The organism is Sphingobium scionense (genome assembly GCF_014197035.1).
In the GTDB taxonomy this organism is placed as follows: domain Bacteria; phylum Pseudomonadota; class Alphaproteobacteria; order Sphingomonadales; family Sphingomonadaceae; genus Sphingobium; species Sphingobium scionense.
In genome coordinates this window covers 285,189-340,092 of the sequence record NZ_JACIEU010000003.1, presented here as the reverse complement: position 1 = coordinate 340,092, position 54,904 = coordinate 285,189, and the positions used below count along the sequence as shown (strand labels likewise).

Below are 54,904 nucleotides of genomic sequence, written 5' to 3'. Positions count from 1 at the left end.
CCGACATTCATATCTGGGCGGCATCAGCCCGCTCGCCTTCGAAGCCAAGGTGGCATAATGAGAGAGGTGACCGGCACAAATCCGTTACAAGTCCAAATTCCACCGGCAGACCTCGATGAACCCGCGCGTCCAGGCCACCGCACTCGCTCAGCCTGCTCCACTCGGAAAGATTCTGCTTGGCCTCGCGGGCGCACCACGGACCGTGGAGCATCTGATCGGCGACCTGCTTGAGAGCGCGATCGCCAAGGTGCTTACCGACGCCCCGAAGACCGAGCGGGAGCAGATCGACCGGATCTGTTCTGCCCTAGCGACCCTGCGCCCATTCGTGCCGCTCGACGTCGTCGCACGCGTGGCCGACGCCCCGAACGCCCTTGTGACGAGCCTAGCGAACGACCTCGAGCGTCCGCTCATCGTCCGCGAGGGTGCCATCCAGTTCCGCGACGAGCCCACCGAGACTTGGTTCCGGCAGAGGTTCCGCCCGGCGGGTGGTCAGCTCGACACGTTCATCGGTCGGCTTCTGCCGATCGCGCAGAGAAGCGCCTACGTGGCGGCAGGCCTGCCGCAGCTGCTGCTCGAGGCGGGGCGCTTCGACGAACTCGTCCGTCTCGCCCTGTCCGACGAGGCCCTGCCCGCCGAGCCGGCAATGGCGCGGCGCGACGTCGCCCTGCAACGGCTCCAATTCGCCCTGAAGGCTGCGATCCGCGCCGGCCGGCATCTCGAGGCGACCAAACTGGCCCTCAAGGCCGGCGGCGAGACCGCAGCCGACGCGCGGCAGCAGAAGCTCATCTCGGCGAACACCGATCTTGCCAGACATTTCCTCGAACCAGAACAGATGCTCGAGCAGGTAACCAGGCGTCTGATCACGGGAGGGGAGTGGACGGGCTCCGAACACGCCTACGAAGCCGCTTTCTTGTCAGGAGCGCAAGATCTCGCGGGAGACGCCCTGAGCCGCCTACGAGTTTCTTTCGACTGGCTGCGGCACTGGTCACAACAGCCGCACGACCGTACCGGCAAGTCGCAAAGCGTCGGCAACGCTGACATCGCCGAGATGGCACTCGCGGAGTTGAACCTGAACGGCGCGACCGCCTGCGCAAAGTCGCTGCGGCGCTGGCGTGCACGCGAGCGCTCCTTCGGCGCAGGCCGTCGACTCTGCTCGCGACTGGTCGACGCCGGGCGTTTCGAGGAGATCGACGAACTCGCGGTCGCGGGCGGAAACGACCTTGGCCTTCTGCTCGCGATTACGATGGAACTCGCAGCCGTCGGGCGGTTGCCCCCAAAGGCGGCGGCGGGACGGATGACCCGCCTTGTAACGAGCCGCCACGTCACTATCCGTGAGCCGTCTCGCTCCGGTGGAGACATCCTCGTGCTCGGTGCCGTGAACGACGTCGTAGCTGCGGCGGTAAAACTCCGCTTGGCGCCACGGCGTGTCCTAGCCCGGACCCTGTCGCGCTACATGCTAGCCAACCCGGCGCTGCTTACTGGCCACTCGGCGACCTATCAGAACCGCAGGGCCATCGTGCTGAGGGCGATCTGCTTGCGGGCCGCGCTCCGCAATGAGACCGTGACGATCGACAAGCTCAGACCCGAGGAAATGCGACCTGGCCGACAAGGCTGCCGCGGGTCGAAGGGCAAGCCGCGTCGCAGATACCGCGCCGATGCGGGCGAGATGATCCGCTTCGAGGAGGAGACGGGCTCCCTCCTCCCTTGGCACCAGCTCTCTGCCGAAGCGTGCCTCGGCCGCGTCGCGACCACCGACATCGAGCGAAGGATCGACGAAGCTGTGTCGGCCTCCTCCGCGGCGAGGCACCGGACCTACGATGAAGACCGGTCGACGTCCGACGAGATCGCCTTGCTGTGGAACGCCATCGCCTACGGTGCTCCGGATCCATCCAAGGTCCTTGATCGCCTTGACAAGTGGCGGCGCGAGCTGCGGCGCCCCCTCTACATCCCGACGCTTCTCGCGATAGCACGGCGCGCCGGACGTGTCACCGGCTGCGAGAAAGCGTGCCTATCTTTCGCCCATTCCGCCTTCGAGATCATGGCGGCGGAGCGCGAGGACGCACAGGGCATCGCTGACACCTTCGTCGACGTCGCCCGCGCGGTGCTCCTCACCAGCATGCCCGAGGCGCGGGAGTATTTCGAGCAGGCGATCGAGGTGTCGGCAAAGATCGGCGACGAGAACGTCGCCCGATGGGAATCGCTCTCTGATCTCGCGGTTGCCGCCGGCCGCGACCGGAAGGATCGTCCCGAGCTCGCATACCGCTACTCCCGCGTGGCCGAGCTGGTCTTTGCCTACACCGAGCACTTCGACTGGGCCTATTCCGTGAAGGCGATCGCGGACTTATCCGCCCCGTCCGGCCCGACAATCCTGAGCCGTTGGATCGATCGTCGGTTCGCCCATGAGCCCGACACACTGCCCTCCCTCATCGAAGCGCTGGCCAGCAATGGCGACCTCGACCCGCGCGACGCGATCTGCCTCTTGCCGTTCGATGCGCGATGGCCGCGCACGAAGCTGCTCCGCCGCGCGCTCAAGGCGGCCAATGGCGCCGAGCGCGTCCAGACCGCCGCCCAGTTCATCCGATACGCCCGCCGCTGTCATCTTGACGCCAAGGACTGGCGCAAGGTGGCCGACCTGCTCGCCGGGAGTGGCGTCGACAACCGGGAGGCAGTCAATCTCGCGCGCGCCTACTGGAATTTCCGATGCTGGTCGGCGCTTATGTCGCAACAGCCTTCCAGCAAAATAGCATCAGGATGCGCCTCGACTCCAACAATTCGGGATTATCTCACCGATGAGCAGCCTCGCTGTCTCGCGCAGCCATGGCCAAAAGCCGATCAATAATGCCCGCCATGAATAGAGAGCGAATTGAGGCGTGATCCTTGCGGCCTTTAGAGCATCATCCGATTAGGTTGAATCGGATGATGCTGTGGACATTTTACGCGGTCGTAGCGACAGGCATCAAGCCCGCTGCTACCTGTCCCATCCCCACCGGAATTCTCGCCCATTCAAGATAAAAAAAGGGCCAGCCCAAAAAGGGCCGGCCTTGATAAGTTTTAGGAGAGGATGCCTGAAAGGCCTGCCCTATGTGCAGCGCAGCGCGTTCTTTCGCAATTGCGAAAGGCAGAGGCATCGTTGCAGATATTGCAACTTCGTTACCGCTGGCGCGATGGAACAGGAAAACGCCCGACATCCTGATCGATGCCGGGCGTTTCAACCATTTGTTCTGTAACCATTTTATGGAGGACTGCATCAGTCCTCCAGGTCATCTCAGCGCGTCAGCTTCTTATAGGCAAGCGCGGTCGGGCGATCCGCCGCATCGCCCAGGCGACGACGCTTGTCTTCCTCATAGGCTTCAAAATTGCCCTCGAACCATTCGACATGGCTGTTGCCTTCGAATGCGAGGATGTGGGTCGCCAGACGATCGAGGAAGAAACGGTCATGGCTGATGACCACGGCGCAGCCGGCGAAATTCTCGATGGCTTCTTCGAGCGCGCCCAGCGTTTCGACGTCAAGATCGTTGGTCGGTTCGTCGAGCAACAGCACGTTGCCGCCCTTCTTCAGCATCTTGGCGATGTGAACGCGATTGCGCTCACCACCCGACAGCTTGCCGACATTCTTCTGCTGGTCCTGGCCCTTGAAGTTGAAGGCGCCGACATAGGCGCGCGTCGACATGTCATGGCCATTGACCTTCACATAATCGAGGCCGTCGGACACTTCTTCCCAGACATTCTTCGACGGGTCGAGATGGTCGCGGCTCTGGTCGACATAGCCCAGACGCACGGTCGAGCCGATATCGACCTCGCCGGCGTCGGGCGTTTCCTGGCCAGTGATGATGCGGAACAGGGTGGACTTGCCGGCCCCGTTCGGACCAATCACGCCGACGATGCCGCCGGGCGGCAGCAGGAAGGACAGATCCTCGAACAGCAGCTTGTCGCCATAGGCCTTTGAAATGCCCTTGAACTCGATCACCTTGCCGCCCAGACGCTCGGGCACCTGGATGACGATCTGCGCCTTGCCCGGCGTGCGGTTATTCTGGTTGGCGACCAGTTCCTCGAACTTCTTGATACGCGCCTTGGACTTGGTCTGGCGGCCCTTGACGCCCTGACGGATCCACTCCAGCTCGTCGTTGATCGCCTTCTGGCGGCCGGTCGCCTCGCGATCTTCCTGTTCAAGGCGCTTGGCCTTCTTCTCCAGATAGGTGGAGTAGTTGCCTTCATAGGGGAAATATTTCCCGCGATCGAGTTCCAGGATCCAGCCGACGACATTGTCGAGGAAGTAGCGGTCGTGGGTGATCATCAGCACCGACCCGGCATATTCCTTGAGGTGGTTTTCCAGCCAGGTGACGCTTTCGGCGTCAAGATGGTTGGTCGGTTCGTCGAGCAGCAGGATGTCCGGCTTCTGGATCAGCAGGCGGGTGAGCGCGATACGGCGCTTTTCACCACCCGACAGGCTTTCGACCGACCAGTCCGACGGCGGGCAGCGCAGCGCTTCCATCGCGATTTCGAGCTGATTGTCGAGCGTCCAGCCATCGGCGGCGTCGATCTGCTCCTGCAGCGTGCCCATTTCCTCCATCAGCGCGTCGAAATCTGCGTCTTCCGGCGGATCGGCCATGATCATGCTGATCTCGTTGAAACGATCCAGCTTGTCCGCCATCTCGCGGGCACCGTCCTTGACATTCTCCAGGACATTCTTGGTCGGATCGAGCTGCGGCTCCTGCGGCAGATAGCCGACGGTCACATTCTCGCCCGGCCAGGCCTCACCCGAAAAGTCGGTGTCGATGCCAGCCATGATCTTGATCAGGGTCGACTTGCCCGCGCCGTTCGGGCCGACGATGCCGATCTTCGACCCGCGATAGAATTGCAGATTGATGTTGTTCAACACCGGCTTGGGCGCGCCGGTGAAGGTCTTCGTCATGTTCTTCATGACATAGGCATATTGCGATGAGGCGGACATGGGTTCGCGCAGCTCCAAGGGTATGAACAGGAAAATTTGCGCCGAATTAGCCGAGGCGGAAGCCATTGGCAAATGGGGTATGTCTGAGTAAGCCTTGAGCCATGCAGAAAATCCGATCGGGCCAGCTCGCCGCCCTGCTCCTTGGCAGCATCCTCACCCCCGCTCTGGTCCAGGCCGCCCCGGCCAGTGACGCAGCGATTCGCGAAGCCGCCCTGAAAGATGATGTCGCCTGGGACATCACCGAGGGGCTGACGACCGAGGTGGGGCCGCGCCCGGCCGCCACGCCGCAGGAGGCCCGCGGGCGCGAATGGGCCGCCGCCAAGCTCAAGGCACTGGGCTTCGCCAACGTCCGCGTCGAACCTTATAAGATGCCCTTGTGGGAGCGCGTCCATGACGAGGCGGCGATCATCGCCCCCTTCCCCCAGAAGCTGGTCGTCGCCGCGCTAGGTAACAGCGGATCGACCCCAGCGCAGGGGATCGAGGGCGAAATCGCCTATTTCCCGACCATCGCCGACCTGCAGGCCGCGCCGGACAGCGCGGTAAAGGGCAAGATCGTCTTCGTCAGCCATGACATGGTCGCCGCCCAGGATGGGTCGGGCTATGGCTATTATGGCGCTGCCCGTCGCCAGGGGCCGAGCATCGCCGCCAGGAAGGGCGCGATCGCGATCCTCGTGAAGTCGATCGGCACCGATCATCATCGCATCGCCCATACCGGCGTGCAGATGTGGGCCGATGGCGTGACGCCGATCCCGGCCGTCGCCGTCAGCGTGCCCGATGCCGAACAGATGGCGCGCATCGTATCGCGCGGCCAGCCGGTCCGTGTCCACCTGACCGCCGTGTCGAAGACCGCCAAGGACCAGCCCTCGGGCAATGTCATCGGTGAAATCCCCGGCAGCGATCCCAAGGCCGGCGTCATCGTCGCCGCCTGCCATCTCGACAGCTGGGACCAGGGCACCGGCGCGATCGACGACGCATCAGGCTGCGGCATCGTCGCCGCTGCCGCGCTGCAGGTCGCGAAGGCCGGTACGCCGCGCCGCACGATCCGCATTCTGTTCGCCGGCGCCGAGGAAGTGGGCGGCAATGGCGGCCGCGCTTATTATGCCGCCCATGGCAAGGAGCCGCATGCGCTGGTGCTGGAATCGGACTTCGGCGCCGACAAGGTGTGGAAGGTCGATTTCACCCTGCCCTCAGGCCACGAAGGACTTTCGGCCCGGATCGCACAGGGTCTGGCACCGCTCGGCATCGTGCCGAGCCGCGACAAGGCGCATGGCGGATCGGACATCGAACCGCTGGTCGAAGCCGGCATTCCGGTGATCGACCTGCAGCAGGATGGCACCCGCTATTTCGACATTCACCACACGCCCGACGACACGCTGGACAAGATCGATCCGGCGCAGTTGCGCCAGAATGTCGCCGCCTGGGCGGTAACGCTGAACATTGCTGCAAATGCGCCAGAAACATTGGGCATTAACTGAACTTTTATAGTAGAGAACGCCCCGTCGCGTGATTCTGCCGCTTCACCGACGTCAGAAAAGCATTGATTTGTGCAGCGCACACGTTAATGCGGGTCGCTCGCGTAGGGTCACATTTGTAACGTGCCAGACGCGGCATAATGCTATGGGAGCCGTACACAATGAAGAAGATCGCTGTTGTTTTCGCTTCGGCCAGCCTGATGGCCCTCGCCGCTTGCGGTGAGAAGCCGGCCAACGAAACCGCGAACGCTTCGAACGCCGTCGTCGAGAACGTTGTCGAAAACGCCGCCAACGCTGCTGACAACGCCGCCAACGCCGCCAACGAAGCTGCTAACGCCGCTAACGTTGCTGAGAACGTTGCGAACGCGCACTAATCTCTGCCACGGCGAGATTTCGAAGGGCGGGCCTATATGGTCCGCCCTTTTTGTTTGGCGAAAGGCCAACCGCACCCACCGACATCGGCACGAATATCCTCATGCTGCGGCGGTAGAGGGCCGATGACAGTTTGTCGGTCATTGGGATCGATCCAGGCTCGGGGCCATCGCGCAATGGCAGCAGGATCAGACAGGGACGCATCTCGCGTCAAAACAAGATGAAGCGCCAAGAAGTTGCGTCTCGCGGGCCAAAATTCAGCCACAACGCACCTTAGGATGGTCTGCTGTGCAGAGCCAAGTGTCGAATGGCGCGGCGAGACCAGAAAGGCTCGCCGCACCGTGCGCGATAATGAAAGCTGTTAGAGAACGCTTTCGATCCAGCCCTTGAGCGCGCTCTTGGGCGCGGCGCCGACCTTGGTCGCGGCGACTTCGCCATTCTTGAACAGGATCATCGTCGGAATGCCGCGCACGCCATACTGGCCCGGCGCATCGGGGTTTTCGTCGATGTTGATCTTGGCGATCGTGACCTTGTCAGCCAGCTCCTCGCTAATCTCTTCCAGGGCCGGGCCGATCATCTTGCACGGGCCGCACCATTCTGCCCAGAAGTCGACAAGCACAGGCTTGTCGGCGTCGATCACGTCCTGCTTGAAGCTGACATCGGTAACTGCCTTGGTGGCCATAACTGCAAACTCCTTAAGTTGGTCGATATCTAGGATGGCTGTGCCCGCTGCTCAACGGGTCACAGCAGCAAATATTGCTGCGTGGGCGAAAAGCCCGGCTTGTAGGGGGCAAGTTGCGCCGCCGGCAGCGCAATGAGCCGCGCCGCGCTGGTATAAAGCAGGGCCGCCTCCACCTGTCGGCCGGGAAAGATCACCGCCAGCGCGGCGACATAGGCCGCCATCTGCCGAAGATGCGCAACCGGAACCTCCTCCGCATCGCGTGGCGTCATCCGGCCAGTCTTGAAATCGACCAGTTGGACCCGGTCCGCCTCGACCCGCAGCCGATCGACCGTGCCGGCGATCACCGCCTCGCCAACCACCGCCGCGATCGGCGCCTCAGCGAGGGCGCCCGGCGCGAACAGGGAAGCGAAGTGCGGATCCTCGATCACCCGCAGCGTATGATCGATCACCTCCCGGCGCAGCGCAGCGTCCCCTGCCCCCTGCTGCTCCAGCCAGCGCTCGGCGCCTTCCCGCCGCCGCTCGGCGGGCAGGTCGGGCAGGCGCTGGAACAGAGCGTGGAGCCAGCGACCCCGCTCTGCCGCCTGCCGCATCGCGGCGGTCGGCGGCGGATTGGGGACATCATCCTCGACCGGCGCGGAGGGCGCCAGCGGCCGGGGCGGACGCTGTTCGGCTGGTGCCTGCGCCCGAAGCCAATCTGGCTCAATTACTACCGGCTCGTCCTCGGCGGTTTCCAGCTGCGGCGCCCTGGGCGTCAGCGCCTCGGTCCCGCGCCAGCGGCGTCGAGCGCCCCATAGCGGATCAGCCTCCCAATCGCAGCCCATGTCGACCATCGCCGCATCGACCGCGCCATACCAGCTTTGCGGCTTCACCTCGCCCTTGGCCCTTGGCCCCAGCGATCCGGCAACGATCAGCTTTTCCTCGGCGCGGGTCAGGGCGACATAAAGAAGGCGCCAATGCTCTTCGCGCTCGATCGCGGCGGCATCGGCCGCGACTTCGCCGATCGGCCCGATCCGTTCCCCCTTGCGCGGCGCCAGGATCGGCAGGCCATTCCATTCCAGCGAATCCATGCGATTGCCGGCGTCGGGATCGAGACAGGCATCGGCCAGGATCACGATCGGCGCCTGCAGACCCTTGGCGCCATGCACAGTCAGCAGCCGCAGCGCATCGCCCTGCGCCGCCGCGTCGCGGACGATTTCCACCTCACCCCGGTCGAACCAGTCGATGAAGCGCTGCAGCGAGGGATGATCGTCCGCCTCGAAGCCAAGCGCGGCGTTCAGCAATTCCTCGATCGGATCGGCGGCTTCCGCCCCCAATCGTTCGATCAGGCAGCGACGCCCATCCATAGGGCCGGACAGGATCGTTTCCAGATAGCGATAGGGAGTGGTGAAGTCGGCGTGCCCCAGCAACTGCCGAAGCGGCAAAAGTTGTGCGTCATCCACGCGCTGGAGCAGATGGCGCCAGAGGCCGCCCTTGCGCCCGATCGCCCGTTCCATCAACTCATCCTGGCTCCAGCCGATCAACGGCGACACCAGCAGGGCGGCGAGGTTCAGGTCATCGTCGGGCTGCACCGCAAAGCGCAGCGCGGCCAGCAGGTCGCGGACGGCCAATGGCGCATTCAGGCGGAGGCGGTCGATCCCCGCTACGGCTACTTTTTCCTCGTAAAGGCGCGCAACGATGAGCCGGGCCAGTTCGCTACGGCGACGGACCAGGATCATGATGTCGCCAGGGCGGACCGGGCGCCCCCGCGCCTCCAGCATCATCTTGTCGTCGATCCACTGCCGGATCTGGCGCGCGATCTTGCCGGCCAGTTCCCGCTCCTGATCGGCGACCCAATCCTCCTCGCCCTCGACATCGTCGGCCAGACCCGCGATCGTCGGCTTCCACAGCAACACTTCGCCGGGATGACGATTGGCACTGATGTGCCGTACCTCGCCTGCGGCCAAGCCCAGTGCCTGGACGCGCAACGTCGCGATCGTCCGGTCGACCAGATCGAGCACCGGCGGGGTCGAGCGGAAGCTGCGATCGAGCGACAGGTCATGGAAAGCTTGCCCAGCTTGCTCAGCATAATGGCCAAACACCAATTGCGCATCGGAGAATGCCTTGGGGCTGGTGCCTTGAAATCCGAAGATCGCCTGCTTGAAATCGCCGACCGTGAAGAGCGTCCGGACCTTTGCATCCGGTTCCCACTCATTGGTGAAAAACTCTTCGGTCAACGCCTGCACGATGCGCCATTGCCGGATGTTCGTGTCTTGCGCTTCATCGACAAGAATGTGATCGATCCGCTGATCCAGCTTGTAGCGGATCCATTCGGCAATCCCGTCTTGCTGCAGCAGCCCCGACGCCCGTTCGATCAGGTCATCGAAATCGACCGCGCCGGCGAGCCGCTTCGCCTCGTCATAAGCACGGGCATAGGCCCGCCCGGCATGGAGCGCGCGGGCCAGCAACGCGGCATAATCGGCTTGCAGCTTGACCCCGATCAGTTCGGCGCAGCGGGCATGGAGCCGCGCCGTCGCCTCGCCATAGCCGTCGATCGGCGGCACCCAGCCCTTGGCGGAGATGAGGTCGCCATCCGCCTTGGCCCAGGCGCCGTGCAGGTCGATCAGGGTCGAAGCACGCCCAGCGGGATCGCGCCCGCGCCAGGCGGCAATCCGGTCGCAGCGGTCCAATGCCCGGCCGGTGCCCCAGTCGGCGTTGGCCTGCGCCACCCATGCCAGGCTGCGCATGTCGAACACCGTGTCGCTGCATTGTTCCGCCAGCCAGTCGTCGATATCCCCTTCGGGCAAGCCCAGTTCGCGCCCCAGCCAGGGGCCGATATCGCCCGGCAATCCGCCCAGCGCGGACAAACGCCCAGCACAGCGCAACAGGAAATTCTCGGCCGCGCCCTCACCCAGCCGCAGGCTCAGCGCCTGCAAGGCGTCGATCAGGTCACCATCGGCCAGTTCCTCCGCGCGAATGACCATGTCGGCGAGCGTCTGGCGTGCCAGCACCCCCTGCTCTCGCGCGTCGAGCGGGCGAAAGCCAGGCGCCAGATCCGCCTCCAGCGGGAAAGATCCGAGTAATTGCTGGCAGAAGCCATGGATGGTCTGGATGCGCAGGCCGCCGCCGGTCGATTCCAGCACCTCGGCGAACAGGCGCCGGGCGCGATCGCGCGCCTCCGGCCCGCTCTCTTCGCCGAGCGCCTCCAGATCGTTAAACAGATCGGCTTCCTCGGCCTGAACCCAGGTGGCGAGCCGGTCATGGATACGGTCCGCCATTTCCGCCGCGCCGGCCTTGGTAAAGGTAAGGCACAGGATGTTTTCCGGCCGCACCCCTTGCAGCAGCAGGCGAAAGACGCGCGCGGTCAACACATGGGTCTTACCGGTACCGGCCGATGCCGAAAGCCACACATGAGCGTCGGGGGCAGCCGCCAGCGCCTGCACGCCGGCCAGCGGTTGCAGCGGACTGGAGCCTTTAGCCATCGTCGCGCCCATACCATTCCTCCAGCCGCATCAGCTGGTCATAATCACCATAATTGGCCACTTCCGGATTGACCTGCGCGGCGAAGGGCGCGGCGCCGGTGAGCCAGGTTTCGGCCGCGTCGCGGAACTGGTCATAGACGAAGGCGGTAAAATCGGCGGTGACGATCTTGTCGCGCTTGCCGATCGGATCGACCGGGCTCTCGCGATAGCCAAAGGCGTCGCCCTTCTTCGCCAGCGACCAATATTCAAAATTGCCCGCCACTCGCGCGCCGGCAACGCCGGGAAAGGCGCCATCGGCAGATTCCGCGATCAGGCCGAGCAGGCCCAATTGCAGCGCATAACCGCCTCGCACCTGTCGCGCGCTGGGCGGCTTGCCGGTCTTGTAGTCGACGATGCCGATTCTGCCGTCGGGCATGCGGTCGATCCGGTCAGCCTTGCCGGTCAGCAGCACGCCGGCAATCTCTGCCTTGCCCTCGGTCTCCACCGCCAGGATATGGCGGCCCGCGGCCTGATCCTTCGCCACTTCGGCCGCGATCCAGCGGATCGCCTCAATCAGGCGCGGCTGCCACAGGGCGCGGAGCAGCGGATGGACATCGGGCCGAGCGAACATGGCGCGGGCGCGCGCTTCGAGATCGGCCGGATCGCGACTGCCGCCCTCCGCCCAATGCTGCAATATCTCATGCACTGCGGTGCCGCGCCAGGCCGGGCCAGCATCGGCATCAACCGGATCGAGGCGATTGAGCTTCAGTATCCGGCGGGCATAGAAGGCGAAGGGATCGGCCTTGAGCCGGTCGACATCGGTGACGGGAATGCGGGTCGGCCGGGCGGCGAGCGGCGGCACCGGCGCGGGGCGCGCGGATGGCCGGTGGCTGGGCGGGCGATCGAGCGCATCGGCCAGCAGGCGATAATGATCAGCCGATTTCCATTGCGGCCCCGCCATCGCCTTCAGCCGCAGCCAGAAGCGCGAGGCGATCGCCGGGCCGCCGCTGCCACGCCGGGCGCGGGTGATGAGAACTTGGCGCGCGCCCAGCGCGCTCGCGAAATCATGCGCGGCCAAGCCGATCCGGGTTTCCAGCCCCGGCAGGCCCAACTCCCGGCGGATGCGCGGCGCCAGCCAGGGATCGGGCGATGGCAGGCCCGGCCAGCTGCCTTCGTTGAGCCCGCCCAGGATCATCAGGTCCGCCTGCACCAGTTGCGCCTCGACCAGACCCAATATGGCGATGCGCGGATGGCCGCCCTGTGGCGGTCGCACCGACACGCCGCCCAGCATATGGTCGAGCAGCGCCGGCAGCGAGCGGATGTCGGCCTGGCGCGGCCCTTCGGTCGCGGCGGCTTCCATCTCGGCGAACAGGTCGGCGGCGGCATGGCCCTGATGCCCGGCCCAGAGCGCGTCATTGGTCAGCGCCCCGGCCTGTTCGCGCACGGCCGCCAATTGCCCCGCCAGATCGGGCGCGAGCGCGAAGGCGGCTTCCAGCGGCTCCAGCAGGTCGCGCGCCCAGGGCCACCAGGCGCGTGCCAGCGCCCGCAAATCCTTCTGCCGGTCCTCGCCCTCGCGCGCTTCCAATAGCAGGTCGATGCCGCGCAACCCCGCCTGCGGACGCGGCCCGCGCAGCAGCAGGTCGAGCTGGCGCACCCCCTCCAGCCAGGGCAGGCGCATCTCGCCGCGCATCACCAGCGGGTGCTTGAGCAGGGTCAGCAACGCGACCGGCGCGAAGCGCTCGGCAGCCGCCTCCGCCATCGCGATCAGCAAGGTGCCGGGCGGCAGGCGGGACAAAGGCTGACCGGCGGAATCGTCAGCCTCGATGCCCCAGCGGCGCAGATGGGCGGAGACGCGCACCGCCAGTTGCCGATCGGGCGTTACCAGCGCGGCCGTCCGCTCGGGCGTTTCCAGCGCCTCGCGCAATGCGATGGCGATGGCCTGCGCCTCTTCACCGGGCGTCGCCACTTCCAGCGCCTCGACCCCGGCCAACGACCGATCGGCGGTCTTGAGGTCGCGCCAGCGACTGGTCAGGCGCGGCGGCAGCATCGCGTTGGAAATATTGCGACCGCGCACGGCGCGCGCATCATGCTCGCTGCCCCAACGCCACTGGGCGACATCCTCGCGGCTCGCGCTCATGCGATCGAGCAGGCGTTTCAGCGCATATTGGGGATGGGTCTCATGTCCGGCAGCGCTACGGCCAGTCACGGGATCGGGCGGGAAAGGACCGATCGCGCCCCACGCATCCTCGTCCAAATTCTGGTCCAGGCCGGCGAATACCACCTGTCCATTGGGCAGTTCGGCGATCCGCCGCAGCAGCCCGGCGATCGCCGGCGCGGTGGCGCTGATGCCGGCCGCGACGATGAAGCCCGGCGGCGGGGCCTCCGCCCAGCGTGCAGCGACCCTATCGAACAGCCGGTTGCGCCGGTCGGCTAGGTCGATGAAGCCCAACCGCGCCAGTTCGGCCGGCCAGCGTGCGATCAGGATGGAGAAGAGGTCGAGCGATTTTTCCCAATGGCTCGACAGCCCCTCGATCAGGTCGAGCTTCGACAGGGCATCGAGCGGCACCCGCTCCACCTGCATCTGGTCGAGCACGGCGCCGAGCGCCTGCCCCAGTTGCAGCGCCTGGCCGGCATCGGCCGCGCCGCCAGCATCCTGCACCATGCGCGCAAGGATCATCTGCCGCCGCATCGGCGGGATGGCGGCGGGAACCGCATCGCCTTCCCAGAGTGGGTCCAATGCGCCGCCGACTTCCTCGCCCAGTTCCGGGTCGCCCAGCGCGACCAGACGGGGCAGCAGCAGTCCGCCTTCGGCCCGGCGGACGAATGCGTCGCTGACCGCACGCACGGCGCGGTTGCTGGGCAGCAGGACCATGCCCTGCGCCAGACGGACGGGATCGCTCCCCTGCTGCGCCAATATGCCGGCGACCAGCGCGTCGGCGAAGGCGCGATGCGCCGGGATGGTGTACAGCGCCGGCTCGGCTCGATCACCCATGGGCGATCATCGACTCCACGACGGGAATGGCCTGCGGCGTGCCTACATCGAACCACAGCCCCTGATGCACCGCGCCATAGAGGCGCCCGGCCTCGATCGCACGGTTCCAAAAGATGTTCGTCGAAAAAACATCCGCCGGCGGATCGACCAGCAGGCTGGGCGACAGGATCTGCACGCCGGTGAAGACGAACGGCGCGACATGGGCGGTCTTGCGCCGGGTCAGGCGACCATCGGCATCCATGTGAAAATCGCCCGGACCGCTATGGCAATTGGCCCGCGCCAACGGCACCAGCAGCAGCAGCGCATCCATCCGTTCGGGATCCCAAAGCCGCTGCATCATGCCCAGCGTCTCTGCCGGACCGTCGATCCACAAATTATCACTATTGGCGCAGATGAACGGCTTGTCGCCAAGCAGCGGCCTGGCGTGGATCAGTCCACCACCAGTCTCCAGCAGCTTGGCCCGTTCGTCGGAAATGCGAAAGTCCCTATCCTTGCGCGTCTTGAGATGCGCCTCGACCGTGTCGGCAAGATAATGGACATTGACGACCACCGTCTTGATGCCGCCAGCCGCCAGCCGATCGAGTGCATGATCCATCAGCGCCTTGCCGGCGACCTTGACCAGCGGCTTCGGCCGGGTTGCGGTCAGTGGCCGCATCCGCTTGCCGAGGCCCGCTGCCATGAGCATGGCGGTATCGATCATGCCTGCCCAAACTCCTCAAGCGCATGATGACGCTTATCGGCGGGAATATTGGCGTCGAACCAGGCCTTGACCGGCGCCAACGCCGGATGGGCAAGGTCGCGCTCCAGCAAGGCCCACATCCGTGGCAGATAGGACAGGTAGCGCGGCTTGTGGTCGCGCTTCCAAAGCCGCGTGAAGATGCCGATGATCTTCGCGTTGCGCTGGGCACCCAGTACCGCATAGGCGGCATCGAAATCGGCCGGCGGATTGGCCACTGCATGATAATGAGCCAGCATCGCCGCTTCCAGTTCCGGCGACACGTCGCGGCGCGCATCCTGGAGCAACGAGACGAGATCATAGGCAGGATGCCCAGCCAGCGCGTCCTGAAAATCCAGCAGGCCAAGGCCGCCCACCTCGGGCCGGTCGATCAGCATGATATTCTCGGCATGATAGTCGCGCAGCACGGTGACGACAGGACTCGCCGACTGCTCGGCGATCGGCAGCACCGCGTCCCAAGCTGCATGATAGGCATCGGCATCGACATCCAGCCCCAGCGCCGGGCAATACCATTCGGTCAGCAGTCCGACCTCGCGCTGATAGACCGCGCGGTCATAGGGCGGGACATCGGCCGCCGGCAGCGTGTGCAGGTCGGCCAGCAGATCGATCGCGCGGCGATAGACCGCCAGTTCGCCCGTTGGATCATCCTCGACATGTTCCTTCAGGCGCTCGTCGCCGAAATCCTCGATCAGGACAAGCCCCTGCGTCAAGTCCTGGGCCAGGATCGCCGGTGCGGCAAAGCCCTGACCCAGCAGATGCTGGGCAATCGCGATGAACGGACGCGGATCTTCATGCGGCGGCGGCGCGTCCATCAGCACGGCTCGGCGGCCACCGTCGACCACGCGGAAATAGCGACGGAAGGAGGCATCGCCGGCGAGCGGAACGATGGCGGCGCCATCCCAACCCGCCTGCGTGAGGAAAGCGGGAGCGGTTGCGGGGGGGATCATATCTGTGACCATCGATCCGTCCAAGCGTCGGGCACGCGCGCTGTCAAGCGCCGTGCGCCATCCGGCTCGATCGTGATGGTCAAAAACAACGCATGCGACCAAAGCGCATCGCCCAGTCTGTCGGGCCATTCGATAATAAGCAGACTGTCCTGCAAATATTCATCCAGCGCCAGCTCTGCCGCCTCGTCCGCATCATCGAGACGGTAAAGATCGACATGCGCGACCGGCAGACGGACATCGGGAATGTCATAGGGCTGGACGATCGCAAAACTGGGGCTGGGCGCCTCCCCTTCCAGGCCAAGCCCTTCCAGCAGCCCGCGCGCCAACGTGGTCTTGCCTGCACCAAGGCCACCTTCCAGGGCGACCACATCACCGATGCGGACATGGGCGGCCAGGCGGCGTCCCAGATCGAGCTGAGCGCCTTCGCCCTCCAGGATCATATCCAGTTCAGCCACGGGGCAGCTCGATCACGACCATCGTTCCCTGCCCCGGTTCCGACACAAGTTCGAAGGTGCCGCCATGGGCCTGCGCCAACTGCTTGACCAGCGGCAGACCGATCGTCGCGCGGGCACCCTTGCGGTTCTGTTCGGCACGGCTGATCGCATCGAAGATCGTCGCCTGCCGGGTCGCATCGATGCCGGGGCCATTGTCGGACACCACCAGGCGCGCGAGATCGGGGCCGCCATCGCCATGCAACAGCACCCGGGCGCCCGAGCCGCAATAGCGCACCGCATTTTCCAGAAGATGATCGACCGCCTGGCCGATCCGGCGTGCATCGCCCTGGATCAGCCCCAGCGTATCCTGCAGAGTGACGGCAAGATCGATCCCCTTGGCCGTCGCCTCGGCGTCGATCCGCGCGACGCTGGCGCGCACCAGCGCCGCCAGATCGACCTCGCTGCGTTCGATCGGCAAGGTGCCGGCTTCGCCCTGGGTCAGGTCGAGCACATTGTCGATCAGCATCGACAGCCGCCCGGTGCTTTGCAGGATGCCGTTCACATATTCGACCGCGCTGTCGCTGAGTTCACCGGCATAGCCCGCGCTCATCATCTCGGCAAAGCCGGCGATGGTCGTCAGCGGCGTGCGCAATTCATAGCTCATGTTCGTGACGAAGGCGGTCTTGACCTTGTCCGCCTGCTCCAGCGCCTCGTTCCGGTCGCGCAGCATCTGCTCGACCCGCCGGCTGTCGGTGACATCCAACATCGTGAACAGCGCATTGCCATCCGGCAGCGGAATGGCGGCAAATTCGAAGATACGACCGTCGGCAAAGCCGACATGGCCGACGCGCTGCTTGCGCTCGACCGTCGCCGCGCGGACCAGTTCGCGGACCAGATTGCTCTGCTGCGGCTTGGCAAGCCGGCTTTGCACGGCGCGCATCAGCTCATCAATGCGGGGATGCTTGCCCAGCGCCTCTTCGCTGATGTCCCAGATGGTGCGGAAACGACTGTTCCACAAATGCAGGCGCCCATCGGACGAGAAGACGCCGATCGCCTCGAACAAATTGTCGAAGGTCGCCGTCCGCACCCGCAGCAGCGTATCGCGCGCGCTCGACAATTGCACCTGTTCGGTCCGATCCTCGAAGATCAGCAACAGGCCGCCGTCGGGCAGCGGCTGGGCATAGACGCGCAAATGCGTGCCATCGACCAACAGCCAATTTTCCTCCAGCGGGTCAGGCGACAGGAACCAGTCACGCCGCTCCGCCCGCCAAGCGGGAAAGTCGCGATTTTCCGGCAAGCGACGGGCGTCGCGCATCTGGTCGAGCACGCGCTCGAACAGCGGCGTGTCGGTCAACGCCTCTTGCTTGAGGCCGAACAGGCTGATGAACGGCTGGTTCCAGAAGCGCAGGGCGCGGTCGGGGCCGAAGCGTGCGACACCGGCCGACAGGCGATCAAGGAGATCGCGCTGGGCCGCTTCCAGACGACGATGCTCTACCCTGGCCTGTTCCAGTTCATGCTGGTCCATCGCAAAACCCGCAACGCCCGCCGGCCCCAGGGGCACGTCGACGACGCGCATGGTCCGCCGTTCGCCGTCGATCGTCGCGGGAACGATCCGCGCGAGCGAGCCCCCCTCATCCATGGCTTGCGCGGCGGCATCCTGCGGGCTGAATCCGTTGACATTTTCGACCAGCTCTATGCCGTTCACGATGACATCATGGGCGCCGGGGCCATCGACCGCGCGCACATAGGCGCTGTTGACCAGGCTCAGGCGCAGGTCGGGAGTGCGATGCCACATCGGAAAAGGCGCGGCTTCGACCAGTCCCGCCAGCGCCTCCAGCGCTTCGCGCAGTTGCGCGACGGTCCCGCTCAGTGCCTGAATTTCGGCCTGGCTGTCGGTCGCGTCAAAGATCCACAGAACGACGCCGCCATTGGCCGCCAACCCCGGCCCGGCGGGCGCCCCGCGAACCAGCAAGGTTCTGGACGATCCACTGCCCCTGATCGGTAGGGAAAAGCTTTTGCCGGCCTTCTGCGCAGCGCCGATCTCGCGGCCCAGAGCGGCAGCGTCCGCCGGCTCAAGCCCGCCATCGGGCGCCGTCAATTCGGACACGAAGGTCGGAACACGATCACGACCCAGCCATTTGCCCAGCCGGTCGGCCGCCTCCATCCGACCATCGGGGTGAATGATGACCGGCGCAGCCGGTGCCGACGCCAGCAGCGTCGTCAGCCGATCCAGCTTGCCCTGCGCCTGCATCCCTTCGCGGCGCATACGCTGGCCCGTGACCAGCGCCCATATCGCAGCCCCCAACCAGCCAGCCATCACCGTGCCCAGCAACAAAGTGGCAAGCGGGCTCACAGACCCCATTGCGCCATTCCCATCCCATTCGCGACCAGTTGTTTATCGTTCATACAGACCAATGGCCATGGGCCTATCGCAAGTCTGCGACGGCGGGAAGCGTCCAGATATGGTGAATGCCCGGCACAGCATGGTCCGGGCATCAGATAAGGTAAAAAGGGGGAGGATGGCCCTCCCCCTTTTCCTGTCTTAGTAGCGGTAATGGTCCGGCTTGAACGGGCCTTCGACCGGCACGCCGATATAGTCGGCCTGGCGCTGGCTGAGCTGGGTCAGCTTCACGCCCAGCTTTTCCAGATGCAGCGCGGCGACCTTTTCGTCCAGATGCTTGGGCAGGACATAGACGTCGTTGCCGTAGGTCTCGCTCTTGGTCCACAGCTCGATCTGAGCCAGCGTCTGGTTGGTGAAGCTGGCCGACATCACGAAGCTGGGGTGGCCGGTGGCGTTGCCCAGGTTGACCAGGCGGCCCTTCGACAGGACGATGATCTTCTTGCCATCGGGGAACTCAACTTCGTCGACCTGCGGCTTGATCTCGGTCCACTTCATATTGGCGAGGCCGGCAATCTCGATCTCGCTGTCGAAGTGACCGATGTTCGACACGATCGCCATATTCTTCATGGCGCGCATGTGATCGACGGTCAGGACGCCTTCGTTGCCGGTCGCGGTGACGAAGATGTCGGCGCGCGGCGCCGCTTCTTCCATCGTCACGACCTCATAGCCTTCCATCGCGGCCTGCAGCGCGCAGATCGGATCGACTTCGGTCACCAGCACCCGGGCGCCGCCATTGCGGAGCGACGCGGCAGAACCCTTGCCGACGTCACCGAAGCCGGCGACGCAGGCGACCTTGCCGGCCAGCATGACGTCGGTGCCGCGACGGATCGCGTCGACCAGCGATTCCTTGCAGCCATAGAGATTGTCGAACTTCGACTTGGTGACGCTGTCGTTCACGTTGATCGCGGGGAAAGGCAGCTTGCCCTTCTTCGACAGTTCATACAGGCGGTGGACGCCAGTGGTCGTCTCTTCCGACACGCCCTTGATCGACTGGACGGTCTTGGTCAGGAAGCCGGGACGTTCCCTGAGAACGCGCTTCAGCACGGCGACGAAGATTTCCTCTTCCTCGTTCGACGGGGTGAACAGCTCTTCACCCGCCTCCACGCGCGCACCCCACAGGGCGAACATGGTGGCGTCGCCGCCGTCGTCCAGGATCAGGTTGCAGACACCGCTGTCGTCATTGTGCCAGTCGAAGATACGCTCGACATAGTCCCAATATTCCTGAAGGCTTTCACCCTTGATCGCGAAGACCGGCACGCCCGACGCGGCGATGGCGGCGGCGGCATGGTCCTGCGTCGAATAGATGTTGCACGTCGCCCAGCGGACCTGCGCGCCCAGCGCGGTCAGCGTTTCGATCAGCACCGCAGTCTGGATCGTCATGTGCAGCGAACCGGTGATGCGCGCCCCCTTGAGCGGCTGCGACGCGCCGAACTCGGCGCGCAGAGCCATCAGGCCGGGCATTTCGGTTTCGGCGATCTCGATTTCCTTGCGGCCAAAAGCGGCAAGACCGATATCGGCGATCACATAATCCTGCGCCTTGTCAGCGGGTACGGTGGCCACGAGCCTGTCTCCATCATTAGAAATTGACTGGCCGCCGGCATAAGGAAGGCGGCGGCGATGGTTGGGCTTTACCAATCGCCGCCGGGCATGGCAACTCGATATAAAGTTTTCTTTATGTGTCAGTTGGCCGGTCCGCGAACCACCGCAGGCGGCTGACGTACCGCCCCTTCCGCCAGCGCCATGGATCGGCCGACCAAACCTCCACTGACATCCTCATCCGCCAGCAGGTCGTTCGCCAGCGCGATCGCCATGTCGCATTGGGGCGCATCGATCCGTGGCGTTATGCCGGCAGCATCCGACAATTTCCAGATCGCGGCCCGATTGGCCGGCACCGCGTTGGCCGCCGCCTGGATCGCCTGAAGATCCCGACATTCCAGCCCGCCGGCCCCTGCGCCATAGCTGTTCGCCAGCATGATGACATAATCATCATAGGCGTCGAGGCCGCCTTCCAGACCCGCAACGTCCGCGAAATGGCTGCGCAGTGCGTCATTCACCTCGACCAGCGCCACCCGCTTTTCGCGTACGAACTGGTTATAGGCGGGTAGGAAATCATAGGCGCTCGTGTTGCAGCGCAGCGCCGATACCATCAACATCATCTCGAAATTGCGGACCTGGGCCGCCTCCACATGATCCTTCTTCCAGCAGGTCGCCGCCGACGCCGGCGCGAGCGGCATCGCTGCGGCAAGCGCCGCGCAGATAATCTTCTTCATGAAATAACCCCGCATTTTCCCCATGACGGAGAATGGGCGGGACCGATTGCCGCAATCTATCGCACTCTGGTTAAGGCGAATTTACCCTAAACGGTTCAGTTACGATAACAGAACAAGCGGCGGATGCGCATCATCATTCTGCCCACGCAACAGCCAGAAATCGGCTGCGCAACGGATCAAAACCTCAGGCCGACCCGCCGCCACTCACCAGATGGGCCGAATCAATGCCCGCGGCGGCATAGGCTGCGCTCCATTTGCGATGCGCAGGCGTGTCGAACAGCAGGTCCACGCCACCCTCGGCCAGGAACCAGCTCTCGCCGGTCATTTCCTGCTCCAACTGCCCGGCCGCCCAGCCGGCATAGCCCAAGGCGACAAGATAACGGCTGGGGCCGCGCCCTTCGGCAATCGCCTTCAATATGTCGAGCGAGCCGGAAAGCCCCCAGTTCGGGCCGGACTGCACCATATCCTGCCCCGCCCAATCGAGCGAATGCAGCACGAAGCCCCGCCGCGGTTCCACCGGCCCGCCCTTCAGCACCGGCTGGTCGGGAATAGCCGAGCCATCGATATCGAAACTCTGGAGCAGATCGCGCAGCCCGATCCCCTCCACTTCCTCGCTCAAGGAAATACCCAGCGCCCCATCCTCGTCATGCACGCATAGCGCGATCACAGAATGGTCAAAGCGCTCATCCTCCATGCCCGGCAATGCCAGAAGGAAGCGGCCGCCATAGAAGCGGGGATCAGTCATGCTTTGGAATATAGGCAGAAACGCGCAAATGCCAATTGGCAGCCACCGTATCCAGGGGGCATCATGGCATATTCCACCGCCGCGCCCTTGACAGGCGGCGCACGAGCAACGAACTCCGCGACGCCACAGGCCAGGAGACAAGATATGACCATCGCCAAGGGTGACCGCCTTCCCAGCACGACCTTCACGAAGATGACCGAAAACGGCCCCGAACAGGTTGTTTCGGACGAATATTTCGCGGGCCGCACCGTTGCCCTCTTCTCGGTGCCCGGCGCCTTCACGCCGACCTGCTCGGCCAAGCATCTGCCCGGCTTCATCGAAAAGGCCGAGGCCCTCAAGGGCAAGGGCGTGGACGAGATTGCCTGCACCGCCGTCAACGACGCCTTCGTCATGGGCGCATGGGGCAAGTCGGCCGGTGCCGATGACAAGGTGACGATGCTGGCCGACGGCAATGGCAGCTTCGCCCAGGCCGTGGGCCTGACCATGGACGGCAGCAAGTTTGGCTTGGGCGAGCGCGGCCAGCGCTTCTCGATGATCGTCAAGGACGGCGTCGTCGAGGAACTGAACGTCGAAGCACCGGGCGACTTCAAGGTCTCCTCGGCCGACTTCATGCTCGAACAGCTCTGAATTTTTCCGGTCGCGCGCCGGGCCGGATCGGTCGGGCGCGCGATTGTTTCGCTGGCATCTTCCTTCCGTCACACAAGTGCGGTAGCAAGAGGTGATGACACAGAGCATCGGCACAGCGATCGTCGCGCAACTCGACGCCATCTATCAGACATCCATCGAAAATCTGCGGGAGGCCATGCGGGCCTATGCCCGCGACGGCAGCATCCCGCCGCCCGAAGCTCGGGCCGATCGGCGCTTCTGCTACCCCGAACTGCGGGTCACCTATCAGGATGACAGTCAGGCACCGCCGCCGGGCCGCTCCTTCGCGCGCCTGTCGAAACCCGGCCGCTATGTGACCACCGTTACCCGGCCCGCCATGTTCGCCGATTATCTCGCCGAACAGATCGACCTTCTGGTCCGCGACTATGGCGTGGAGGTCGAAACCGGCTTGTCGGATCAGCAGATCCCCTTCCCCTATGTCCTGGACGGACTCGACATCAATGCGCTCGACGGCACGCCGCCGACCGAACTGGCGCGCCACTTCCCGGCAACGGAACTGGCCGAGATCGGCGATGAGATCGCCGATGGCCTGTTCACGCCGGATGCCGAAGGGGACCGCCCGCTCGCCCTGTTCGACGGGCTCCGTACCGATTTCTCGCTGGCGCGCCTGAAGCACTATACCGGCACCCCGGCCGAGCATGTGCAGCGCTATATCCTGTTCACCAACTATCATCGCTATGTCGACGAGTTCGTGGACTGGGCCTGCAAGGAACTGCAGCAGCCCGGCAGCCGCTTTACGGCCCTGTCCGGTGCCGGTGGCGTCTATGTGACGCCCGAAACCGCCGATCCCGCGCAGATGATCGCCGACAGCGCCTGGCGCAAGCACCAGATGCCGGCCTATCACCTGATCGCGCCCGATCGCAGCGGCATCACCCTGGTCAATATCGGCGTCGGCCCATCCAACGCCAAGACGATCTGCGACCATCTCGCTGTCGTCCGTCCCGAAGCCTGGCTGATGATCGGCCATTGCGGCGGCCTCCGCCCCAGTCAGCGGATCGGCGACTATGTGCTGGCCCATGCCTATCTGCGTGACGACCATGTGCTGGACGAGATGCTGCCGCCGGAAATCCCGGTGCCGGCAATCGCCGAGGTCCAGGTCGCCATGGCGAGCGCAGCCGAAACAATCCTGGGTGGCGGCAATCCGGAGGATTTCAAGCGACGCCTGCGCACCGGCACGGTCGTCACCACCGACGATCGCAACTGGGAATTGCGCTATTCCAGCTCCGCCCTGCGCTTCAGCCTGTCACGCGCCGTCGGCATCGACATGGAGTCCGCCACCATCGCGGCCCAAGGTTATCGCTTCCGCGTCCCCTATGGCACGTTGCTCTGCGTATCGGACAAGCCGATCCATGGCGAACTGAAGCTGCCGGGCCAGGCCAATCGCTTTTATGAGGAGGCGATTGCCGGCCATCTGCGCGTCGGCCTGATGGCCTGCGAACTGTTGCGCCAGGAAGGCCCCAAGCTGCATAGCCGCAAGCTGCGCGCCTTCAACGAACCGCCGTTCCGGTAATATGGCGATTGCCGCGCTGCTGCCCGATCCCCAGGATCAGGCGGCGGCGCGGGATACCGTGACGCGGTTCTTGCCCTCGCGCTTCGCGGCATAGAGTGCCGCATCGGCCCGCGCGACCAGGTCGTCCAGTTCCCGATCATCCGGCCGCAAATCGGTGACGCCGAAGCTCGCCCGCAGCAGCGCATGGGGCGCCTCGCCAAGGCGCAGGCAGCTGATTTCGACCCGCACGCGTTCCATCGCGTCGGCTGCAACCTCTGCACCCGTATCCACCATCAGCAAACCGAACTCGTCGCCGCCCAGGCGACCGACCACATCGCCACGCCGCACCGCATTGGTCAGCAAATGGGCAAAGCCGCGCAACGCCGCGTCACCGGCCATATGGCCATAGCCATCATTCAGCCCCTTGAAGCCATCAAGATCACAAATCACCAATGAAACGGGCCGCCCTTGACGCCGGGCATTGGCGATCGCCCGCTCTGCCGCCTCCGCGATGCCCCGCCGATTGAGCACATTGGTCAGCGGGTCATGCATCATCTTCTGGCGCAATTGCTGGGCCAGGTCGCCCGCGACCACCAGCACGGCTGCCACGGCCGTGCCGACATAGACGGTCGGCATGAACAGCCCAAGGATCGCGCGATAAAGCTCCTTGCCTTCTTCGGGGCCTCTGATCAGGGCTGCGGAGGCGGCGAGTGCCAACTGCCCGATGGCAAAAGCGAGCAATATAACGAAAAAGGCGAATTCCGGTGGCGTGAAGGATCGGTTGCGCGGCCAGAGAGACAGGGCACTGACCGCCATCAGCAACCCGACATATGTCGGTATAATCATTCCCTGCATGATCTGGCTACCCACCGGCCCGATCGCGATCGCCATTGCCAGACTCACCAGAATGGCCGGCACGGCAAAGGCGAATAGCTGCAAAGGCCGGCCCGAACGCTGGCGGATGCCGATGGCCAGCAATGATGCGCTGATGATGAGGCCGATGCCGGTCAGGATGAAAAGCAACCGGCTTTGCAGGAAATAGCCGCCCGCGTTGGCGATCCACTGGAGGATGGCAACCGCATAGGATGCAGTCCAGGTCAGCACATGCTTCTGCCGGCCGAAGTGCAGCCAAGAGACGGCCATGGCGACTGTCATCACCAGGGCAGTACCGAAAAGCAGGGAGAGGATAACGGCCGGTGCGCTCATACACCGGCCATTTACCAAGTTTTACGGCGACTTACCAGCCGCAGGACTTGCCCTTATTCTGCTCCTTGAGCCAGCCCTGAAGGGGCGCGAAATAGTTGACCAGCGCCTTGCCGGACATTTCCCGGCTACCGGTGAAAGCCTGCAGCGCGTCGGGCCATGGCTTGGACGCACCCATCTGCAACATGGCGTCAAGTTTTGCCCCTACAGCCTTGTTTCCATAGAAGGAACAGCGATGAAGCGGCCCCTTCCAACCGGACTGGCGACAGGCCGCTTCATAGAATTGGAACTGCAGCACGCGCGCCAGGAAGTAACGGGTGTAGGGCGTATTGCCGGGAATATGGAATTTGGCGCCGGCATCGAACTTGCTTTCGTCGCGCGTTACGGGCGGAACGATGCCCTGATACTGGCGGCGCAGGTCGGTCCAGGCCGACTCATATTGGGATTCCGGGATCGATCCGTCGAACACGCCCCAGCGCCATTTGTCGATCAGCAGACCGAACGGCAGGAACGCCACCTTGTCCATCGCCTGGCGCAGCAGCAGGCCCAGATCCTTGTCGGTGCCCGGCACCTTGGCCGGATCAAGCAGGCCGATCTTCACCAGATAGTCGGGCGTGATCGACAGCGCGATGAAGTCGCCGATCGCCTCATGGAAGCCATCGTTGGCGCCATCGAGATAGAGCGGCTTCTGAATATTATAGGCGCGCTGGTAATAATTATGGCCCAGCTCATGATGGATAGTGACGAAGTCGTCGCCATTCACCTTGGTGCACATCTTGATGCGGATATCGTCTTTGTTGTCGATATCCCAGGCCGAAGCGTGACAGATCACTTCGCGGTCGCGCGGCTTTGTAATCTGCGAACGATCCCAGAAGGTCTGGGGCAGCGGCGCAAAGCCCAGCGAGCTGTAGAAGCCTTCGCCCGTCTTCACCATCTTGATCGGATCGTAATTCTTGGCTTTCAACAGGTCGGTGACATCATAGCCCAGATCACCGGCCCCGGCGGGTGCGACGATATCATAGATATTTCCCCATTCCTGCGCCCACATATTGCCGAGCAGGTCAGCCCGGATCGGCCCGGTCCTTGGCTGGACGGCATCGCCATATTTCTCGTTGAGCTTGGTCCGGGTATAGCAGTGCAACTCGTCATAGAGTGGCTTCACCTCGGCCCAGATCTTGTCGGTCAGCTTGGCGAAATCACCGGCCGGCATGTCATATTTGGACCGCCACATCGCGCCGGTATCGGCAAAGCCCAGTTCCTTGGCGCCCTGGTTGGCGATCGTCACCAGCTTGGCATAGTCGCCCCGCATCGGCGCACCGACGTTGTCGTGCCAACTGACCCACATCTCCTTGAGCTCGTCCGGGTTGCGGTCCGTGCCCATCTTCTCTTCGATGTCGCTGCCGTTGATCGGCTGGCCGTTGAGCGTGCCCTTGCCTTTGCCATAGGTGGACTGCAGCTTGGTGGCGAGGTCGTTTAGCTGTTGCGAGGCGCCCGACGTGGTCGGCGCGGGCAAGGTCAGCGCCGTGCGCAGCAGCGTCAGGCGGCGGCTTGTCTCTTCGCTCAGGCCCGGCGCGGTCGCGAACTTGGCCGCCTCCAGCGCATAGTCGACCCGCATCGTCGTATCGATTGCGCCGAAATAGGACGCGAGCGCATCGGTATCGTCGGTGATGTAGGTCGCGTTGATCCAGGCGGCACGGCTGCTGATCAGCGACTGATCGAACAGCGCCTTCTCCGCCTTGGTCAGGAAGGATTCTGCCTCCGCCGCGGTCGGCTGCTGCGTGGCCGGTGCCTGCTGCGCCAGCACCGGCGATGCAACAAGGGCAGCCGCAAGCGCGGCGATCGAAATGGCGATTTTCATGGAACTTGGCCCCTCAGGTCTTCTTATGGGGCCAAGGTGGATTAGGCGGACGAGACAGTCAAGCGGTCAGGAAGCCGACCATCGCCTGGCCCAGTTCCTTGCGGGTGACCGCATTCATATGATTGCCCGGTATCTCGACATAACGGCCGTTGGGCAGCGTATCGACCAGCTCCTGCGCGATGCCGTTGTCCTGATCGTCGGCGCCGCAAATCACTTCGGCCGGCTGCTGGAAGCCGGCAATGGTCGCCTCGTCGGTATCGACGAAGGTATTGAGGATATGCAGCATCGCCACCGGGTCGCCCTTGGTGGTCTTGAGGAACGCCTCGGTCATCCACTCCGACGTGCCGCGTTCGAACGTGCCGAGATTGGTCAGCACCTTCTTGTAATAACCGCCCTTGTCGAGCGTCCGGGTGAGCCCCCGCAGCCCCATGCCCGCCAGGATCACCCGTCGCGGGGTCGCGCCGCGCGCCAGCATCCGCACTGTCGTGCGCGCACCCAGCGAATAGCCACCCAGATCATAGTCGGTCAGCCCCATCTGCTCGACCAGCGCCAGATTGTCGTCGGTCAGCGCATCGGCCGGATAGTCCGCCGCATCATGCGGCTTGCCGCTTTCGCCGTGGCCGCGCAGGTCCGGCATGATCAGGCGGAAGCCCGCCTCCACCAGCTTGGCTGCATGGCCGTAACGGATCCAGTTGGTCCAGGCGTTGGAGAAATAGCCGTGGATCAGCACCAGGTCGCGCCCTTGGCCCACGACATGCACGGCGATCGGCAGGCCACCCAGGCCCTTGATATCGTGGCGTTCGATCTGCAGGTCGGTCATTGTGCTGGTCCTTCGGGGCTTGGGGCCTCGCCGATAGGATTTCCGCTCCGGCGGCGCAAGAGCGCGATCAGGGCAAGGGCGCTGCCGATCTGGGCCGCTGCCATGTCCTTTTGCGGATCCCAGACATCGCCCTGTTGCCCATTATAATAATCGGCCGTCTCGCCGGCGGCGATCACCGTCAGCAGCCATTCGAAAATCTCGTAGAGCGCGCTGCCAAGGCCGATCGCTGCGAAGGCGAAGACCAGGCTCCAGCCCTGGCGCAGGCTGCCCTTGCGTCGCGCAACCTCCGCCACCGGCGCCGTCAGCAGCGCACCGAAGGCGAAATGGACGAGCCGGTCATAGGCATTACGATGGAGGCCGAGGAGGCTGGAAATATCATGGCCGCTGAGCATCCGCGCCCAATCGTCATAGGGCACATAGGAATAGATCCAGCGCGCACCGAAGGTGTGGAGCAGCAGGAACAGCCAGATGCAGACGACCGATCCGGTCGACAACGGCCAGCGCCTGAGAAGCCAGGGCGCCGTGAGCGTCAGCAGCAACGTCGGCCCATGCTGCAACGGCGCGAGATCGGGAAAGGGCTGCACGACATTGGCCAGCCCGATTGCCACCAGCAAGGCGGCGATCATCCGGCGCTGCGCGACAGGAAGAGCCTTCCACGTCGCGACAGCGCCGGAGACCATGTGCAGGCTCAGCCCTTCTTGAGGTGGCGACGGCCCAGCAGTTCAGCGATCTGCACCGCGTTCAGCGCCGCGCCCTTGCGCAGATTATCGCTGACGCACCACAGGTTGATGCCGTTATCAACGGTCGAATCCTCACGCACGCGGCTGATGAAGGTCGCGAAATCGCCGACGCACTCGATCGGGGTGATGTAGCCGCCGTCCTCGCGCTTATCGACCAGCATGATGCCGGGCGCCTCGCGCAGGATGTCCTGCGCTTCCTTCGCCGAGATTTCATTCTCGAACTCGATGTTGATCGCTTCGGAGTGACCGACGAACACCGGCACGCGCACGCAGGTCGCGGTCAGCTTGATCTTGGGATCAAGGATCTTCTTGGTTTCCGCGACCATCTTCCACTCTTCCTTGGTCGAACCATCGTCCAGGAAGACGTCGATGTGCGGGATCACGTTGAAGGCGATCTGCTTGGTGAACTTCTTCGGCTCGGCCGGGTCGCCGACGAAGATGTTGCGCGACTGCTCGAACAGCTCGTCCATGCCTTCCTTGCCGGCGCCCGACACCGACTGGTAGGTGGCGACGACGACGCGCTTGATCTTGGCGGCGTCGTGCAACGGCTTCAACGCCACGACCATCTGCGCGGTCGAGCAGTTGGGGTTGGCGATGATGTTCTTCTTCTTGTAGCCGTCGATCGCGTCCGGGTTCACCTCGGGCACGATCAGCGGCACGTCAGGGTCCATGCGATAGAGCGACGAATTGTCGATCACGACGCAGCCGGCCGCCGCCGCCTTGGGTGCATATTCGGCGGTCGGGCCGGAGCCCGCTGCGAACAGGGCAATGTCCCAGCCGGTGAAATCGAAATGTTCAATATTCTTGCATTTGAGTGTCTTGCCGGAGTCACCGAAATCAATTTCGGTGCCGGTCGACCGCGACGATGCAACCGCCGCAATCTCGTCAATCGGGAATTCGCGTTCAGCGAGAATGGTCAGCATCTCGCGGCCCACATTACCGGTGGCACCAACGACGACGACCTTGTAACCCATGACTTAACACTCCGCTCCATGCAGTATTGCGGGGTGGCGCATAGCGCAGTGACGCGATTTGTCCAGAAAGAAGGGCTATTGCCAAAGATAGTCAATGGATTGTCGCGGCGCGCAGACGCGGCTAGGAAGCCCATCCTTATTCAGTGTTCCTGGAATTGTTCTTGATGTCGTCGCTGACGTTACCCCCCCTGCCCGATCGCTGGTTTCACTCCTTCGCATTTCCCGATGGCGAGAAGGTCCAAGGCATCAAGCCGCTCGAACCGCTTCGGGGCGAAGCGGACCTGATTTTCAACCAGCCGATCACTGGCAAACGCATCCTCGACATTGGTGCCTGGGACGGGTTTTTCTCGTTCGAGGCAGAACGGCGCGGTGCGGCCGAAGTGCTTGCCACCGATCATTTCTGCTGGTCTGGCGAAGGTTGGGGCGACAAGCGCGGGTTCAATCACGCCCATGCCCGCTTCGCTTCGTCCGTGCGCTCACTTGACCTGGACGTCCCACAACATCGGGTCGAGGAACTAGGCCAGTTCGACATGGTCTTGCTGCTGGGCGTACTGTACCATGTTACCGATCCCTATCGCGTTCTGGAAGCCGCCGCGGCCATGAGCAGCGACCATCTGGTGATCGAAACGGTCACCGCGCTTCGCCATGAGCCGGTTCCTGCCATGCGGCTGTTCACCGAATTGGAACTGGACGAGGATCCCACCAATTTCTGGGCGCCCAATATCCTGGCACTGCGCGAAATGTGTCGCCGCTTCGGCTATACACGCTTCCAGGTGCTGCCCGAAACGCTGGACAATCTGGGCTGGCGGCGCTGGGTCATGCCGTTCCGCCGCAAGGACCGCTATCGCCGGGCGATCTTCCACGCCTGGCGCTGACACCGATCGCGATCCATGCAAAATGGCCTCCCGCTCATTCCGAGCGGGAGGCCATTTTCGTTTGGGCAATCGTCAATCCTGGGGCGAAACGCCGTGGTCGCGCAGGAAGTTCTCGATCGTGGTCCAGAGGTGAACGCCGATCTTCGGACCGCCCACCCGGTGCGTCTGCCCCGGATAGACCATCAGCTCGAACGGCACGGCCGCGCCCTGCATCTTGGCCATTAACGCGGTGGAGTTGTCGAACACGACATTGTCGTCAGACATGCCGTGGATCAGCAGCAGCGGGTCCTTGATCTTCACCGCATCATCGACCGCATCCGAGCCCGGATAGGCGCTGGGCTTGTCCTGCGGCTGGCCCAGATAGCGTTCGGTATAATGGGTGTCGTAAAACTCCCACTTGGTCACCGGCGCGCCCGAGACGATCGCGGCGAAGGTGCCCGGCGCCTTTTCCGCCAGCTTCAACGACATATAGCCGCCATAGGACCAGCCATAGGTGGCGATCCGCTTGGGATCGACGAAGGGCTGGGCTTTCAGCCATTCGACCCCCTTCAGTTGATCGTCGACCTCGACCGTGCCCATGGCGTGATGGATCTGGTCCTCGAATGCCTTTCCGCGATCGGGCGTGCCGCGATTGTCGATCGAGAAGACGATCCAGCCCTGGTCGACCAGATATTGGTTGAGCGCGCCGGTCCAGATGTTCGTCACCTGGCGCCCGGCCCCCGGACCGCCATAATGGATCATGAACACCGGATAGCGCTTGCCTGGCTCCATCGGCGGGGTCAGCATCTTGGTATAGAGCGTGCTGCCATCGGCCGCCTTGACGGTGCCGAACACGGTTTTCGCATGGCTCGCCAGATAGGCCGCATAGGGATGATCGCCCTTCAGCGCATTTTCCGAAATCCACTGCAACTGCTTGCCCGCGCTATCGGCCAGATAGACCTGCTTGGGCTGGTCGGCATTCTGGCGGGTGACGACGATCCGGCTGGCCGCACCATCCATCACCGCCTCGTTCCACCAGCCCTTGGCGGTCAGCGCCTTGAGCGGGCCAGCCTTGGCCAGCGACCCGACATAGAGCTGCTGCTCCAGCGGCGTGTCGCGGTTGCCGGTGAAATAGACCAGGCCCTTGCCCTCATCCACGCCGACAATGTCGCGCACCTCCCACTCGCCGCTGGTCAGCGCAGTCCATTTGCCGTTCCGGACGTGATAGAGATGGCCATGGCCGGTCTTTTCCGACCACCACAGGAAGCTGCCGTCGCTCAGCGGCGTGAAATTATTGCTGAGGTTGATCCAGCTTTTTGACGTTTCGGTGAGGACGATCTTTGCCTTGCCGGTCGCCGGATCGACCGCCAGCAGGTCCAAGCGCTTCTGATCGCGGCTTTCGCGCTGGACATAGAGGGTCTTGCCGTCCTTCGACCAGTCGACACGGGCCAGATAGACATTCTTGTCAGCGCCAAGGTCGACCTGCACCTGACCCGAACCGTCCGCCTTCATCACGAAGAGATCTACGATGGCGTTGGGCGTGCCAGCGGCGGGATAGCGCTGCTGATAGACCTTCGTGCCTTCACCGCCGATCGCGGTCCGGGTAACGATGCCGACCGGGCTTTCATCGACCCGCGCGACCGCGATCATCGCATCGGTCGGCGACCACCAGTAACCGGTGCGCCGATCCATTTCCTCCTGCGCGACAAATTCGGACACGCCCCAGCTGACCGTATCGCTGGCCCCCTGGGTCAGTTGCTTCTCGCTGCCGCTCATCGGCTTCACGAACAAGTTGCCGCCGCGGACGAAGGACACGAAACCGCCCTTGGGGCTGACCACGCCATTGAGTTCGCCGTCCGGCGTGTCGGTAAGGCGCGTTACCTTGCCGTCCAGTGCGGCAAGATAGAGGTCGCCATCGACCGGCACCAGAATGGTCTTGCCATCGGGCGACCAGTCATAGCTGGTGATACCGGTGCTGCCGGCGACCGAACGGTCACGCTCGCGCTGCATCTTCTCCGCTTCGCTCAGTTCCGCGCCGCTGCCGGCCTTCTTCGAATCGACCAGCATCCGCTCGGCGCCGGTGGCGGTGTCGATCGCCCAGAGATCGAGCCGCTCCTTTTCATCGGGGCGCGGCTTGAGCAAGGTCACCAGCTTGCCGTCGGGTGACAGCTTCAGCGCGCGCGGCTGCGGGCCGGCAAGATCGGGGCTTGCGAACACGCGCTCCAGCGTCAGCTTGTCCTGCGCCTGCACAGTGGTGGCAGGAAGCAGCAGCAGGGCGCCCAGCGCAGCGCCGGCCTTCAGATATGGGGACATCATCATCCTTTCCGGGCGACATCCGAAAGGACGCCGCAAGACATGCCGATCGCTTAGCGCGATGCGATGGAAAAGATCAATCTGTTGGAAGAATATGTCCTGCCATGACCGGGAAGCCATGGTGGGCGCGACAGGGATTGAACCTGTGACCCCACCCGTGTGAAGGGTGTGCTCTACCGCTGAGCTACGCGCCCCCTGTAAGGAGGAGGCGGCCTTTGGCATCCGCTGCCGAACCTGTCAAGCATCGCCGCGCGGCTTTTGGGAAATTATCTCTGTCCAGCGCGTTCGGCCGCACTATAAATGCACCACCAACACCGATCAGAAAGTTCACGATCAATGCGTCAGACCGTCGGCCTCGTCCTTGCCAGCATGCTCCTGTCCGCACTCGCCGCCTGCAATACTGTGCAGGGCGTCGGCCGCGATATCGAATCCGTCGGCACTGCGGGCAAGGAAGTGATCAACTAAGCATCATCGGAATGGGGCGGCCTGGCGTCGCCCCGTTCATTGCAGGATGGGCGGAAAGGCAGCAGCCTTGCGCAAGCGCACACCGTCGCAATCCGGCTCGCCGCATTCGCATGCCTCAATGGCATAGCGCACACCACACATGACCAGAACATCGCGGTCGAACGAATAGTTGGAAATACCCGCGCGCTCGACCTTTTCCTGTGCTCTGGCCTTGAGAGTCATGCGTAACTTCCCTCCATTTGGGACTTCCGAAAATGAATGCTGCGATGCACAATGTCAATTGATGGGCGTTGGTTCCTCAACCAATAGTCAGAAATCGTCGCGCAAATGGCACGTTTCGACGGCGGCCACGGGTTTCTACATAGATGCTTGCAGCGCTAGACTGTCACTCCCATATGCGCGGTCATGAACGACCATAACCGCTCTTCCATGCCTGTCTGGCATGGCACCACCATCATGTCGGTCCGCAAGAATGGGAAAGTCGTCGTCGCCGGCGATGGACAGGTTTCCATGGGCCAGACGGTGATGAAGCCCAATGCCCGCAAGGTGCGCCGCCTGCATGACGGCAGCGTCATCGGCGGCTTTGCCGGCGCGACCGCCGATGCCTTCACCCTGTTCGAGCGGCTCGAAGCCAAGCTGGAACGCCATAACGGCCAGTTGATGCGCGCCGCCGTTGAACTCGCCAAGGACTGGCGCACCGACAAATATCTGCGCAACCTGGAAGCGATGATGATCGTCGCGGACAAGGATGTGACGCTGATCCTGACCGGCAATGGCGACGTATTGGAGCCTTTGGGTGGTGTCGCCGCAATCGGCTCCGGCGGCAATTTCGCGCTCGCCGCCGCCCGCGCGCTGGTGGAATATGAGGAAGACGCCGAAACCCTCGCCCGCAAGGCGATGGCCGTGGCGGCCGACATCTGCGTCTACACCAATGACCAGCTCACCATCGAAACGCTCGACAGCGCAGCCTGAGATCCCAAGAAGAGACCATGAACGACAATCTGACCCCCAAAGCCATCGTTGCCGCGCTCGACGCGCATATCATCGGCCAGCATGATGCCAAGCGCGCGGTCGCCGTCGCGCTGCGCAACCGCTGGCGCCGCCAGCATTTGCCCGCCGACCTGCGCGACGAGGTGACGCCGAAGAATATCCTGATGATCGGGCCGACGGGCTGCGGCAAGACCGAGATCAGCCGGCGCCTGGCGAAGCTGGCCGATGCGCCCTTCGTCAAGGTCGAGGCCACCAAGTTCACCGAGGTGGGCTATGTCGGCCGCGATGTCGAGCAGATCGTCCGCGATCTGGTCGAGGAAGCCGTGCGCCTGGAGAAGGACCGCCGCCGCGAGGCGGTACGCGAAACGGCGTCGGACGCCGCCATGGCGCGCCTGCTCGATGCCCTGACCGGCAAGGATGCGAGCGAAGCCACCCGCCTCTCTTTCCGTCAGAAGATCGAGAATAACCAGATGAACGAGGTGGAGGTCGAGGTGGAAGTCGCCGACACCCCGTCGATGCCGATGGAAATCCCCGGCATGGGCGGCCAGGTCGGCATGATCAACCTCAGCGACATGATGTCCAAGGCGTTTGGCCAGCAGCAGAAGAAGCGCCGCAAGATGCGCGTCGCCGACGCCTGGGACAAGCTGGTCGAGGAAGAACAGGACAAGCGTCTGGACCAGGATGACGTCGCCCGCGTCGCCATCACCAGCGCCGAGCAGAATGGCATCGTCTTCCTTGACGAGATCGACAAGATCGCCGTCAGCGACGTGCGTGGCGGCTCGGTCAGCCGTGAAGGCGTGCAGCGCGACCTGCTGCCGTTGATCGAGGGTACGACCGTCTCGACCAAATATGGTCCTTTGAAGACCGACCATATCCTCTTCATCGCCTCGGGCGCTTTCCATGTCGCCAAGCCCAGCGACCTGCTGCCCGAGCTTCAGGGCCGCCTGCCGATCCGCGTGGAGTTGAAGGCGCTGACCGAGGAGGATTTTGTCGCGATCCTGTCCGACACCAAGGCCAGTCTTGTTGCGCAATATCGTGCGCTGCTGGCGACCGAGGAAGTGACGATCGACCTGACGCCCGAAGGCATTCGCGCCGTCGCCAAGATCGCCGCCGAAGTGAACAGCGAGATCGAGAATATCGGCGCCCGCCGCCTGCAGACGGTCATGGAAAAGCTGCTGGAGGATGTGAGCTTCGAGGCGGAAGATCGGCGCGGCGAGACGCTGGTGATCGACCAGGCCTATGTCGACAAGCAATTGTCGGCCGTCGCTCATGACACCGACCTCAGCAAATATGTGCTGTAACTGAGCGCATAATTTAAGTCCGGGCCTGCCGTTTCTCATGGCAGGCCCGGATCATCTTTCCCCCTGCCCGCCATCATGTCAGCCTCCGCCATGCGATTCGCAGGGAGGGAATATGATCCGCACTTCGGCCTGGCTCTTGGCGAGCCTCAGCATTGCCGCACTGTCCACCGCCGCCGAGGCGCAGACAATTCCCAAACCACCCGTCGCGGGCAAGAAGCCGCATGAGGTGAAGGCGCCATTCGGCGCGACGCGGCAGGATCCCTATTATTGGCTGCGCGACGACAGCCGCAAGAACCCCGAGATGCTCGCCTATCTGGCGGCCGAAAATGCCTATGCCGACGCAATGCTGGCACCGACCAAGCCGTTGCAGGACAAGCTCTACGCCGAAATCACTGGCCGCATAAAGCAGGACGACAGCAGCGTCCCCTATCGCAAGAAGGGCTACTGGTATTACAGCCGCTTCGAGACCGGTGGCGACTATCCGATCGTCGCCCGGCGCAGGGGCAGTATGGATGCGCCCGAGCAGATATTGCTCGACGAGCCGAAGATGGGCGCGGGCAAGGGCTATTTCGCGATCAGCGGCCGCGAAGTCAGCCCCGACGACCGGTTGCTCGCCTATGCCGAGGATCTGGTCGGCCGCCGCCAATATGTCATCCGCGTCAAGGGACTCGCCGACGGCAAATTGCTGGTCGATGAAATTCCCAATGCCGAACCCGATTTCGCCTGGGCCGATGACAGCAAGGCGATCTTCTATGTCGAGAAAGATCCCACCACCCTGCTGGGCAAGCGGGTGAAGGCGCATGTGCTGGGCACCCCGGTCAGCGCCGATCGACTGGTCTATGAGGAGAAGGACGATACCTTCTACATGGGCCTCAAGAAGACGACGTCGGACAAGTTTATCTGCATCGTGCTGCAATCGACGGTCAGCAATGAGGAGCGCTGCGCGCCCTCCGCTAACCCCGCCAGCTTCACTGTTCTGGCCCCGCGCGAACGGGAGTTCCTCTACAGCAGCGACAATGTCGGTGGGCAATGGACGATCCGCACCAACTGGCAGGCGCCCAATTACCGGCTGATGACCGTATCGGACGCTGATGCCGCCCGTGGCCGCGCCGCCTGGACGGACATCGTGCCGACCAACACCAGCGTCTTCATCGAGAATTTCCAGCCCTTCGACGGCTTCCTCGCGATCGAGGAACGCTCCGAAGGCAATAAGCGCCTGCGCCTGCTGGCCAGGAGCGGGAAGAGCAGCTTCGTCAATGCCGACGAGCCAGCCTATGCCATGGCGCTCGACGTCAATGCCGAAAGCGGCACGCCCTGGGTCCGCTACACCTATGACAGCCTGCGCACGCCCGAAACCACCTATGAGGTCAATGTCGACACGGGCGAACGCAAGGTTCTGAAGGTCCAGGAGGTAAAGGGCTACGACCCCGCCAAATATGTGACCGAACGGGTCTGGGCGACCGCGCGTGACGGGACGAAGGTGCCGGTCTCGCTCATCTACGCCAAGGGCTTCCAGAAGAACGGCAGTGCGCCGCTCTACCAATATGCCTATGGCAGCTATGGCTATTCGACCGATCCGGCCTTCTCGCCCCTGCTACCCAGCCTGCTCGATCGCGGTGTCGTCTATGCCATCGCCCATATTCGTGGCGGCCAGGAAATGGGCCGCCAATGGTATGATGACGGCCATCTCAAGAACAAGATGAACAGCTTCACCGACTTCATCGACGTGACCCGCGGGCTGGTGGATCAGGGCTATGCGAAGAAGGGCCGCGTCGCCGCGATGGGCGGCAGCGCCGGCGGTCTGCTGATGGGCGCGGTCGCGAACATGGCGCCGCAGGATTACAAACTCATCATCGCGCAGGTGCCGTTCGTCGATGTCGTGACGACCATGCTCGACCCGACCATTCCGCTCACCACCGGCGAATATGACGAATGGGGCAATCCCGAGCAGAAATCCTGGTATGACGTGATGCTGGCCTATTCGCCCTATGACCATGTCGAGGCGCAGGCCTATCCCAGCCTGTTCGTCGGCACCGGCCTGTGGGACAGCCAGGTCCAATATTATGAGCCGACCAAATGGGTGGCGAAGCTGCGCGCGACCAAGACCGACAGCAATCCGCTGGTCTTCCGCATCAACATGGAGGCCGGCCATGGCGGCAAGTCGGGCCGTTTCCGCCGCTATCGCGATCAGGCCGAATATAGCGCCTTCGCCCTGGAGCAATTGGGGGTGGAGTAAAGATTACTCCCTCCCTTTTTAGGGAGGGTTGGCTGGAGGCACGTGACTCCAGCCAAGGGTGGGTCTGCCGCTTAGCGGCAGCATGAAGGCTCGCTTCGCTCGCCACCCACCCCTTAATCCCCTCCCTTTCAGGGAGGGGGGATAATGTTTAGTAGCTCCGGCCCACCAGCACGCGCTCAACCGCCGTATCGCCGGTGAAGATGCAGGCGCCGTCCGCCGCTTCGGCATCGGTCGGCACGTTGCGCAGGGTCAGCTTCTCGCCCTTGAGCCACTGCACCACCTTGTCCAGTTCCGCACCGGTCGGCTTGGCCCACTGGACCAGCGCCCAACCGGGCTTCTTGGACGCGTTGAAATAGCCCTTGAGCGCGTCGAGATCGGTGATCGACTTGTCGATATTGCCGTCCAGACGCGCCTTGGCATCGGCGAACAGCGAGGCCTGGATATCCTCCAGCATCGCGGTCGCACCGGCGACGAAATCACCCTTGGCGACGATCTGGCTGTCGAGCTTGCCATCCTCGCGATACAGGCGATCGCGGCGGATGACCGAGACATTGCCACCGGCAACGTCGCGGCCTCCCACTTCGATCACGATCGGCGCGCCCTTCTTGACCCAGCCCCAGCGCTTGGTCGCGGCCTTGGACGGGCGCTTGTCGAGCAGCGCGCGGACCGGCTCGCGGAACACGTCCAGGCCGTTCAGCTGGTTCACCAGATCGGTGCAATAGTCGACGATCGCAGCATCTTCCTCGGTGTCGCGCAGCATCGGCACAACGACCACCTGATAGGGCGCGACGCGCGGCGGCACGCGCAGGCCGTCATCGTCGCCATGGACCATGATCAGGCCGCCGATCATCCGGGTCGACATGCCCCAGCTGGTCGTCTGCGCCAGTTCTTGGCTACCTTCGGCATTCTGGAACTTGATATTCTGCGCCTGGCTGAAGGTCGTGCCCAGGAAATGCGAGGTGCCGGCCTGCAGCGCCTTGCCATCCTGCATCATCGCCTCGATCGAATAGGTCGCGACGGCGCCGGGGAAACGCTCATTTTCCGGCTTCTCGCCCGCCACCACCGGCAGGCCGACACATTCCTCGGCGAAGCTGCGATAGACTTCGAGCATCTTCATCGTCTCTTCCATCGCCTCATCGACGGTGGCGTGCGCGGTATGCCCTTCCTGCCACAGGAATTCGCTGGTGCGCAGGAACATGCGGGTGCGCATTTCCCAGCGGACGACGTTCGCCCACTGGTTGATCAGCACCGGCAGGTCGCGCCAGCTCTGGACCCAACGGCTGAAGGCGGCGCCGATCACGGTTTCCGACGTCGGGCGCACGACCAGCGGCTCTTCCAGCTTCGCTTCGGGATCGGGCACCATCTTGCCGTCCTTCTGGATCAGGCGATGATGGGTGACGACCGCCATTTCCTTGGCGAAGCCGTCGACATGCTCGGCTTCCTTCTCGAAATAGCTCAAGGGAATGAACAGCGGGAAATAGCAATTTTCATGGCCGGTCTGCTTGATCCGCGCGTCGAGCAGGGTCTGGATCCGTTCCCAGATGCCATAGCCCCAGGGACGGATCACCATGCAGCCGCGCACGCCGCTTTCCTCCGCCATGTCGGCTTCGGTGATGACGGCCTGATACCAGGCAGCGAAATCCTGTTCGCGGGTAACGTTAAGGGCGTGTTTCACGGGGTCTGTCGCCTGTATAAAAGTGGATGGCGCGCCATAGGCCAGACCCGCCATCCCTGTCGACCCCCAAGCATAGCGCCGGGCGGCCTTCAGCCCGCGTCGGCGCCCAGTCGTTCGAGCCAGGCCTTGGCCTGCTTGGGCTCGCCCACGGCATCGGCTGACGGCTTGCCGCGCGCGGCCAGAAAGGCGGGATGGAGGTCGAACGGCTCCAGCCCCAACGTGTCGCGCATGGTATCGATCTCTTCGGCCAACTCGTCGAGCTGCGCCAGCACCGGCGCAGTCTTGGCCCGCGCCGCGCGATCCTGCTGATGGTCGAACAGGCCCCAGCGCCCGCCAGCGGTCACGCGCAGCGCCGCAATCAGCGCCGCGCGATAGTCCTCTTCCAGCTCCGCCCGGCGGATATCCAGGCGCTCCAGTCTATCCGCCTTGGCCATATTGGATCAGCTCAGCTTGTCGATCTTCGCATTGAGCGCAGCCAGCTGCGCCTTCAGGATGGCGATCTCGTCATCCTTGCTCTCTTCGGTCGCGGCCGGGGTCGGGCTGGGCGTGGCGCCCGGCATGCCCGGCACACCATTGCCAAAGGCGCTCGCTGCCGCCTCGAACATCTGCATGTTGCGCTTGGCGATCTCGGCCAGCGGGCCGCCGCCAAAAGCACCCTTCATGGCTTCCTGGAACTGCTGCTGGTTCTTGCGGAAGGCGTCCATCGACGCTTCGAGATATTGCGGCACCATCGACTGCATGGAATCGCCATACATCGCGATCAGCTGGCGCAGGAAGTTGACCGGCAGCATGTTCTTGCCGCGCTGCTCTTCTTCCATGATGATCTGGGTCAGCACATTGTGCGTGATATCTTCACCAGACTTGGCGTCGACGACGACGAACTCGCGCCCCTCGCGAGTCATCTGCGACAAAAGATCCAGCGTGATGTAACTCGAAGTTTCGGTGTTATAGAGCCGCCTGTTAGCGTACTTCTTGATAATCACCGGTTCGGATTCATTAACAGCCTTCGATTTGGCCATGCCTGTCTCTCCCTCACCTGCTCCTTCCGCATTAGCACAGAGCGATGCCGCGCCGCAACATGGCCCGCGTCCTTTACCCCTTTTTCTCAATATTTTATGGCGCGAAACAGAGGGCGATCCTGATTTGCGCCGGCGCGCCTTCATCGGCCTGCGCCGATATCAGGAGGCCCGGCGCTCGCCTCAACCGGCTCCCGCGTCGCTCGCGGCTTCCGTCGGCAGCGCCCGTCTACTGCGGTATGCGCCTGATCCGATGGCGGAAAGCGATCGCGTACCCATCGTCTTCATCCCCTCGCTTATCAATCCGCCCCAGGTGCTGGACCTGTCGGAGAGCCGCTCCATGCTGCGCCATATGGCTGCAGCAGGCCATGACACCTATCTGGTCGACTGGGGCGCGCCGACCGCCACCGACCGCGCCCTCAGCCTGGACGGGCATGTCACCGACCGGCTGATCCCGATGCTCGCTGCATTGCGGCGCCCACCGATCCTGGTCGGCTATTGCCTGGGTGGCACGATCGCCATCGCGGCTGCAGCATTGCATCAGGTCGCAGCGTTGGCGACGATCGCCTCGCCCTGGAACTTTGCCGGCTTCCCATCCGGCGACCTTGCGGAGATCGCCGCTTTGTGGCGCGGTGCCAAGCCGGTCTGCGAACGCCTGGGCTATGTGCCGATGGAAGCGCTGCAATCCGGCTTCTGGGCGCTCGATCCACAGCGCACCGTGCAGAAATATGCCGCCTTTTCCGAAATGCCCCCCCACTCCGACGACGAGCGCGCCTTCCTTGCCGTCGAAGACTGGGCCAATGAGGGCGCGCCACTCACCTTTGCCGCGGGCCAGCAACTGTTCGAAACGCTCTATGCCGCAAATGCGAGCGGGCGCGGCCATTGGCGTGTCGGCGGCGTAATTGTCGATCCTTCCGCACTCGCCTGCCCCACCCTGTCGATCGCATCGGCCACCGATCGAATCGTTCCTGCCGCCGCGGCGCCGACCCTTACGGAAAGCCGGATATTGAACCTCGGCCATGTCGGCATGATATTGAGCCAGCGGGCGCCTGAGCTGCTGTGGCATCCGCTCTCCCTTTGGCTTTCGCAGCATGGCGGATGATGTTATGTGCGCCTGCGAAAACAACATTACCACTAGTGAGGATCAAGGCTTTGTCAGACATCGTCATTACCGCTGCCAAGCGCACGCCCGTGGGCAGCTTCCTGGGGGCGTTCGGATCGACCCCGGCGCATGAACTGGGCCGTCAGGCCATTCTCGCCGCGATCGCGCAGGCGGCCATTGCGCCGGAAGAAGTGGACGAAGTGATCCTCGGCCAGGTGCTGGCTGCCGGCCAGGGCCAGAACCCGGCCCGTCAGGCCGCCGTCAACGCCGGCATCCCGGTGGAGCGGACCGCGATCGGCCTCAACCAGCTGTGCGGATCGGGCCTGCGCGCCGTTGCGCTCGCGGCCCAGGCGATCAAGGCCGGCGATGCCCGCATCATGGTGGCCGGCGGCCAGGAAAGCATGTCGATGGCGCCACACGCGCAAAATCTGCGCGGCGGCACGAAGATGGGTCCGGTCAGCCTGGTCGACACGATGATCCATGACGGCCTGACCGACGCCTTCAACAATTATCACATGGGCATCACCGCCGAAAATCTGGCGGAGAAATATCAGATCAGCCGCGACGCGCAGGATGCGTTCGCCGTCGCCAGCCAGAACAAGGCGGAAGCCGCACGCGCATCGGGCCGCTTTGCCGATGAAATCCTGCCGGTGACGATCAAGGGCCGCAAGGGCGACACCATCGTCGACCAGGACGAATATATCCGCGCCGGTGCCACGATCGAGGCGATGCAGGCGCTGCGCCCGGCCTTCAAGAAGGACGGCAGCGTCACCGCCGGCAATGCCAGCGGCATCAATGACGGCGCGGCCGCACTCGTGCTGATGAGCGCCGACGACGCCGCCAAGCGCGGCTCGGTCATCCTGGGCCGCATCGCCGGCTTCGCGACCTGTGGCGTCGATCCGTCGATCATGGGCATCGGCCCGGCGCCGGCAAGCCGCAAGGCGCTGGAAAAGGCGGGTTGGACGGTCGCCGACCTCGACCTCATTGAAGCGAACGAAGCCTTTGCCGCACAGGCGCTGTCGGTCGGCCAGGAACTGGGCTGGGATCCGGAAAAGGTGAACGTCAATGGCGGCGCGATCGCCATCGGCCACCCCATCGGTGCGTCGGGCGCGCGCGTGCTGACCACCCTGCTGTATGAAATGGCCAAGCGCGACGCGAAGAAGGGTCTCGCCACCCTGTGCATCGGCGGCGGCATGGGCGTCGCCATGTGCATCGAGCGCTAAGCTCCAGGCCGAATATCTAGAAAAGGGCGCCGGTCTCGCGATCGGCGCCCTTTTTCCTGTCAGGCCCAGACGCGGTCGAACCGTTTGCCAAGGCCGGTCAGCAACTCATATTGCGACAGGCCCGACGCCTGCGCTGCGGCTGGCAGCGCATAGTCGATCGTCAGCCAGTCGCTCTCCGCGACATCCGGTCGCGCGCCGACATCCACCGCCAGCAAATCCATCGATACCCGGCCCAGCACCGGCAGGCGGACGCCATCGACCAGCGCCGTGCCGCGCCCCGAAAAGCCGCGCAGGTAGCCGTCGGCATAGCCGATGTTGAGGATCGCGATTTCCATATCGCGCTCGGCGCGATGGGTCGCGTTATAGCCGATCGTGTCGCCCGCGATCACCGAACGGCGCTGCAATATCTGGGCCTGCGGCTGCACGACCTGGCGCAGATGCCCGGCAGCGTCCCGGTGCGGCACCCCGCCATAAAGGGCAATGCCCGGCCGGGTCAGGTCGAAGCCATAGTCCGGCCCCATGCAGATGCCCGCGCTGTTGGCGAGGCTGTAGCGCTGGGCCGACACGACGGCACGCACCTGTCGGAAACGGGCCAGTTGCATCGGGTTGAGCTCGCTATCCTCGTCGGCCGAGGCGAGATGGCTGAGCAGCGTGACAATCTCCAGCCCTGCGGCCAGTTCGCCGAGGTCCGCCCGCCAGTCGAGCCCCAGCCGGTTCATGCCGGTATCGATCATCAGGTCGCAGGCACCACCGCCCGCCGCCTTCCAGCGCGCGACCTGCCCCGGCGTGCAAAGCACCGGGCGCGCCCGCGAGGCCAGCGCCTGCGCCATATCCTCGTCCCGCACGCCGTGCAGGACGGCGAAGTTCACACCGTCCATCTGCGCTTCGAGCGCCGCCGCCTCACCCCAGTTGGAGACGAAGAAGTCGCGGCACCCCGCTTGTTTCAGCAGTTGCATGACGCCGGCCGCACCCAGGCCATAGCCATCGGCCTTGATCGCCGCGCCGCAGGCCGGGGCGCCGCCCTGCCGCGCCAGCCAGCGCCAGTTGGAAAGCAGCGCGTCGCCATCGAGGCGCAGGCGGAGCGGAGCGATATAGCCAGTCATTGCCCGCAGCCGATAGCGCGCCGGGGATCAAGCGTCGAGGGGGCGCCCCCTGGTTTCCGGCAAGGCGACGAGGCAGGTGACCAGGGCCAGCGCCACCACCGCGATGGTATACCACAGGCCGGCATAGGGATCGCCGGTGCGCGCGACGATATATTGGCTGACCAGCGGCAGGAAACCGCCGAAATAGCCAGTGCCGATATGATAGGGGATGGAGAGCGACGAATAGCGGATGCGCGCCGGGAAATATTCCGACAACAGCGCCGCCACCGGGCCATAGGTCGCGCCCGACAGGGTCCAGAGCAGGAGCAGCGCGGCGAAGAGCATCATCGCGCGCGGCCAGTCGGGGCGGACGACACCGAAATCATAGCCCTGCGCCGTCAGCGCGGCATCGATCCCGTCACTGCTGATGTCCGCCACGGCCACGCCACCGATGCTGACCGACGGGGTCGCGCCGCTGCGCTTGTCATAGGGAATGCCGCGCTTGGAAAAATGATCGAGCAGCTTGCCGCAGGCGGTCGGCTGCACCTTGGCAAAGGGATCGAAGCGACAATCGGGACCGCTCACCAGTACGGGTGCCCGCGCCGCCGCCTGCGTCAGTGCCGGGTTCGCGGTCGCGCCCATGAATTGGTAGAGTGGCATGACCAGCAGCAGCACCAGCGCATAGCCGATGACGATCGGTTTCTTGCGCCCGATCTTGTCGGACAGCCAGCCGAAGAAGATGAAGGCACCCATGCCGGCAAAGGCGCTGCCGCCGACCAGCAACTGGGCGATGCCCGGCGCGACATGCAGGCTGCTCTGAAGGAAATAGAGCGCCTGGAACATCACCGTATAGGCAATGACGGTGAAACCCGCCGCGATGCCGATCATCGCCACCAGCATCCGCTTCCTGTTGCCCGGCGCGGTGAAGGCTTCCTTCAGTGGGTTCTTCGCCTGCTGCCCGGCCTTCTTCATGGCGGTGAAGACCGGGCTTTCGCGCAGCATCAGCCGCATCCACAGCGAAATGGCGAGCAGCGCGAGCGAGAAGATGAAGGGAATCCGCCAGCCCCAGGCGTCCCATACATCCATGCCCACGATCCACTGGGTGCCGACCACGACGATCAGCGACAGGATGAAGCCGCCGATCACCCCGGCCTGGATGAAGCTGGTATAGAAGCCGCGCTTTCCGGCCGGGGCATGTTCGGCGACATAGATGGCCGCGCCGCCATATTCGCCGCCCAGCGCCAGCCCCTGCGCGATCCGCAGCGCGATCAGGATGGCCGGCGCCGCCACGCCGATGCTGGCCGCCGACGGGGTGAGACCCACGCCTGCCGTCGCCAGCCCCATCAGGACGATGGTGGCAAGGAAGGTATATTTGCGCCCCAGCCGATCGCCGAGATAGCCGAACAGCATCGCTCCGATCGGTCGGAAGGCGAAACCGATGGCGAAACCGGCGAGCGTGTAAAGCAGCTCGACGGTCGGATTGTCGGTCGGGAAAAATGTCCGGCCGATGATCGGCGCCAGCACGCCATAGATGTAGAAATCATACCATTCGAAAACGGTGCCCAATGCCGAAGCAGTGATGACCAGCCGGTCCCGCTTCGCATCCATCACATAGTCGCCCCCGACCCCCTGCGTCATCCCGCCCCCTTAACTTCGCATATTTCCCGCATATTTTGACATCTTCATACGCCAACGGGAAAGGAAATTTCCAACCGCGCATGCACGACAAGCCAGGGCATAGCATAGGGCCGCCGATGTAGGACAGTTTCGCGATCCCCGGCCCGCGCCATCAACCACGCCATCGCCGAGCAAAAAAAGGGTTGCCGGAGGCCCTCCAATCGGACCTCCGGCAACCCGCCCTATTTCCCGACAAGGATGCAAACCGTCAGAATTTGAAGCGGACACCCGCGGTGAAGGCGCGGCCGATAAAGTCGTAGACCGCGATATTGGTGGGCAGGTTCACGCCCGGCACGGTGCCCGGAATGATCGGCGGCTGCTTGTCGAACAGATTGTTGACGTTGCCGAACAGCTCGAAATTGCCATTCCCCCTGGGCACGGTGAAGCGCACCGACAGGTCGGTATACCAGACCGCCTTCACCTTATCGTCGACGAACTGGATCGGCACCGGGCCACCCGGAATGTCGAGCCGCATCTTGTGAATATATTGTTCCGACAGGGTGATGCCGAACGGGCCGTTGCTATAGTCGACCGACAGGTTGCCGCGCCAGCGCGGGAAGCCGGTCGGATTGCTGCCCACCACGCTGACACCGGCATAATGGGCGATCGGCGCGCCGGCATATTGCTGGGCATCGAACTTATCGAGATAGTTCATGTACAGCCGCAGACCCAGCGCGCCATCGCCCACCGCCGTGCGATAGCTGGCGTCGAAATCGATGCCGGCGGTTTTCAGGAAGGCGATGTTGGCCGGCACGATATGCACCAGCGACGGCAGGCTGGTCGGCGTGGCGCGGTCGATCAGGCCGCATTCGGCCACGCCCGAACCGCCCGCATTATAGCAGTTGGTGATGATCTGCTGCGACGACAGGCTGTCGATCAGGCCGGTGACCTTGATCTTGTAATAATCGACCGACAGCGAGAAGCCCCGGAAGAAGGAGGGGGTCAGCACGCCACCGATTGTCAGCGTCTTGGATTTCTCCGGCTTCAGATTGGCGTTGCCGCTGGTGACGGTATTGACATTCTGGTTGAGGCCGCTGCCATAGCTGCCGTCTGCGGTCTGGAGATCGTTGACGATGCCGATCCCGCTCTGCGCGCCCGAATAGAGTTCGAACAGGTTGGGCGCGCGGATGTCGCGTGACAGCGTGGCGCGCAGCAGCAGGTCATCGACCGGCTTCCAGGTCGTGCCAACCTTCCAGGTTTCGACCGTGCCAGACGTCGAATAGTCGGTGATGCGCCCCGCGCCGTTGATGCTGAGTTCCCGGAAGAAAGGCTTGTCCTTCAGGATCGGCACCGCCAGTTCGGCATAGGCCTCCTTGACGTTCAGGCTGCCTCGCGCCGTGCCGACATTGGTCAGCCAGTAGAAGTTGGTGGTGGCCGGCACGCCGCGCAGGCCGGCGAAATAAGCGCTGCGCTCGGCCGCCGTGTCGAGCAGCGACGGATCGGCATTGCTGGTGAGGTTCAGCTTCTGCTTGCGATATTCCGCGCCGACCGCGAAGTCGACCGGCCCGGCCGGCAGGTCGAACAGGCTGCCATTCAGGTTCACGGCAAAGCTGTCCTGGCGGATGATCGCCTTGTAACGCGACGTGCCGGTGGCATAGGCATAGCCTTCGGGCGTCGACTTGGACGGATCGCCATGCAGCACGTCGATCGGCTTGCAGCCTGCATATTGGCTGGCATAGGTCGGATCGAGCAGCACGCGGCAGGTGATCTGGCCAGTGCTGGGGTCGACCACCGCGTCGGCGGCGGCATAGAGCTTCTTGCTGTCATAAAGGCCGGAATTGGCCAGAGTGTGCTTGGAGTCGCCATGCGAGTAAGTGGCGCTCCAGTCCAGCCCGCCCAGCTTGCCGGTGAAGCCGGCATTGACCATCCAGTAATCGGTGCGTTCCTTGGCGATGGCGGTCGGCTGGCCGGCATCATATTGGCCGACGGTGTAGCTGTCCGTCGCGGACGTCAGCGCCGAATTCAGCGCGGACGACAGATAGGGATTGCCCTTGTAGATGGTGACGCCCTGCGACGAGGGGACCAGCGCGTTCACCTGGGTCGAATATTCCAGGTCCGAACGCGACCAACTGCCCTGGACGAAGGCATTGATGTCATCCGTCACATCATAGCTCAGGCGACCGAAGGCCTGATAGGTAGTGAGCGGGATGACCGCCGCGCCGGTGGTCGGGATCTGGTAGCCGTCGCCGCCCGACTGGAAGCCGGTCGTGCCGACCGCCGTGCCGGTGTTGAACGGCCGCGTCGTGCCGTCATTGTTGATGACCTGCCCGACATAGGGATTGCCCGCCACGCTGGAGGCGGTGATGCGGCCGTTGGGGGCGAGCGCCGAAATCAGGATGTCCGACCCGATCGTGTAGGGATTGCGCGCGCCGCCGGGCGCGCAGACCGAAGCCGGCTCGCTCGCCAGCTTGGTGCAGCCCACGACGCTGCCGACATAGCTATAGCCCTTGGTCGCATAGTCGCGATCGCTGCGCAGCATGCCTTCGTTGTTGGAATATTCCCCGCTCAGCAGGATATGGCCGCGACCGCCGGCAAAATCCTGGCCGACCGCCAGGCCGAGGCGCTGGTTGGCATTGTCGCCCTCGTCGGAAATGCCCGCCTGGGCAACGCCCTTGATGCCGGTGAATTTCTTGTCGAGCACGAAGTTGACGACACCCGCGACCGCGTCAGACCCCCATTGGGCCGAGGCGCCACCGGTCACTACGTCGACGCGCTGCATCAGCAGTTGCGGCAGGACATTGGTGTCGATCGTCCCGATATATTCGGTCGGCGACACGCGCATGCCGTCGAACAGGATCAGCGTGCGCAGCGGCCCCTTGGGATTGGCGCTGGGCGTGCCCAGACCGCGCAGGTTGAGCACGTTGCCGTGGATCGGCGCGTTCGAGAAGTTCGACGCCGACTTGGACGGGCTGAGCGAATTGGAGAATTGCGGCAGCTTGTTGAGCGCATCGGGGATGCTCGACGGCGTGGTCCGGGTCAGTTCCTCGGTCGTTGCCACCGTCACCGGCGTTGGCGCGGTATAGCCATCGCGCACGATGCGCGATCCGGTCACGACGATGTCGGACGTGCTGACCGGGGCAGCATTGCCCTGCTCGGCCGCCTGTTCGGGCACCGGCGCTGCCGGCATGGCATCCTGCGCCAGCGCGCTGCCCGTCATGGCGACGATGCTGGCGCCGATCGCGAGCGACGACGCAAAAATCTTGTGCTTGGACATTGGTCTTTCCTCTCCCTGGACACAATGTGTCGGCTCTTCGGCCCACACCTGTCATTATTATCCCGGTGTGCATTTTTATTTCTATCGCTCCGGCGGTGGATGTCAACTAAAATTGCACCATAGGTAAATGTTTGATCGTGCAGGAATCCGCCCCTTGCCCCGACGGAAATCCGCTCTTCAGATAAGGGCAGCCGTCAAAACAGCAGAACGGCCCCGTTCACATATTGACCTATAGTGCAAAAATGTGCGTTATGCCGGCAACAGATCGTGCCGCTCCCCGGACCAGGCACGACGATCAGGATGGAGAAGGTTGGTGTCGAGCCTGCACAACAGAGAAACGGTCATGATCAGGGCGCCCCACCGATGAGCGAACCTGCCTTGCCCATGCCATCTTCGCCGTCATCATCAGCGCCGATCGACAGCTCTACGCCGCCGCCTGCGCCGGCTACAGCCGCCTATCCCAGCCCGGCCATGGGCTGGCTGACCGTCGCGATCCTGTTCCTGCTCTATATCCTGTCGCTGACAGACCGGAACATCATGGCCCTGATGGTCGGGCCGATCAAACAGGATCTGGGCCTCTCCGACCTCCAGATCAGCCTGCTCCAGGGACCCGCCTTCGCCGTCCTCTTTTGCCTGTGCGCCATTCCGCTCGGCATGGCGCTCGATCGCTTCAGCCGCCGCATCGTCCTCTATCTGTCGGTCACGGTGTGGAGCATCGCCGCTGCCTCCTGCGGCCTCGCCGGCAGCTTCATCGGCCTTGCCATGGCGCGCGCCGGCGTCGGCGCAGGCGAGTCGGGCTTTGGCACCGGCAGCTATTCGGTGGTCGGCGACAGCTTCCCGCCGCACCGCGTCTCGCTCGCCATGTCGGTCTTCATCATGGGCGGCGTCATGGGCGCGGGCATCGTCTTCCTGCTGGGCGGCCCGATCGTCGGTGCGGCGATGAAGGCCGGCCCCGCCACCTGGCCGCTCATCGGCACGCTCCAGCCCTGGCAACAGGTGTTCATCATGACCGGCGCGCCCGGCATCCTGCTCGCCTTCCTCGTCTTCCTGTTCCGCGAGCCGCCCCGGCGCAAGGCCGTGAGCGCGGGCGCAGGCTATGGCGAGGCCTGGGCCTATATCCGCCGGCACAAGCCGCTCTACACCGCTGCCTTTGTCGGCTTCGGCCTCGCTTATGCCGCCACCATCGGCTTCCAGCTCTGGACCCCGGTCTATCTCGCCCGCCTCCATGGCTGGCAGCCGGCGCAGATCGGCCCGGTGATCGGCATCGCCCAGATCGCCGCCGCCGCGCTGATCCCGCTCCATGGCTGGACCGTCGACCGCCTCTATCGCCGGGGGCGCAAGGACGCGCATCTTGTCTGGTGCCTGTTCACCGTGCTGGCCGCCGCGCCCTTCGGCATCGCCGCCTTCCTGGTCGCCAGTCCCTGGGCAACGGTCGTCTGCTACTGGTGCTTCATGGCGCTGATCCTCTCGACCGCCAGCATGGGACCGGCCACCGTGCAGGTCGTCACCCCGGCCTATCTGCGCGGCCGCGTCTCGGCGCTCTATGTGCTCGCCTCGGGCCTCATCGCCATGGCCGGCGGCCCGGCCTTCATTGGCCTCGTCACCGACAAATTGTGGGGCGACGAGATGAAGGTCGGCCTGTCGCTCATCACCAGCGTCTTCTGTGTGCTGTTGCCCGCCGCCCTTCTCTTCGCCCTCGGCCGCGCGTCGATGCGCCGCGCCCATGAAGGCGAGCCGGTCTGACCGGCCGTTCCCGAAAGGACATAAGATGATCGAAACCCGCCGCCCCGCCTTCATCGACGGCAAGCCCAAGCAGTTGCTGATCGATGGCCAGCATGTCGACGCCCTGTCGGGCAAGCGTTTCCAGAGCTTCAGCGCGTCCACCGGCGAACTGGTCGCCGAACTCGCGCTGGCCGGTGCCGAGGATGTCGACCGCGCCGTCCGCGCCGCCCGCGCCGCCTTCGAAGGGCCATGGAGCCGCTTCAAGCCGGCTGAGCGCCAGGCGGTGCTGCTGCGCCTCGCCGATCTGGTCGATGCCGAGTTTCAGGATCTCGCCCTGCTCGACGTGATCGAGATGGGCCGGCCGATCACCGCCGCCATGGGGCTGCGCGGCATGTTGCAGCGATCGCTGCGCCATTTCGCCGGCGCCGCCACCGCCATCCATGGCGAGACTTTGTCCAACAGCTTCCCGGTCGATCTTCTCTCTTACACATTGAAGGAGCCGGTCGGCGTCGTCGGCGCGATCATCCCCTGGAACGGCCCGCTGTTCAGCGCCGCGTGGAAGGTCGCCCCGGTACTCGCCACCGGCTGTACCATCGTGCTGAAGCCAGCCGAGGATGCCTCGCTCAGTCCGCTGCGCTTTGCCGAACTCTGCCTGGAGGCCGGCGTGCCGCCCGGCGTCGTCAATGTCGTCACCGGCGCAGGCGAGACCGGTGCCGCCCTTTCCGCCCATCCGGACGTCGACAAGATCGCCTTCACCGGCTCGTGCGAAACCGGCCAGCGGATCATCGCCGCTTCGGCCGGATCGGTGAAGAAGGTGACGATGGAACTGGGCGGCAAGTCGCCCAACATCATCTTCGCCGATGCCGATCTCGACGCCGCGACCCCGGCCGCGGCCATGGGCGTGTTCAACAATTCGGGCCAGGTCTGCGCCGCCGGCACCCGCCTGTTCGTCGAGCGGCCGGTCTATGAGGAGATGGTGCAGCGCATCGCCGCCTTCGCCGCCAATCTCAAGATCGGCCCCAGCCTCGATCCCGAAACCGTGATCGGCCCGCTGGTGTCGGCCAGGCAGTTCGCCCGCGTCTCCTCCTATCTCGACCTCGGCCCGCGGGAGGGCGCCCGGCTCGTCACCGGTGGCCATCGCGTCACCGGCGGCGCGCTCGACAAGGGCCATTGGGTCGCCCCGACCATCTTTGCCGATGTGACCGACGAGATGCGGATCGCGCGTGAGGAGATTTTCGGCCCGGTCTCCTGCATCCTGCCCTTCGACAGCCTGGACGAGGTGATCGGCCGCGCCAACGCCACCCGCTTCGGCCTGGCCGGCGGGGTGTGGACGCGCGACATCGGCAAGGCCATGACGGCAGTCAAGCGCATCCGCGCCGGCTCCATCTGGGTGAACCATTATTTCGCCATGGACCCGTCGGTCCCGTTCGGCGGCTACAAGATGAGCGGCTATGGCCGCGAGGGCGGCGCCGAACATATCGACGCCTATCTCCAGACCAAGGGCGTGTGGATCCGCACCTGATCACCGCCAACCGAGGGGCCGGTCAGCGCCCCTCGGCATAGGCACGGATCAGCGCATAGAGATAGTCGCGCCCGTCATAGACGCTCTTCACCCTGATGCGCTCGTCCACGCCATGCGCGCCATTGCCGTCGGGATCGAGAAAGATGCCCGGCACGCCATAGGTCGGGATGCCCGCCGCGCTCAGATAGCGGCCATCGGTGCCGGCGGTCAGCAGGTTGGGCACCACCGGAATGCCGGGAAAATGCCGCTGCGCCAGTTTTTCGGCCGGTCCCATGATCCGGGGATCGAGCGGCGGCGGCACAGCCGGCGCGCCCTTGTCGCCCTTGTGCGTCAGGGCGATCCCCGACGGCAGCGCCGACCGTAGCTTCGCCTCGACATCCTCCACCTTGTCGCCCGGAAACAGGCGGCACTGGATCGTTGCCTGCGCCCGCTGCGGCAGTGCATTTTCGGCGTGGCCCGCCTCCACCTGCGTCGCGACACAGGTGGTGCGCAGCATCGCATTATAGGTGACGTCGCCCGTCACCGTCGCGACCGTCGCGTCGTCGTCATGCCCCTGCCCCAGTCGCTCCATCGCCTGCCCCATCGCGCCGCCGACGATCGGCGCCATGCGGGTAAAATAGCCGCGATTGGTCGGATTGAGCTGCATCGGGAATGCCAGCCGTCGCACCGCCGCCAGCGCATCGGCCAGCTCATAGATCGCATTGTCGGGGCGCGGCCGGCTGCTATGGCCGCCACTGTTACGCGCCTCGATCGTGAAGCTCTGCGCATATTTCTCGCCCACCGCCAGATAGAGGGCGATCGGCCGGCCATCCTTGTCGCTGATACCATAGCCGCCCTCGTTCAGGGCAAAGCCGGCCTGCACCGCATCGCGCCGATTGCGCAGCAGCCAGTCGACCCCGTTCACCGCGTCGCCGCTCTCCTCGCCACAGGTCAGCGCCACCTTGATCGTGCGCCGGGGACGAAAGCCTGCCGCCTGCATCCGGATCAGGCTGTCGATCCAGATTGCCGACAGCGCCTTGTCGTCGATCACCCCGCGGCCGATGAAATAGCCCTTCTCCTCGGTCAGCCGGAACGGATCGCGCGGCCAATCCTCGCGCCGGGCAGCGACTACATCGATATGATCGACCAGCAGCAGCGGCGCGGCGCGCGGATCGCTGCCCTCGATCCGCGCGATCAGGCCGCCATCCTTCGGATGTCCCTCCGGCACGAAGACTTCCGCGCGGTCCGGCCCGAAGCCCGCCTTTCGCAGCCGATCGAGCATCCTGCCCGCCGCGACGGTGCAACTGCCGGTCGGCGCGCTGGTATCGGTCTCCACCAGTTCCCGATAGATATCGCGAAAGGCGATCTGGTCGGGGCGCAGCTCCGCCGCCATAGCCGGGCCGGATGCCAGCGCGACAAGGCCACCAAGGGCCTGCAGGGAAGCCCTCATTTCTGGATGTCGAGCGCGCGTTCGGGGCAGGATTTGGCGCCCATCCAGGCCAGCCTTTCCTGCTCTTCCGGCACGTCGATGTCGCCGGGCATGATATAGCCCTCGTCGTCCAGTTCAAAAATGTCGGGCGCCATCGCCCAGCAGCGGGCATGGCCCTGGCATTTCTCGCGATGCACGATGATCTTCATGCCGCATCCTCCTGCGACCAGTCGAGGATGAGATTTTCGATCCCGAACACATGGCCGCCATAGGTGACCGGCGCGGTGCCGGACTTGATGCGGAAGGTCGGGATGCGTTTCAGCCACTCCTCCAGCCCCACGACGATCTCGCGCCGCGCCAGATGCGACCCCAGGCAGCGATGCGGGCCATAGGCAAAGGCGGTATGGCGATTATCTTCGCGGGCAAGGTCGATGCGCGCGGGATCGGCAAATTCCAGCGGATCGCGATTGGCGATCATCGTCGCGCAGGACACATAGTCGCCCTTGCGGATCGGCGCGCCCTCGAAATCCACATCCCTGGTCGCGACCCGGATCATCTGCACCGTCGGATAGGCGCGCAGCAATTCCTCTGCCGCCAGCACGATCCGCTTGGGGTCGTCGCGCAGCCATTGCTGGTCCGCCTGATGCCGCGCCAGATAGTTGAGGTCAAAGCCGATCGCGGCGGCCACCGTGTCCAGCCCGGCGATGAACAACAGCACGCCCGTGCCCCTGATCTCCATGTCGGTCAGCGGCCGGTCGTCGATCCGCGACTGCACCAGGAAGGACATGAAATCATCGACCGGCTGCCGACGCCGATCGGCCGAGAGTTCGTCGATGAAGGCGACGATGGTGCGCGCCGCCGCCGGCCGCTTCACATTGTCGCCATGCAGCAGATCATTGGCCCAGCCGACAAATTCGTCGAGCCGATCATCCGACAGGCCCAGGAAGCGCAGGAAGATATTGACCGCGAAGGGGAAGGCGAAATCGGTCATCACATCGCAGCTGGTGCCCGCCGCGGCGATCCGGTCGATCAGCACGCTCGCCCTTTCGCGCACCGCCGTTTCCAGCGCCATCACCCGCTTGGGCGACAGCAGCGGATTGAGCAACGAACGGAACTTGCCATGTTCGGGCGGGTCCAGCTCCAGCGGGATCATCTGCCAGCTTTCGCCCAGCGCCGAGGCAAAGATGCTGCGATGGCTGGAGAAGGTTTCCGGGTCTTGCAGCACCCGCCGCTGATCCTGGGCACGGGTGATGACCCAGGTGCCCTTGCCGTCGCGGGTATTGACCGGCGAATAGAAGATGCGCGGCCCGTCATGCACCACCGCACTCGCCGCCTGCGGATCGCCATTGGGGGTCGGCTCCAGCCCCGGCGAGCTGAACAGGCTGAAATTGCCGATCATGTCGGGCGGCACATGCGCCGGGATCGGACGGGCGGCCATGGTTTCCATACTACGCTCTCCTGCAGCGGTAGCCAGTTCTCACGCCACGGCGGACCGGCCTTATCAATTTTGCATTATGGTATAGTTTATGAACAGGCGACCGGCTGTCAATCGGGCAATCGTCGTTACGATATTTTCCTGCGCGCGCCCCATGAGCGCCACCGCATTTCCGCGCTTTTCCGCCATATTGCGCAAAATTCGTGATTTCTGTTACGGATGAAAATTATCCTTGAGTGCAAAATATAACTAGCCACCTGTGCAATATTGACCTAAGGAATCGGTCATGGATCGCAAGCGGCCATCCGAAAGCCGCGAGCAGCCCGACGGTCATCGCCGGACGGCGCGCTCGCCTTTCGAGCAGAACAGGGATGTGAGTGGATGGCGGAAATGGAGCCCATCGATAGAGAAGAATTCCGGCAGGAGGCGCGCGCCTGGCTGAAGGCGAATTTTCCGCCGGCGCTGACCAATGTGCCCGGC

42 protein-coding genes, 1 tRNA gene and 1 pseudogene (1 of these 44 running past the window's edge) are annotated in these 54,904 nt (G+C 64.1%); 15 read left to right on the top strand and 29 right to left on the bottom strand.

Annotation, left to right across the window (positions count from 1 at the left end):
* The first annotated feature begins 202 nt into the window (after window positions 1-202).
* The gene (locus GGQ90_RS05180; protein WP_223178089.1) at window positions 203-2,839 is read left to right on the top strand and encodes a hypothetical protein; all 2,637 of its coding nucleotides are present in this window, start codon (window positions 203-205) and stop codon (window positions 2,837-2,839) included.
* Between the two features lie 94 nt (window positions 2,840-2,933).
* On the opposite strand, the gene GGQ90_RS05175 is transcribed toward GGQ90_RS05180, so the two are convergent.
* Window positions 2,934-3,248, bottom strand: coding sequence for a hypothetical protein (locus GGQ90_RS05175; protein ID WP_188081139.1), 315 nt, complete (start codon window positions 3,246-3,248; stop codon window positions 2,934-2,936).
* A 17-nt stretch (window positions 3,249-3,265) separates the two neighbouring features.
* Window positions 3,266-4,951, bottom strand: coding sequence for an energy-dependent translational throttle protein EttA (gene ettA, locus GGQ90_RS05170; RefSeq protein ID WP_188081138.1), 1,686 nt, complete (start codon window positions 4,949-4,951; stop codon window positions 3,266-3,268).
* 101 nt (window positions 4,952-5,052) lie between these two features.
* Here ettA and GGQ90_RS05165 point away from each other — a divergent pair, with 101 nt between their 5' ends.
* Complete coding sequence (locus GGQ90_RS05165) at window positions 5,053-6,426, top strand: M20/M25/M40 family metallo-hydrolase (protein WP_188081137.1); 1,374 nt, start codon at window positions 5,053-5,055, stop codon at window positions 6,424-6,426.
* Window positions 6,427-6,584: 158 nt separating this feature from the next.
* Entirely contained in the window at window positions 6,585-6,797 is a 213-nt protein-coding gene (locus GGQ90_RS05160; RefSeq protein ID WP_004212530.1) for a hypothetical protein, read from the top strand.
* 359 nt (window positions 6,798-7,156) lie between these two features.
* Here GGQ90_RS05160 and trxA read toward each other — a convergent pair whose 3' ends face one another.
* The 10 genes from trxA to GGQ90_RS05110 form a co-directional block, all read right to left on the bottom strand.
* Complete coding sequence (gene trxA, locus GGQ90_RS05155; protein ID WP_257011054.1) at window positions 7,157-7,504, bottom strand: thioredoxin TrxA; 348 nt, start codon at window positions 7,502-7,504, stop codon at window positions 7,157-7,159.
* A 32-nt stretch (window positions 7,505-7,536) separates the two neighbouring features.
* On the bottom strand, window positions 7,537-10,947 hold the full coding sequence (gene addA / locus GGQ90_RS05150; RefSeq protein WP_188081136.1) for a double-strand break repair helicase AddA: 3,411 nt from the start codon (window positions 10,945-10,947) through the stop codon (window positions 7,537-7,539).
* Complete coding sequence (addB, locus tag GGQ90_RS05145) at window positions 10,928-13,906, bottom strand: double-strand break repair protein AddB (protein WP_188081135.1); 2,979 nt, start codon at window positions 13,904-13,906, stop codon at window positions 10,928-10,930. The genes addA and addB overlap by 20 nt, the downstream gene beginning before the upstream one ends.
* Window positions 13,899-14,606: a nucleotidyltransferase family protein gene (locus tag GGQ90_RS05140; protein WP_188081134.1), complete on the bottom strand. Its 708-nt coding sequence runs from the start codon at window positions 14,604-14,606 to the stop codon at window positions 13,899-13,901. Before GGQ90_RS05140 ends, addB begins: the two co-directional genes overlap by 8 nt.
* On the bottom strand, window positions 14,603-15,589 hold the full coding sequence (locus GGQ90_RS05135) for an aminoglycoside phosphotransferase family protein (protein ID WP_188081133.1): 987 nt from the start codon (window positions 15,587-15,589) through the stop codon (window positions 14,603-14,605). Before GGQ90_RS05135 ends, GGQ90_RS05140 begins: the two co-directional genes overlap by 4 nt.
* Window positions 15,586-16,029, bottom strand: coding sequence for a tRNA (adenosine(37)-N6)-threonylcarbamoyltransferase complex ATPase subunit type 1 TsaE (gene tsaE, locus GGQ90_RS05130; RefSeq protein WP_223178104.1), 444 nt, complete (start codon window positions 16,027-16,029; stop codon window positions 15,586-15,588). The genes GGQ90_RS05135 and tsaE overlap by 4 nt, the downstream gene beginning before the upstream one ends.
* Window positions 16,030-16,036: 7 nt before the next feature.
* Window positions 16,037-18,385, bottom strand: coding sequence for a sensor histidine kinase (locus GGQ90_RS05125; protein ID WP_188081131.1), 2,349 nt, complete (start codon window positions 18,383-18,385; stop codon window positions 16,037-16,039).
* Window positions 18,386-18,565: 180 nt separating this feature from the next.
* A complete protein-coding gene (ahcY, locus tag GGQ90_RS05120; RefSeq protein ID WP_188081130.1) occupies window positions 18,566-19,984 on the bottom strand; it encodes an adenosylhomocysteinase in 1,419 nt (472 codons plus the stop codon).
* A gap of 119 nt (window positions 19,985-20,103) precedes the next feature.
* Window positions 20,104-20,694, bottom strand: a complete 591-nt coding sequence (locus GGQ90_RS05115; protein ID WP_246428129.1) for a hypothetical protein — start codon at window positions 20,692-20,694, stop codon at window positions 20,104-20,106.
* A 184-nt stretch (window positions 20,695-20,878) separates the two neighbouring features.
* The gene (locus GGQ90_RS05110) at window positions 20,879-21,439 is read right to left on the bottom strand and encodes a YqgE/AlgH family protein (protein WP_188081128.1); all 561 of its coding nucleotides are present in this window, start codon (window positions 21,437-21,439) and stop codon (window positions 20,879-20,881) included.
* A gap of 144 nt (window positions 21,440-21,583) precedes the next feature.
* On the opposite strand from GGQ90_RS05110, the gene GGQ90_RS05105 reads away from it, so the two are divergent.
* Together GGQ90_RS05105 and GGQ90_RS05100 are read left to right on the top strand one after the other, a co-directional pair.
* Window positions 21,584-22,066, top strand: coding sequence for a peroxiredoxin (locus GGQ90_RS05105; RefSeq protein WP_017499748.1), 483 nt, complete (start codon window positions 21,584-21,586; stop codon window positions 22,064-22,066).
* Window positions 22,067-22,160: 94 nt separating this feature from the next.
* Window positions 22,161-23,615 carry an AMP nucleosidase gene (locus tag GGQ90_RS05100; RefSeq protein ID WP_188081127.1) on the top strand — a complete coding sequence of 485 codons (1,455 nt, stop codon included), beginning with the start codon at window positions 22,161-22,163 and terminating at the stop codon, window positions 23,613-23,615.
* Window positions 23,616-23,651: 36 nt separating this feature from the next.
* Here GGQ90_RS05100 and GGQ90_RS05095 read toward each other — a convergent pair whose 3' ends face one another.
* The 5 genes from GGQ90_RS05095 to GGQ90_RS05075 are packed head-to-tail and all read right to left on the bottom strand — an operon-like array spanning window position 23,652 to window position 29,189.
* Window positions 23,652-24,800, bottom strand: a complete 1,149-nt coding sequence (locus GGQ90_RS05095) for a GGDEF domain-containing protein (RefSeq protein WP_188081126.1) — start codon at window positions 24,798-24,800, stop codon at window positions 23,652-23,654.
* A gap of 31 nt (window positions 24,801-24,831) precedes the next feature.
* On the bottom strand, window positions 24,832-26,655 hold the full coding sequence (locus GGQ90_RS05090; RefSeq protein WP_188081125.1) for a M2 family metallopeptidase: 1,824 nt from the start codon (window positions 26,653-26,655) through the stop codon (window positions 24,832-24,834).
* Window positions 26,656-26,713: 58 nt separating this feature from the next.
* On the bottom strand, window positions 26,714-27,475 hold the full coding sequence (locus GGQ90_RS05085; protein WP_188081124.1) for an alpha/beta fold hydrolase: 762 nt from the start codon (window positions 27,473-27,475) through the stop codon (window positions 26,714-26,716).
* Window positions 27,472-28,155, bottom strand: a complete 684-nt coding sequence (locus GGQ90_RS05080) for a DUF2238 domain-containing protein (protein ID WP_188081123.1) — start codon at window positions 28,153-28,155, stop codon at window positions 27,472-27,474. Before GGQ90_RS05080 ends, GGQ90_RS05085 begins: the two co-directional genes overlap by 4 nt.
* An 8-nt stretch (window positions 28,156-28,163) precedes the next feature.
* The gene (locus GGQ90_RS05075) at window positions 28,164-29,189 is read right to left on the bottom strand and encodes an aspartate-semialdehyde dehydrogenase (RefSeq protein ID WP_188081122.1); all 1,026 of its coding nucleotides are present in this window, start codon (window positions 29,187-29,189) and stop codon (window positions 28,164-28,166) included.
* Between the two features lie 164 nt (window positions 29,190-29,353).
* On the opposite strand from GGQ90_RS05075, the gene GGQ90_RS05070 reads away from it, so the two are divergent.
* On the top strand, window positions 29,354-30,064 hold the full coding sequence (locus GGQ90_RS05070) for a class I SAM-dependent methyltransferase (protein ID WP_188081121.1): 711 nt from the start codon (window positions 29,354-29,356) through the stop codon (window positions 30,062-30,064).
* Window positions 30,065-30,136: 72 nt separating this feature from the next.
* Here GGQ90_RS05070 and GGQ90_RS05065 read toward each other — a convergent pair whose 3' ends face one another.
* Both GGQ90_RS05065 and GGQ90_RS05060 read right to left on the bottom strand, forming a co-directional pair.
* A complete protein-coding gene (locus GGQ90_RS05065; RefSeq protein WP_188081165.1) occupies window positions 30,137-32,356 on the bottom strand; it encodes a S9 family peptidase in 2,220 nt (739 codons plus the stop codon).
* A gap of 119 nt (window positions 32,357-32,475) precedes the next feature.
* Window positions 32,476-32,550: transfer RNA gene (locus tag GGQ90_RS05060), tRNA-Val, on the bottom strand.
* Between the two features lie 142 nt (window positions 32,551-32,692).
* Here GGQ90_RS05060 and GGQ90_RS05055 point away from each other — a divergent pair.
* Window positions 32,693-32,821 carry an entericidin gene (locus tag GGQ90_RS05055; protein ID WP_188081120.1) on the top strand — a complete coding sequence of 43 codons (129 nt, stop codon included), beginning with the start codon at window positions 32,693-32,695 and terminating at the stop codon, window positions 32,819-32,821.
* 36 nt (window positions 32,822-32,857) lie between these two features.
* On the opposite strand, the gene GGQ90_RS05050 is transcribed toward GGQ90_RS05055, so the two are convergent.
* Window positions 32,858-33,043, bottom strand: coding sequence for a hypothetical protein (locus tag GGQ90_RS05050; RefSeq protein WP_188081119.1), 186 nt, complete (start codon window positions 33,041-33,043; stop codon window positions 32,858-32,860).
* A gap of 183 nt (window positions 33,044-33,226) precedes the next feature.
* Here GGQ90_RS05050 and hslV point away from each other — a divergent pair, with 183 nt between their 5' ends.
* The 3 genes from hslV (at window position 33,227) to GGQ90_RS05035 (ending at window position 37,348) form a co-directional block, all read left to right on the top strand.
* The gene (hslV, locus tag GGQ90_RS05045) at window positions 33,227-33,793 is read left to right on the top strand and encodes an ATP-dependent protease subunit HslV (protein WP_281391417.1); all 567 of its coding nucleotides are present in this window, start codon (window positions 33,227-33,229) and stop codon (window positions 33,791-33,793) included.
* Between the two features lie 17 nt (window positions 33,794-33,810).
* A complete protein-coding gene (gene hslU / locus GGQ90_RS05040) occupies window positions 33,811-35,112 on the top strand; it encodes an ATP-dependent protease ATPase subunit HslU (RefSeq protein ID WP_188081118.1) in 1,302 nt (433 codons plus the stop codon).
* 112 nt (window positions 35,113-35,224) lie between these two features.
* Window positions 35,225-37,348, top strand: a complete 2,124-nt coding sequence (locus tag GGQ90_RS05035) for a S9 family peptidase (RefSeq protein ID WP_188081117.1) — start codon at window positions 35,225-35,227, stop codon at window positions 37,346-37,348.
* Window positions 37,349-37,496: 148 nt separating this feature from the next.
* Here GGQ90_RS05035 and proS read toward each other — a convergent pair whose 3' ends face one another.
* The 3 genes from proS to phaR form a co-directional block, all read right to left on the bottom strand.
* The gene (proS, locus tag GGQ90_RS05030; protein WP_188081116.1) at window positions 37,497-39,023 is read right to left on the bottom strand and encodes a proline--tRNA ligase; all 1,527 of its coding nucleotides are present in this window, start codon (window positions 39,021-39,023) and stop codon (window positions 37,497-37,499) included.
* Window positions 39,024-39,112: 89 nt separating this feature from the next.
* Window positions 39,113-39,457 (bottom strand): hypothetical protein, encoded by a 345-nt coding sequence (locus tag GGQ90_RS05025; RefSeq protein ID WP_188081115.1) that lies wholly within the window; start codon window positions 39,455-39,457, stop codon window positions 39,113-39,115.
* Window positions 39,458-39,463: 6 nt separating this feature from the next.
* On the bottom strand, window positions 39,464-40,042 hold the full coding sequence (gene phaR / locus GGQ90_RS05020) for a polyhydroxyalkanoate synthesis repressor PhaR (protein ID WP_188081114.1): 579 nt from the start codon (window positions 40,040-40,042) through the stop codon (window positions 39,464-39,466).
* Between the two features lie 124 nt (window positions 40,043-40,166).
* Between phaR and GGQ90_RS05015 the strand changes: the two genes are divergently transcribed.
* Both GGQ90_RS05015 and GGQ90_RS05010 read left to right on the top strand, forming a co-directional pair.
* Complete coding sequence (locus GGQ90_RS05015; protein WP_246428128.1) at window positions 40,167-41,141, top strand: alpha/beta fold hydrolase; 975 nt, start codon at window positions 40,167-40,169, stop codon at window positions 41,139-41,141.
* 50 nt (window positions 41,142-41,191) lie between these two features.
* Window positions 41,192-42,364 carry an acetyl-CoA C-acetyltransferase gene (locus GGQ90_RS05010; protein WP_188081112.1) on the top strand — a complete coding sequence of 391 codons (1,173 nt, stop codon included), beginning with the start codon at window positions 41,192-41,194 and terminating at the stop codon, window positions 42,362-42,364.
* A gap of 128 nt (window positions 42,365-42,492) precedes the next feature.
* On the opposite strand, the pseudogene alr reads toward GGQ90_RS05010, so the two are convergent.
* The 3 genes and pseudogenes from alr to GGQ90_RS04995 all read right to left on the bottom strand — a co-directional run.
* Window positions 42,493-43,467 (bottom strand): annotated as a pseudogene (gene alr, locus GGQ90_RS05005) (alanine racemase); the annotation flags it as partial.
* Window positions 43,468-43,494: 27 nt separating this feature from the next.
* Window positions 43,495-45,084, bottom strand: a complete 1,590-nt coding sequence (locus tag GGQ90_RS05000; RefSeq protein WP_188081110.1) for an MFS transporter — start codon at window positions 45,082-45,084, stop codon at window positions 43,495-43,497.
* A 247-nt stretch (window positions 45,085-45,331) separates the two neighbouring features.
* Window positions 45,332-48,337 carry a TonB-dependent receptor domain-containing protein gene (locus tag GGQ90_RS04995; protein WP_188081109.1) on the bottom strand — a complete coding sequence of 1,002 codons (3,006 nt, stop codon included), beginning with the start codon at window positions 48,335-48,337 and terminating at the stop codon, window positions 45,332-45,334.
* A 363-nt stretch (window positions 48,338-48,700) separates the two neighbouring features.
* Between GGQ90_RS04995 and GGQ90_RS04990 the strand changes: the two genes are divergently transcribed.
* On the top strand, window positions 48,701-50,080 hold the full coding sequence (locus GGQ90_RS04990) for an MFS transporter (RefSeq protein WP_246428127.1): 1,380 nt from the start codon (window positions 48,701-48,703) through the stop codon (window positions 50,078-50,080).
* Window positions 50,081-50,105: 25 nt separating this feature from the next.
* On the top strand, window positions 50,106-51,581 hold the full coding sequence (locus GGQ90_RS04985) for an aldehyde dehydrogenase family protein (protein WP_188081108.1): 1,476 nt from the start codon (window positions 50,106-50,108) through the stop codon (window positions 51,579-51,581).
* A gap of 22 nt (window positions 51,582-51,603) precedes the next feature.
* Here GGQ90_RS04985 and GGQ90_RS04980 read toward each other — a convergent pair whose 3' ends face one another.
* Genes GGQ90_RS04980 through GGQ90_RS04970 form a run of 3 tightly spaced genes read right to left on the bottom strand, consistent with a single transcriptional unit; the run spans window position 51,604 to window position 54,436 of the window.
* Entirely contained in the window at window positions 51,604-53,010 is a 1,407-nt protein-coding gene (locus tag GGQ90_RS04980; protein WP_188081107.1) for a M20/M25/M40 family metallo-hydrolase, read from the bottom strand.
* Window positions 53,007-53,198, bottom strand: coding sequence for a ferredoxin (locus GGQ90_RS04975; protein ID WP_004212347.1), 192 nt, complete (start codon window positions 53,196-53,198; stop codon window positions 53,007-53,009). Before GGQ90_RS04975 ends, GGQ90_RS04980 begins: the two co-directional genes overlap by 4 nt.
* On the bottom strand, window positions 53,195-54,436 hold the full coding sequence (locus GGQ90_RS04970; protein WP_188081106.1) for a cytochrome P450: 1,242 nt from the start codon (window positions 54,434-54,436) through the stop codon (window positions 53,195-53,197). Before GGQ90_RS04970 ends, GGQ90_RS04975 begins: the two co-directional genes overlap by 4 nt.
* A 369-nt stretch (window positions 54,437-54,805) precedes the next feature.
* Between GGQ90_RS04970 and GGQ90_RS04965 the strand changes: the two genes are divergently transcribed.
* Window positions 54,806-54,904, top strand: the 5' end (the start) of a protein-coding gene (locus GGQ90_RS04965) for an acyl-CoA dehydrogenase family protein (protein ID WP_188081105.1). Its footprint extends 1,083 nt past the window's final position; the window shows 99 of its 1,182 coding nt (coding positions 1-99); its start codon is at window positions 54,806-54,808; the stop codon falls past the right edge of the window.

Coding starts and splice junctions, on each gene's coding strand:
- GGQ90_RS05025 (WP_188081115.1), bottom strand. CDS start 39,457: ATGGCCAAGGCGGATAGACTGGAGCGCCTGGATATCCGCCGGGCGGAG.
- GGQ90_RS05080 (WP_188081123.1), bottom strand. CDS start 28,155: ATGGTCTCCGGCGCTGTCGCGACGTGGAAGGCTCTTCCTGTCGCGCAG.
- GGQ90_RS05160 (WP_004212530.1), top strand. CDS start 6,585: ATGAAGAAGATCGCTGTTGTTTTCGCTTCGGCCAGCCTGATGGCCCTC.
- phaR (WP_188081114.1), bottom strand. CDS start 40,042: ATGGCCAAATCGAAGGCTGTTAATGAATCCGAACCGGTGATTATCAAG.
- GGQ90_RS05140 (WP_188081134.1), bottom strand. CDS start 14,606: ATGATCGATACCGCCATGCTCATGGCAGCGGGCCTCGGCAAGCGGATG.
- GGQ90_RS05115 (WP_246428129.1), bottom strand. CDS start 20,694: ATGAAGAAGATTATCTGCGCGGCGCTTGCCGCAGCGATGCCGCTCGCG.
- GGQ90_RS05065 (WP_188081165.1), bottom strand. CDS start 32,356: ATGTCCCCATATCTGAAGGCCGGCGCTGCGCTGGGCGCCCTGCTGCTG.
- GGQ90_RS05035 (WP_188081117.1), top strand. CDS start 35,225: ATGATCCGCACTTCGGCCTGGCTCTTGGCGAGCCTCAGCATTGCCGCA.
- GGQ90_RS05050 (WP_188081119.1), bottom strand. CDS start 33,043: ATGACTCTCAAGGCCAGAGCACAGGAAAAGGTCGAGCGCGCGGGTATT.
- GGQ90_RS04990 (WP_246428127.1), top strand. CDS start 48,701: ATGAGCGAACCTGCCTTGCCCATGCCATCTTCGCCGTCATCATCAGCG.
- GGQ90_RS05105 (WP_017499748.1), top strand. CDS start 21,584: ATGACCATCGCCAAGGGTGACCGCCTTCCCAGCACGACCTTCACGAAG.
- GGQ90_RS05070 (WP_188081121.1), top strand. CDS start 29,354: ATGTCGTCGCTGACGTTACCCCCCCTGCCCGATCGCTGGTTTCACTCC.
- GGQ90_RS05085 (WP_188081124.1), bottom strand. CDS start 27,475: ATGACCGACCTGCAGATCGAACGCCACGATATCAAGGGCCTGGGTGGC.
- GGQ90_RS05110 (WP_188081128.1), bottom strand. CDS start 21,439: ATGACTGATCCCCGCTTCTATGGCGGCCGCTTCCTTCTGGCATTGCCG.
- GGQ90_RS05165 (WP_188081137.1), top strand. CDS start 5,053: ATGCAGAAAATCCGATCGGGCCAGCTCGCCGCCCTGCTCCTTGGCAGC.
- GGQ90_RS04975 (WP_004212347.1), bottom strand. CDS start 53,198: ATGAAGATCATCGTGCATCGCGAGAAATGCCAGGGCCATGCCCGCTGC.
- GGQ90_RS04995 (WP_188081109.1), bottom strand. CDS start 48,337: ATGTCCAAGCACAAGATTTTTGCGTCGTCGCTCGCGATCGGCGCCAGC.
- addA (WP_188081136.1), bottom strand. CDS start 10,947: ATGGGCGCGACGATGGCTAAAGGCTCCAGTCCGCTGCAACCGCTGGCC.
- GGQ90_RS05175 (WP_188081139.1), bottom strand. CDS start 3,248: ATGCAGTCCTCCATAAAATGGTTACAGAACAAATGGTTGAAACGCCCG.
- GGQ90_RS04970 (WP_188081106.1), bottom strand. CDS start 54,436: ATGGAAACCATGGCCGCCCGTCCGATCCCGGCGCATGTGCCGCCCGAC.
- GGQ90_RS05055 (WP_188081120.1), top strand. CDS start 32,693: ATGCGTCAGACCGTCGGCCTCGTCCTTGCCAGCATGCTCCTGTCCGCA.
- GGQ90_RS04985 (WP_188081108.1), top strand. CDS start 50,106: ATGATCGAAACCCGCCGCCCCGCCTTCATCGACGGCAAGCCCAAGCAG.
- GGQ90_RS05135 (WP_188081133.1), bottom strand. CDS start 15,589: ATGATCCCCCCCGCAACCGCTCCCGCTTTCCTCACGCAGGCGGGTTGG.
- ettA (WP_188081138.1), bottom strand. CDS start 4,951: ATGTCCGCCTCATCGCAATATGCCTATGTCATGAAGAACATGACGAAG.
- GGQ90_RS04980 (WP_188081107.1), bottom strand. CDS start 53,010: ATGAGGGCTTCCCTGCAGGCCCTTGGTGGCCTTGTCGCGCTGGCATCC.
- tsaE (WP_223178104.1), bottom strand. CDS start 16,029: ATGATCCTGGAGGGCGAAGGCGCTCAGCTCGATCTGGGACGCCGCCTG.
- GGQ90_RS05100 (WP_188081127.1), top strand. CDS start 22,161: ATGACACAGAGCATCGGCACAGCGATCGTCGCGCAACTCGACGCCATC.
- addB (WP_188081135.1), bottom strand. CDS start 13,906: ATGGGTGATCGAGCCGAGCCGGCGCTGTACACCATCCCGGCGCATCGC.
- hslU (WP_188081118.1), top strand. CDS start 33,811: ATGAACGACAATCTGACCCCCAAAGCCATCGTTGCCGCGCTCGACGCG.
- GGQ90_RS05095 (WP_188081126.1), bottom strand. CDS start 24,800: ATGAGCGCACCGGCCGTTATCCTCTCCCTGCTTTTCGGTACTGCCCTG.
- GGQ90_RS05090 (WP_188081125.1), bottom strand. CDS start 26,655: ATGAAAATCGCCATTTCGATCGCCGCGCTTGCGGCTGCCCTTGTTGCA.
- GGQ90_RS05000 (WP_188081110.1), bottom strand. CDS start 45,084: ATGACGCAGGGGGTCGGGGGCGACTATGTGATGGATGCGAAGCGGGAC.
- GGQ90_RS05075 (WP_188081122.1), bottom strand. CDS start 29,189: ATGGGTTACAAGGTCGTCGTCGTTGGTGCCACCGGTAATGTGGGCCGC.
- GGQ90_RS05125 (WP_188081131.1), bottom strand. CDS start 18,385: ATGGGGTCTGTGAGCCCGCTTGCCACTTTGTTGCTGGGCACGGTGATG.
- hslV (WP_281391417.1), top strand. CDS start 33,227: ATGAACGACCATAACCGCTCTTCCATGCCTGTCTGGCATGGCACCACC.